Origin of the sequence: Citrobacter sp. Cpo069 (assembly GCF_030332785.1) — a bacterium.
Taxonomy (GTDB): Bacteria; Pseudomonadota; Gammaproteobacteria; order Enterobacterales; family Enterobacteriaceae; genus Citrobacter; species Citrobacter portucalensis.
Genome location: NZ_JAOWHD010000028.1, coordinates 1 through 45,813, shown reverse-complemented (window position 1 = coordinate 45,813; position 45,813 = coordinate 1). Strand labels below are relative to the sequence as shown.

At 51.8% G+C, this 45,813-nt stretch carries 36 protein-coding genes, 1 other RNA gene, 2 pseudogenes and 1 other annotated feature; of the genes and pseudogenes, 17 read left to right on the top strand and 22 right to left on the bottom strand.

Features of this window, described 5'->3' with window-relative positions:
- Nucleotides 1-127: 127 nt before the first annotated feature.
- Entirely contained in the window at nt 128-370 is a 243-nt protein-coding gene (locus OGY08_RS00980; protein ID WP_047416557.1) for a DinI family protein, read from the bottom strand.
- A 93-nt stretch (nt 371-463) separates the two neighbouring features.
- Nucleotides 464-583 (bottom strand): annotated as a pseudogene (locus OGY08_RS00975) (hypothetical protein); the annotation flags it as partial.
- 107 nt (nt 584-690) lie between these two features.
- Here OGY08_RS00975 and OGY08_RS00970 point away from each other — a divergent pair.
- A complete protein-coding gene (locus OGY08_RS00970) occupies nt 691-1,080 on the top strand; it encodes a HumD family translesion DNA polymerase (RefSeq protein WP_502873268.1) in 390 nt (129 codons plus the stop codon).
- 178 nt (nt 1,081-1,258) lie between these two features.
- Here OGY08_RS00970 and OGY08_RS00965 read toward each other — a convergent pair whose 3' ends face one another.
- The 7 genes from OGY08_RS00965 to smpB form a co-directional block, all read right to left on the bottom strand.
- Nucleotides 1,259-2,179, bottom strand: a complete 921-nt coding sequence (locus OGY08_RS00965) for an AbiTii domain-containing protein (protein ID WP_275383092.1) — start codon at nt 2,177-2,179, stop codon at nt 1,259-1,261.
- 168 nt (nt 2,180-2,347) lie between these two features.
- Nucleotides 2,348-2,711: a transfer-messenger RNA gene (ssrA, locus tag OGY08_RS00960) on the bottom strand.
- Nucleotides 2,712-2,783: 72 nt separating this feature from the next.
- Nucleotides 2,784-3,947, bottom strand: coding sequence for a beta-barrel domain-containing protein (locus tag OGY08_RS00955; RefSeq protein ID WP_087050841.1), 1,164 nt, complete (start codon nt 3,945-3,947; stop codon nt 2,784-2,786).
- Between the two features lie 7 nt (nt 3,948-3,954).
- Nucleotides 3,955-6,141 (bottom strand): type I secretion system permease/ATPase, encoded by a 2,187-nt coding sequence (locus tag OGY08_RS00950; RefSeq protein WP_241176950.1) that lies wholly within the window; start codon nt 6,139-6,141, stop codon nt 3,955-3,957.
- Nucleotides 6,138-7,547 (bottom strand): TolC family outer membrane protein, encoded by a 1,410-nt coding sequence (locus OGY08_RS00945; protein WP_048225125.1) that lies wholly within the window; start codon nt 7,545-7,547, stop codon nt 6,138-6,140. Before OGY08_RS00945 ends, OGY08_RS00950 begins: the two co-directional genes overlap by 4 nt.
- Nucleotides 7,548-7,647: 100 nt before the next feature.
- On the bottom strand, nt 7,648-18,882 hold the full coding sequence (locus OGY08_RS00940) for a BapA/Bap/LapF family large adhesin (protein WP_286565394.1): 11,235 nt from the start codon (nt 18,880-18,882) through the stop codon (nt 7,648-7,650).
- Between the two features lie 583 nt (nt 18,883-19,465).
- Nucleotides 19,466-19,948, bottom strand: coding sequence for an SsrA-binding protein SmpB (gene smpB / locus OGY08_RS00935; RefSeq protein WP_003031211.1), 483 nt, complete (start codon nt 19,946-19,948; stop codon nt 19,466-19,468).
- Between the two features lie 154 nt (nt 19,949-20,102).
- Here smpB and ratA point away from each other — a divergent pair, with 154 nt between their 5' ends.
- Together ratA and OGY08_RS00925 are read left to right on the top strand one after the other, a co-directional pair.
- Nucleotides 20,103-20,546 carry a type II toxin-antitoxin system RatA family toxin gene (ratA, locus tag OGY08_RS00930; RefSeq protein ID WP_204558409.1) on the top strand — a complete coding sequence of 148 codons (444 nt, stop codon included), beginning with the start codon at nt 20,103-20,105 and terminating at the stop codon, nt 20,544-20,546.
- Nucleotides 20,530-20,826: an RnfH family protein gene (locus OGY08_RS00925; RefSeq protein WP_008785525.1), complete on the top strand. Its 297-nt coding sequence runs from the start codon at nt 20,530-20,532 to the stop codon at nt 20,824-20,826. The genes ratA and OGY08_RS00925 overlap by 17 nt, the downstream gene beginning before the upstream one ends.
- Before the next feature lie 50 nt (nt 20,827-20,876).
- Here OGY08_RS00925 and bamE read toward each other — a convergent pair whose 3' ends face one another.
- From bamE to nadK, 3 genes are all read right to left on the bottom strand, one after another.
- Nucleotides 20,877-21,221 carry an outer membrane protein assembly factor BamE gene (gene bamE / locus OGY08_RS00920; RefSeq protein WP_008785524.1) on the bottom strand — a complete coding sequence of 115 codons (345 nt, stop codon included), beginning with the start codon at nt 21,219-21,221 and terminating at the stop codon, nt 20,877-20,879.
- A gap of 149 nt (nt 21,222-21,370) precedes the next feature.
- The gene (gene recN / locus OGY08_RS00915; protein ID WP_032944610.1) at nt 21,371-23,032 is read right to left on the bottom strand and encodes a DNA repair protein RecN; all 1,662 of its coding nucleotides are present in this window, start codon (nt 23,030-23,032) and stop codon (nt 21,371-21,373) included.
- A gap of 85 nt (nt 23,033-23,117) precedes the next feature.
- Complete coding sequence (gene nadK, locus OGY08_RS00910) at nt 23,118-23,996, bottom strand: NAD(+) kinase (protein WP_032944608.1); 879 nt, start codon at nt 23,994-23,996, stop codon at nt 23,118-23,120.
- Between the two features lie 122 nt (nt 23,997-24,118).
- Between nadK and grpE the strand changes: the two genes are divergently transcribed.
- Nucleotides 24,119-24,712, top strand: a complete 594-nt coding sequence (gene grpE, locus OGY08_RS00905) for a nucleotide exchange factor GrpE (RefSeq protein ID WP_008785521.1) — start codon at nt 24,119-24,121, stop codon at nt 24,710-24,712.
- 49 nt (nt 24,713-24,761) lie between these two features.
- On the opposite strand, the gene OGY08_RS00900 is transcribed toward grpE, so the two are convergent.
- On the bottom strand, nt 24,762-26,051 hold the full coding sequence (locus OGY08_RS00900) for an HlyC/CorC family transporter (RefSeq protein ID WP_008785520.1): 1,290 nt from the start codon (nt 26,049-26,051) through the stop codon (nt 24,762-24,764).
- 18 nt (nt 26,052-26,069) lie between these two features.
- The gene (locus OGY08_RS00895; protein WP_003031224.1) at nt 26,070-26,861 is read right to left on the bottom strand and encodes a cytochrome C assembly family protein; all 792 of its coding nucleotides are present in this window, start codon (nt 26,859-26,861) and stop codon (nt 26,070-26,072) included.
- 165 nt (nt 26,862-27,026) lie between these two features.
- Between OGY08_RS00895 and ffh the strand changes: the two genes are divergently transcribed.
- The 8 genes and pseudogenes from ffh (at nt 27,027) to OGY08_RS00860 (ending at nt 32,764) form a co-directional block, all read left to right on the top strand.
- Nucleotides 27,027-28,388 carry a signal recognition particle protein gene (ffh, locus tag OGY08_RS00890; RefSeq protein ID WP_003031226.1) on the top strand — a complete coding sequence of 454 codons (1,362 nt, stop codon included), beginning with the start codon at nt 27,027-27,029 and terminating at the stop codon, nt 28,386-28,388.
- 249 nt (nt 28,389-28,637) lie between these two features.
- The gene (rpsP, locus tag OGY08_RS00885) at nt 28,638-28,886 is read left to right on the top strand and encodes a 30S ribosomal protein S16 (protein ID WP_003031228.1); all 249 of its coding nucleotides are present in this window, start codon (nt 28,638-28,640) and stop codon (nt 28,884-28,886) included.
- Between the two features lie 18 nt (nt 28,887-28,904).
- Nucleotides 28,905-29,453, top strand: a complete 549-nt coding sequence (gene rimM, locus OGY08_RS00880) for a ribosome maturation factor RimM (RefSeq protein ID WP_003031230.1) — start codon at nt 28,905-28,907, stop codon at nt 29,451-29,453.
- Nucleotides 29,454-29,497: 44 nt separating this feature from the next.
- On the top strand, nt 29,498-30,265 hold the full coding sequence (trmD, locus tag OGY08_RS00875; RefSeq protein WP_003031232.1) for a tRNA (guanosine(37)-N1)-methyltransferase TrmD: 768 nt from the start codon (nt 29,498-29,500) through the stop codon (nt 30,263-30,265).
- A gap of 39 nt (nt 30,266-30,304) precedes the next feature.
- Nucleotides 30,305-30,652 (top strand): 50S ribosomal protein L19, encoded by a 348-nt coding sequence (gene rplS / locus OGY08_RS00870; protein ID WP_002914145.1) that lies wholly within the window; start codon nt 30,305-30,307, stop codon nt 30,650-30,652.
- Between the two features lie 516 nt (nt 30,653-31,168).
- Complete coding sequence (locus OGY08_RS25270) at nt 31,169-31,345, top strand: YdcA family protein (protein WP_459208802.1); 177 nt, start codon at nt 31,169-31,171, stop codon at nt 31,343-31,345.
- 18 nt (nt 31,346-31,363) lie between these two features.
- Nucleotides 31,364-31,720, top strand: a pseudogene (locus tag OGY08_RS00865) (tyrosine-type recombinase/integrase); the annotation flags it as partial.
- A gap of 54 nt (nt 31,721-31,774) precedes the next feature.
- Nucleotides 31,775-32,764, top strand: a complete 990-nt coding sequence (locus OGY08_RS00860; RefSeq protein ID WP_032944606.1) for a GTP pyrophosphokinase — start codon at nt 31,775-31,777, stop codon at nt 32,762-32,764.
- A gap of 276 nt (nt 32,765-33,040) precedes the next feature.
- On the opposite strand, the gene OGY08_RS00855 is transcribed toward OGY08_RS00860, so the two are convergent.
- From OGY08_RS00855 to OGY08_RS00840, 4 genes are all read right to left on the bottom strand, one after another.
- Nucleotides 33,041-33,523, bottom strand: a complete 483-nt coding sequence (locus tag OGY08_RS00855; RefSeq protein ID WP_032944605.1) for an OmpA family protein — start codon at nt 33,521-33,523, stop codon at nt 33,041-33,043.
- Between the two features lie 12 nt (nt 33,524-33,535).
- Complete coding sequence (gene dgcN / locus OGY08_RS00850) at nt 33,536-34,762, bottom strand: diguanylate cyclase DgcN/YfiN (protein WP_003826449.1); 1,227 nt, start codon at nt 34,760-34,762, stop codon at nt 33,536-33,538.
- Nucleotides 34,755-35,273 carry a regulatory sequestration protein YfiR gene (gene yfiR / locus OGY08_RS00845; RefSeq protein ID WP_032944603.1) on the bottom strand — a complete coding sequence of 173 codons (519 nt, stop codon included), beginning with the start codon at nt 35,271-35,273 and terminating at the stop codon, nt 34,755-34,757. Before yfiR ends, dgcN begins: the two co-directional genes overlap by 8 nt.
- 158 nt (nt 35,274-35,431) lie before the next feature.
- A complete protein-coding gene (locus OGY08_RS00840; RefSeq protein ID WP_008785516.1) occupies nt 35,432-35,806 on the bottom strand; it encodes a DUF2799 domain-containing protein in 375 nt (124 codons plus the stop codon).
- Between the two features lie 215 nt (nt 35,807-36,021).
- On the opposite strand from OGY08_RS00840, the gene aroF reads away from it, so the two are divergent.
- Nucleotides 36,022-37,092, top strand: a complete 1,071-nt coding sequence (aroF, locus tag OGY08_RS00835; RefSeq protein ID WP_032944601.1) for a 3-deoxy-7-phosphoheptulonate synthase AroF — start codon at nt 36,022-36,024, stop codon at nt 37,090-37,092.
- A gap of 10 nt (nt 37,093-37,102) precedes the next feature.
- Complete coding sequence (gene tyrA, locus OGY08_RS00830) at nt 37,103-38,224, top strand: bifunctional chorismate mutase/prephenate dehydrogenase (protein WP_003826456.1); 1,122 nt, start codon at nt 37,103-37,105, stop codon at nt 38,222-38,224.
- Between the two features lie 96 nt (nt 38,225-38,320).
- On the opposite strand, the gene pheA is transcribed toward tyrA, so the two are convergent.
- The 4 genes from pheA to bamD all read right to left on the bottom strand — a co-directional run bounded on the left by pheA (nt 38,321) and on the right by bamD (nt 41,077).
- The gene (gene pheA / locus OGY08_RS00825) at nt 38,321-39,481 is read right to left on the bottom strand and encodes a bifunctional chorismate mutase/prephenate dehydratase (RefSeq protein WP_003826458.1); all 1,161 of its coding nucleotides are present in this window, start codon (nt 39,479-39,481) and stop codon (nt 38,321-38,323) included.
- Between the two features lie 22 nt (nt 39,482-39,503).
- Nucleotides 39,504-39,629: a sequence feature (Phe leader region), on the bottom strand.
- Nucleotides 39,581-39,628, bottom strand: a complete 48-nt coding sequence (gene pheL / locus OGY08_RS00820) for a pheA operon leader peptide PheL (RefSeq protein ID WP_100250063.1) — start codon at nt 39,626-39,628, stop codon at nt 39,581-39,583. It overlaps the preceding feature by 48 nt.
- 102 nt (nt 39,630-39,731) lie before the next feature.
- Nucleotides 39,732-40,070 carry a ribosome-associated translation inhibitor RaiA gene (gene raiA / locus OGY08_RS00815; protein WP_003031244.1) on the bottom strand — a complete coding sequence of 113 codons (339 nt, stop codon included), beginning with the start codon at nt 40,068-40,070 and terminating at the stop codon, nt 39,732-39,734.
- A 269-nt stretch (nt 40,071-40,339) separates the two neighbouring features.
- On the bottom strand, nt 40,340-41,077 hold the full coding sequence (gene bamD / locus OGY08_RS00810; protein ID WP_003826460.1) for an outer membrane protein assembly factor BamD: 738 nt from the start codon (nt 41,075-41,077) through the stop codon (nt 40,340-40,342).
- A gap of 131 nt (nt 41,078-41,208) precedes the next feature.
- Between bamD and rluD the strand changes: the two genes are divergently transcribed.
- The 3 genes from rluD (at nt 41,209) to clpB (ending at nt 45,620) form a co-directional block, all read left to right on the top strand.
- Complete coding sequence (gene rluD / locus OGY08_RS00805) at nt 41,209-42,189, top strand: 23S rRNA pseudouridine(1911/1915/1917) synthase RluD (protein WP_003826464.1); 981 nt, start codon at nt 41,209-41,211, stop codon at nt 42,187-42,189.
- Complete coding sequence (gene yfiH, locus OGY08_RS00800; RefSeq protein ID WP_219013488.1) at nt 42,186-42,917, top strand: purine nucleoside phosphorylase YfiH; 732 nt, start codon at nt 42,186-42,188, stop codon at nt 42,915-42,917. The genes rluD and yfiH overlap by 4 nt, the downstream gene beginning before the upstream one ends.
- Nucleotides 42,918-43,046: 129 nt before the next feature.
- Nucleotides 43,047-45,620, top strand: coding sequence for an ATP-dependent chaperone ClpB (gene clpB / locus OGY08_RS00795; RefSeq protein ID WP_286565384.1), 2,574 nt, complete (start codon nt 43,047-43,049; stop codon nt 45,618-45,620).
- Nucleotides 45,621-45,813 lie beyond the last annotated feature (193 nt).

Genomic DNA, 45,813 nt, shown 5'->3' with positions numbered 1-45,813 from the left:
GGTTGCCGCAACCACGCCGTATGCAAGAACATGATTGCGGCCGACTGGCGAACGTTCGATAGTGCGAGTATTGAATGATTGCCAGTCACGGCGGATTGTACTTAAGCAATATGACGGTTCAAGGTGTTTAATCTGAAACCAGCCACATATCAGCCTCTTCAAACATTTCCTGAACAGCACGGCTTATCTGTTCTTTCTCATGCTTGCTGGCGTCAGTATTGATCGCCGGCAGTGTCATCATCGGTTTAACCCTGACATCAGCGTCGGGGAAAATCCGGTGAACCCTCTTAGTTAACTCGCCCAGAATGATATCTTTTGCACCGGGCAGACCATCAAAATTCCTTTTGTCATAAACGAGTTCCACGAACATTGCTCATTGCCTCTTTACTGGATGGATATACAGTATTTATACTGTGTTTTTATCCGGTATTCAAGAGAGGGCGTAATGATGCCACGACGCAGCGATATTGAAATAGCCTGGTATGCTTCGATACATCAGGAACCAAATGGCCGGAAGACCGTCACCACTCAGCGGTTTGTCCAGGAACTGAGTAAGGTTAACTGGAACTGGACGATGAAGCAGGCCAACGAATGGATCGAGTGGTATGTGACAACATTCCGCGATATATCAACGCAGGAAGGCGAGAACCGTACCTTCCAGCTGTTCAATCCAAACGGAGGACTCTAGCCATGGGCTTTCCTTCACCTGCGGCAGATTACGTTGAAACAAGGATCTCTCTCGACCAGCAGCTAATCAGTCAGCCCGCAGCGACTTATTTCATGCGGGCATCGCGTTCACATTTCAGGGAAGGGATAATTCAGGGGGCGCTGCTTGTTGTTGATGCGTCACTTTCTCCCTGTGATGGCTCGCTGCTGATATGCGCGATAGACGGGGAATTCAGGATCAAGCGATATCGGACTCATCCTCAGCCCCACCTGGTTAATCTGGAGAACGGGAGAAGGGAGGCGCTGCCAGCAGATGATGACGGTTACAATTCCTCACACGCAATATTTGGAGTTATCACGTACATCATTAATGATGCCAGGAACGCGGAATTTGATGACTGCCCGGTGATGTGAATAGTTGAAACTTTACGATAAAGTCGATGTTTTGAGTCGGGGTTTTTCCCCGATTATTCCCCGTTGCTTCCCCGTTCAGAAAACAGGCATAAAAAACCAGCCGTAACAGGCTGGTTCTTCGAGGATTTTTGGTCGCACGAGAGGATTTGAACCTCCGACCCCCGACACCCCATGTCGGCTACTCTAAGCCGTAGTATTTTTTTAAGGCTAACGTGGCCACTTCTGTAACGACGGCAATTCCTATTCCCATTGCACCATTCGCTGCTTTTCCAACGACATTAGCAAGCCAGTTACTTACGGATTGCCCATAATTTCCGTTTCTGGGTGCAATTGGACCATCTGAAGTAATCGCTATTTCTAAATCTCGGACATCATCTTGAGAGAATCCTTGTTCCGTTAAATATTTTTTTAACGACTCAAGATCATTCTTTGAAATGTTATTTGTAACCGAGATATTATTCTCATTACCAAAATTAATAACTGTATTATCACCAAAAATAGAGTTATGAAATAGCGATGCGGTATCAATATTTTTAAGCTTTTCCATCATTGATTTTTCTCCAGGAATTTCATCAACATGATCTGAAAGCTCAAGGGTAAAGTCCAATAACCTTGATCTAACTTGTGTTAAAATTGATACAAAATTATGTAGTGCGATTTCTTTATAGCACCGAGTCATTTCATACCCCCGTTCGATACTTTTACAGTATTTTAAGTATGCAATATCTAAGGGGATTGGCTGCTGAAGTGTATGGTTATCGCCTGCATTCAGCACTAAGTTTTCTACTTGGCTTATGGATAACCGGACTTCACTTTGAGTTGCATCCTCATAGTCATCGTCTTCAAGATAACCGATCGGCAATGGGAAGGCATTATAGTGGCGAACCCCGTTGTTGAGATCCGCTAGTATTCTGGTGGATACGATTCTGTAGTCAGGAAGTTGAGCATTATCTGGATAGCCATTGATCTCATAATTGACCCACGCAGCAAGCTCTTTTTTGCCTATTGAAAAAAGAAGGATCTTAGTTTTCAGAAGAGCGTTTGTTACGCCTTCGTTTCCTGAACTGAGTATCTGTATGATTTCTTCAAGCTGATTCATGGTCGTTACTCCCATAAAAAAGCCCGCGTAAGCGGGCTTTCATGTCACTCGGGAGCCGCGGCTCCTTTGCGTATCCTTTTTTGTCCCCTCACCGTCTGGTCGGTGTCCTGCTGAGACTGCTAACTTCCTGTTTTTGTTAGTGCTGTCCTAGCACTGTCCAATCATGATTGGTGGAGCTGGCGGGAGTTGAACCCGCGTCCGAAATTCCTACATCCTCGGCACTACATGCTTAGTCAGTCTTTACATTCGCCTGGCACCTGCGGACAGACACGCCACTACCAGACTAGCCTGATTAGTTTTAACGCTTCAACCCCAGGCAGGGCCTCCACGCGATCTCTTTTGGGTTTGACCTCTCTTTGATCCCCGTCTTAAGAGCGGAAGCTAGGGAGAGAGGGCTCAGAGCAGGTTATTAAGCTGCTAAAGCGTAGTTTTCGTCGTTTGCGACTATTTTTTTGCGGCTTTTTACGAGGCCAACCGCCCCTCGGCATGCACCTTGGGTTTCGCGAATCCCGTCGAATCCAGAATCAGCCCCAATGTGTTAGAGCAAGTATAACAGACTTGTGACACGCGTGACCAGCCCCCGCAACCCCTAATCCTCAAGGATTTAGCGCTCGCGCAGCGCTTCTTTTGCGCGATTAAACGGTTTGATTAAATAGTCGACGATGGTTTTTTCACCTGTTTTTATATCCACTGTGGCAATCATGCCCGGTACGATGGAGAAATGGCGTCCCAGTTTGTTCTGTAAGAAGTCCTGATGGGTGCGGATAAACACGCGGTAATAGAAGATTTCCGGTTTCACTTTGTCCTGAATGGTGTCCGGGGAGATGGTTTCGACTACGCCTTCCAGCCCGCCGTAAATGGCGTAGTCATAGGCGGTTATCTTCACCAGCGCCCGCTGGCCGGGATGGATGAAAGCGATATCACGCGGTGACAGTCGGGTTTCTATTAGTAGATGATCGTCCAGCGGCACAATCTCCATCATCTCGCCGTTGGGCGGGATAACGCCGCCGATGGTGGTGACCTGGATGTTTTTCACAATACCGCGCATCGGCGCGCGTACGGTCAGGCGGGTGACGGAATCCTCGCGTCCTTTTAAAATCGCCGCCAGCATATCCACTTCGGCGTTGGCCTTTGACAGCGCTTCCCGCGCCTGCACGAAATATTGTGAGCGCAGGTCGGTGATTTTTAATCCCAGATCGCTTTTTTGTCGTTGCAGGCGCAGCACTTCTACGTGGCTGGCGGCACCGCTTTTCTCCAGCCGTTGGGTGATGGCCAGTTCTTTATTTACTGAGACCAGTGCATCTTGCAGTTCTGCCATTGAATCCGCAAGCTGCGCGCGGCGGCTTTTATACAGGCGAGTTTCGGAGGCGATGAGATCCGGCCAGGCGCGCAGTGAATCGGGAAAGACCAGCGGCAGATCGTTAACTTCGGCATTAAGCCTTGCGCTGGAAGCCAGTGAGGCGCGATAACGGGCGGCGCTCTCCCCAACATTGGACTCAGAACGGGTGGGGTCGAGGCGGGCGACTATTTGATTGGCCTGCACTTTATCTCCCTCGCGTACCGTAAGCTCGGCGAGAATGCCGCCATCCAGCGACTGTAAGATCTGCTCTCGCGAGCTGGGGATCACTTTTCCACTGCCGGTTGAGACTTCATCCAGCTTGCCGAAATATGCCCAGATACCCAGGACGGCAAACAGCAGGGTGCTGAGCAGAATAATACGGCTGGCCCCGGAAAAACGGTGCTCGCGGCGGATATCGAGGTCGTCCATGGCGGCATCATGCGGATTGGTTTTCATTTTTCCACTCCCGACCGTGAGTTGGGGCGGGTGCCCGGCTCACATTTAATGCCTGCGCTTTCGGGGCATCCATAACCAGTTGGCCTTCTTTTAATACCACCACGCGTTCGACCAGCTCCAGAACCGGTACGCGATGAGTGGCGACAATCAATGTGCGGTTGCCCAGCCACTGGTTCAGGCGCTGAATAAACTCCCGCTCGGTATGTTCATCCAGCGAGGCGCTGGGTTCGTCGAGCAGCACGATATTGGGCGATCGCAGCAGCATTCTTGCCAGCAGGATCGACTGCCGTTGTCCACCGGACAAACCGTTGCCGCCCTCCATAATGGGATGCGCCAGCCCTTTGGCGAGCTGTTTAACGAAAGCTGCCGCGCCGCTGACCTCCAGCGCTTCGAAGATCTGCGCGTCGCTGGCATGCGGTGCGCCGAGGGTCAGGTTCTCGCGCAGGGTGCCGAAAAACAGCCGCGCGTTCTGGCTAAGAAAACCGATGTTACGGCGTAAATCAGCCATATCGATCTGCGCCAGACTCAGGTTGTCGAGCCGGACATCGCCCTGGATAATCTCCACACCGCCCGCCATGGCTTGCAGCAGGGTTGATTTCCCGGCACCGTTACGCCCGAGGATTGCCACGCGCTCGCCGGGCATGACCTCCAGGCGCGAGATGCGCAGCGGAACGCGCTGATCGTCGCTGTGGTAGCGAAAGTGTGCGTTCTCAAACAGATAATGACCGTGAAAAATCTCCTGATGCACCCGGTCTTCGTCGTACTGCGTTTCGGTGGGAAGCTGCATGATGCTGTCTAACCCCATCTTCGCAGCCTTGACCTGTTGCCAGCGGGCCAGCACGCCGCACAGATTAGCCATTGGGGCAATCATTCTGGAACCGAGCATCGAGGCGGCTACCACGGCCCCGGTGGTCATCGTGCCTTCAATGACCATCGGCGCGCCGAACATAATGATGGCGGCGTAGACCAGGCTTTGTACCGACATGCCCCAGCCAATCAGCCCCTGAGTCAGCCTGCGCGTGCGCAGCCCGGACTCTCCGGTAATGCGGATGTAGCTGTTCCACTGCTGTAAAAAGCGGTTTTCCGCCTGCATCAGCTTGATGTCTTCCAGCCCCTGAACGCTCTCGACCAGGACCGCGTTGCGCAGGGTGGATTCATGGGCAGCCTGGTTGGCGAGCACCGCCAGCTTTTTCTGTAACAGCAAACCGGGCAGGATCATCAGCAGGGCCGCGACGGGAGCTATCCATGCCAGCGGCGGGGCGATAAAAGCCAGCACCACGATAAACAAAAAGAAAAACGGCAGATCGACAATGGTCGACATGGTTGAGGAGGTGATCATCTCGCGAACCTGTTCCAGCTCGCGCAGTTGAGAAATGAAGCTCCCCGTCGAGCGGGGGACGGCGCTGTTGCGCAGGCGCAATGCATGGCTGAACACGCGATCGGAAATGCGCATATCGGCACGTTTTCCGAGCAGGTCCATTATGTGGGTACGCGCTTCGCGCAGCAAAAAGCCAAACAGCACTGCCACCAGAACGCCAGTGGAGAGAACATACAGCGTTGGATAAGACTGGGCGGGGATCACCCGGTCATAAACCTGCATAGAAAAGATAATCCCGGCGAGCGACAGAACGTTAATCAGAAAGGCGGCAATCATGACCGGCAGATAAGGACTAATGTCTTTTAACACCAGTTCGCGCATCCAGTCGGGCTTGAAGCGCGAAATATAGCGGTCTACCCGACTGTCCTTCAGCGCCGACAGCGGGCGTAGCGCGGTAATACTCACGATCTCCGGCAGAAGCTCTGCGACCGTGAGCCGGTTACGCTGGCCCTCTTCGGCGATGATAAACACATCCAGTGCATCTTCGCCGTTGAAATGTTCTATCACCATTAGCTGGCCGTCGCGCAGTTCCGCCACCACCGGCAGACGCCACTGACCGAATACCTGCGTGGCGGTATCCAGCGCATGAAATGACAGTCCCGCCTGACGCGCCAGTTGCGACAGGGCCGTTGCCCGGCTTTTTCCCGCAAACCACGGGGCGTTGGCCTGGATTGCGCCGGGAGAACAGGCCACGCGATAGTGATTGGCAATATGCGTCATCGCCTGCGCCCACTGGCTAAGAGCGTGTTCGCTAATCGCATCTTTTGCATGTGAATCGAGGTCGCTCATAGCTTGATCTCCACCGATTGAATGCTGCGATTATTTAAGGCGAACGCCTGGCGAAGCGAGCCAGTGTTATAGAGGCAGTTCAGCTGGAGCTGGCGCAGCTGGTTTTGAGTCTGGAGTTCGGCAAAACGGGCCTGATACACCTCTTGCTCGGCGTTAAGCACGTCGAGCAGCGGGCGCGAACCGAGGTCCAGATACTGCTGTTGATAAAGCTCGCGCGTTTGTTCACTCAGTCGCTGCTGGCGGCGCAGAATCTGCAGGGCGGTGGCGAGGCTAATTGCCTGGCTGCGGGACTCCAGTAATTTTTGTCGTACTTCGAGTCGGGTGCGCTGGATGGAGTATTGTGCAGACTCTACCGCATGGCTGGCGGCGTTGCGCCTGGCGGTGAGTCCGCCCCCCTGATACAGCGGCATCTCAACTTTTACCCACGTGGAGTACTGGGTTTTGTCGAGCACCTCATGGCTGGGGTATTTGTCGTTGAGATAATGCTGAACCGACGGTTCCAAAGAGATGGTGGGCGTCATCTGCGCGTTGGCGTAATCGAGATTTGCCTGTGCCACATTCGCTTGTGCCCAGGCCGCCAGTACCGCGGGAACCAGTTTATCTTCCGGTTTGACCACATCGCAGCTGCTGTCCAGTTTGGCCGGGAATTCGTTGCTGATGCCGTTAAGTGAGTTCCAGCCGAGGTAACTCATCAATGTGGCCTTACTGCTGTCGAGATTGGCCTGATACTGCGCCAGCTGAGAACGTGCAGACTCGATACGCGCATCGGTTTGTACCACGTCGGACAGCGAGGTTGCCCCTTCATCATTGCGTTGTCGGGTCAGTCGACCAATGTCGTTTAAGGCGGTGAGCTGTTCTTCGGCGGCGTCCACCATTTGCTGCCACGTCTGCACCTGGACTATCGCGTTGGCGGTTGCGTGGGCGATGGTATCAATACTGAGTAACACATTCGCCTGCTGTTGTGCGGCTCCGGCGGTCTCGGCGCGGACCTGGCTTGCCACTTTGCCGAAGTCGTACAGCATTTGTGACACCGAAATAACCAGCGCCGGGCTAAAGCCGTGGTCGGTATAGGTATTGCTGTAACCGTTATTCATTCCGGCAGAAACCTGCGGGTAATATTTCGATTTCGCCACGTCGATCTGTTCGTTTTGCGAAAGCAGTTTGCCGATCGATTCACGAATAGAAGGATGCCAGCTCACGGCACGACTTACCGCGTCGTTGAGCATCAGGTTGCCGGGTGCGGCAGCGCTCAGCGGCAGATCGGCAACCGCGCCGTCCAGCGAGGGAAGCATCTGGCTGGTGGCCAGTCCTTCCGGCGTAATAATTTGCGGTTCATCTTCGGCATTCACCCGCAGGGTACAGAGCGTTAATGCCAGAAGTAATGCAACAGGCGCGACATTTCTCATAGTTTATCCCTTACAAAATACGGCAGCGACGACTGTTATTGCCCCGGACGTCATGGCATCCGGGGCTGTAGTTATGGCGCTTTAACGCATTGCGTTAACGTCAGGGCACGATGTGATTTTGTTGCACCAGCTCATCGAGCGTGGTGTGTACGTTCTCCAGCGTTATGAGATTGGTTGAGTGATATGTGTTGCCCGTACCGTCGCGGTCGATGGCAATCACCGTGTTGTTACCGCTGGTGGTTACGGTGAGGTAGTTGCCGAGCGTAGCGTTCTGCCCGTTCCAGCCCACCAGCAGGTCGCCGATATCGATTTTGTCACCCTGGGCCAGTGAGAAGTTGGTCCAGGTGTCGGTAGCACCATTGCTAATGTTGCCGCCGGTAGCGTCGTTGGCGTTGAGCAGGTGATAAATCAGCGTATCGCCGTAGGCGCTGCCAGTCAGGCGATCGGCATCGACGGTACTCACCACTTGCGGATTCATATTGATGGTCAGCGTAGCGGTATCGGTATGGCCATTCTGGTCGTTAAGGGTGTAGGTAAATGTCTCTTTGGTGACGATGGTGGAGAGCGAGACATCGCTGTTGAGGGCATAGGTGTAATGACCATCAATGCCAATGGTCAGTTTGCCGTACAACCCGTTAATGATGGCGCTGGTCGTGCTACTCAGCGGATCAAGCGTGACGGTACTGCCGCCCGTGCCGTTCACCGTCAGCAAGGTATGCACGCTGGCAATATGGTCTCCGTCATAAATATTGCCGGTGACACTGTTCGCTGTGGAAGTCTCGAAGTTTTGCAGGTCGATTATCGTACCTTTCACGCTGGGGGTGATGGTGATATTCCCCAGCCCCAGCCCCCCGACGCTTCCGGTATAGTCGAGGCGATAGTTGCCGGGGTGCAGTACGATCCCGCTCAAGGCTATATCGATATTGCCACCAACCAGCAATCCGCCATTGAAAGAGTTACCGGCAATCTTGATGTTGTTGCTGTCATACAGCGCCCAGGTGACGGTCAGCCCGCCCAGCGTCAGACCTGACGCGACGTTAAAATGCAGTATGGCGTTTTGCACCGCCGTTCCCGTAGCGATTTCAATGACGCCAGTACCACTTTTTGAGGTGGGTGAAAGGAGTTGGGCACTCCAGCTGGCGTTCCCGACGCTGTCGTCGGTAAACGACCGGGAAGTATCCGCCTGGGTACTAACCGCCATCGTGCTGCTGACGTCATTTACTGCATCCAGCGCCTGTGGGGTTGGTTTGATATTCAGCGATGCACTGCCGGTATCGCCGTTTGGCGCTTTGACCTTATACACGAAACTGTCCGGCGTATTGATACCGTCTGCGCCCAGTCCGCTTCTCAGCGTGTAGGTGTAGTTCCCTTTCGCATCAATAGTCAGCGTGCCGTACTGCCCGTTAATGGTGGTTGTACCCGTTCCGTTTACGGTGACACCGTTAACTTCGGTGATAACGGTATTGGCCGGAGCCGAGTCGTTGACCAGCAGGTTTCCATTGGTTGTCGCACTCAGGCTGTCGACGGCGTAGGTGTGATCGGCCTGGATATTCAGGGTATAGCTGGTCAGCAGCGTCAGACCGCCGGAGGCGTTAAGCAGGAACAGATAGTCACCGCCAGGCAGGGTGATGGTGTAATCCGTTGAGCTACCTCCTAGCAGCGCCGTGACCCAGTTGGGCTTCACGCGGAACTGCTCATACTGCTGAATGGATTCGTTGAAGCGATAAACATAGAGATCAAAACCGCCAACCGTGACGCCGAGAACGCTGGCCTTGACGGTCAGCGTGCGGGTTACGCCATCATCCACATTAAATTTGATCGGATTGGTTAAACCGTTAACCAGACTGACATCCAGCACATTACCCAGTCCGACGTTGGCGAGGGTGAAGCCGGTTTGCTGTGATGTGCCATGATCAACCGCAATGACCTGCGTCCCGTAAGTCAGCGCAGCCACATCGTCTGCCGCGGTTACCGTACTGGTGGTGGGCGCCTGACCGAGCGTTACCACCAGTTTTGCCGAGGAGTGATCGCTGCCATGCGTCAGCGTGTAGGTGAAACTTTCGGAACGGCCATACACCGAGATTGACGTATTGGTCAGGGTATAGGTGTAACTACCGTTCTGATTGATATGCAGGATGCCGTATTTCCCCTGCACATCAATGCCGCCCGACGGGATGTTCACGACGTTGCCGTTACCGTCGGTGATGGCGGTAACCAGCGTGCCGGAAGGGGCATTATCCTGCCCGTTGGCGGGATCGATATCGGTGATGATATTGCCAGACTCGGTAGTACCGCCGGTGATGGTTCCTGCGCTAGCTTTTACCACAGAGACATCAAGGCTGGTGTATGCTCCGGTCGCCAGCAGGTTGGTGTTGTAGCTGACCACGCGGTAATCACCACCAGTCAGTCCGCTGTAATTGAGCGTTACGCCTGAGGCGCCCAGAGTGAGGAGGCTGGCAAAGTCTGGTTTTCCGGTATCCACCACCGTCACCCAGGCATTCAGCGCGGTGTCAAAGCGCTGGATGACGACTTCAAGTGTGTTTAACAGCGACAGCACTACGCCGGTCGCTGCGGCATTGATTGTAATGGATCCGCTGCCGCCAGAAGCGATGCTGAAATTCACGCTTGCCGTATCGTTCCCCAGCACGTTGGCGACATTTCCCAGCGCATTGACCAACAGGAAACCATAATCGCTTTGATGCTCGGTGCTGACGGTGACATCGGTTTGTAGCGGCAGGCTGGTGACATTGTCTTCAGCCAGCAGCGGCAATACTGGTGCGAGAGCGTTTGTCGGCGATGAGGTATTTCCCGCCGCATCGGTCGCCGTGGCGGACAGCGACTGCCCTTCAATCTGGCGAACCGGCAGGTTGACGCTGTAGACATCGCTGCTGTTGGCGATTGCCGTCACGCTGGTGCCGCCGGGCAGAGAAATGGTGACCGTGCTTCCCGCTTCGGCGACGCCGCTGACGGTACCGCCATCGGCGCTGATCAGGAGCGTTGGCGCGGTCGGTGGCGTGGTGTCCACGATCACGCTGAACGAACCGGACAACCCACTTGCGCCGTTGGCGTTGGTTGCCGTGGCGGTAAACGCATGGTTACCTTCGCTGAGTGCACCGGATGGGGTAAAGCTCCAGATCCCGTTACTGTCTGCGGTCGTGAAGCCCATTAGCACGCCGTTGTTGTACAGATTGATGACGGCGTTAGCCTGCGCCGTTCCGCTGAGCGTTGGCAGGGTGTCATTGGTGGTTTTACCGGGAGCGACGGGTCCCATGATAGTGCCGACGTCATCGAGCACGCTGGCAATAACAGGCGCAGGCGGTACGCCGGTAAACGGTGCCAGCACGTTACCCGCCGTACCGATGTTGCCTGCGGCATCCTGTGCGCTGACCAGCAGAGTTTGCCCACTGATTTGCGGTGGGTTCAGAGTGAAGGTGAAATTACCGGAGGCGTTGGCGGTTGCCGTGCCGAGCACCGTTCCGCCGCTGGAGGTAATAATGACCGTGCTGTTTGGTTCGGCAACGCCGGTGAGCGCGGTGCCGTTGGCGTTTACCGCCAGCCCGGTTGGGATACCCGGGGCAACGGTATCGACCACGATCGCTGCCGCAGACGATATGCCACTGGTATTACCCGCACTGTCCGTTGCAGTGATGGTAAACGAGTGGGTACCTTGTGCCAACGCGGTAGTAGGGGTGTAGCTCCAGTTGCCGCTGCCGTCCGCCGTTACGCTGGTGACAAAGCTGCCGTTATCATAAATATCAACTCGCGCGTTGGCTTCCGTGATGCCGTTTAACGTTGGGCGCGCGTCGTTGGTCGGCTGATTGCTGCCAATCGGCCCGGTGTTTGGCCCAATATCGTCAATAATGCTGCTGATTGAAGGCTGCGTCGGCGCCGTGGTGTCAACCACCACGCTAAAGCCTGCCGTCGCGCCGCTGGTGTTGCCCGCCGCATCAGTGGCGGTGACTGTGAAGGTGTGAGATCCATTAGCCAGCGGTGTGGTTGGGGTAAACGACCAACTGTTATTGCTTTGCACCAGCGCGGTACCCAACAGGGTGCTTCCGTCATAGATGCTGATGGTGCTGCCTGCCTCGGCGGTGCCGTTCAGCGTCGGGCGTGCATCGTTGGTCAGCTGTCCGTTGCTGAGCGCTGCATTGAACACGCCGCCTGCGATATCATCCACCACAGAGACCAGCAGCGGGATGGATGGTGCAATGGTGTCGACATTAATCGTAAACCCACCTGAGACAGGACTCACGTTCCCGGCGGCGTCGGTGGCGATGGCGGTAAACACATGCTGACCGTTGCCAAGTGTGGTGGTCAGATATTCCCAGGTGCCGTCTATCGTTGCAGTCACCGTTGCCAGCAGCGTGCCATTATCGTAGATGGCTACCCGGGCACCGGCTTCCGCTGAACCGCTGAGTACGGGACGGGTGTCGTTGGTAAAGGCTCCGTTCGATAGCGTTCCGGTTCCCGGCTGCACGTCATCAAACGCCTGGATAATCGTTGGCGCAAGCGGGGCGACGGTATCAACAACGATGTTAAATCCCGCAGATGTCGGGCTGACGTTTCCGGCCGCGTCGGTGGCTGTTACCGTCAGCGCGTGGTTACCGTTGCCAAGTTGGGTTCCCGGTGTGAAGGTCCAGGCGCCCGTACCATCCGCTGTGGTAAAGCCGATAAACGATCCGTTATCGTAAATTCTCACCGTGGAATTGGCTTCAGCCGTACCGCTAAGCGTCGGGAGTGGATCGTTCGTGGCCTGACCGTTGTTCAGATTACCGATCAGCGGGCCGACATCATCCGCAACCTGAGTAATCACTGGTGCTGTCGGTGCCAGAGTATCGACGGTGTAGGTAAAGCCACCAGAAGGCAGACTGGTATTGCCTGCGCTATCTGTAGCCGTGACGGTCAGAGTATGCTGGCCGTTACCCAATGCCGCGGAGGGCGTAAAACTCCAGCTTCCGCCTGCGCCGACGATGGTGGTGCCAATCGGCTGACCATCGCTCAGCACGGTAATGGTCGCGCCAATTTCACCGGTACCGCTGAGCGCCGGGCGACTTTCGTTGCTGATTTGCCCGTTGGAGATTGGCCCGGTTGTCGGCGCGGTATTGTCCTGAACGGTCAGAATTACCGGTGCAGACGGGGCAATTGAATCCACCAGTACCGTGAACGAAGAGGAGGCTCCGCCTGTGTTTCCCGCCTGATCTGTGGCAACGACGGTGAAATTATGTTGCCCCTGTCCCAGCGGAGCATCCGGAGTGAAGCTCCAGTTACCTGACTCGTCCACCTGAGTTGTACCTATTTCAGCGCCGTTATCACGGATCGTGATGATGGCACCAATCTCACCTTTGCCGTTCAGGGTAGGCTGAGCATCGTTTGTAAGCTGTCCGTTGGTCAGCGCGGTATTGCCGGGCTGATCGTCAATTACTGAGGTAATGCTCGGTGCGGCTGGCGCCAGCGTGTCGACGACGACCACAAATGGTGGCGTTGTCGGGCTAATGTTACCCGCGTTATCTGTAACACTGGCAGTCAGCGAGTGGCTTCCTTCTCCGAGAGCTGGGGCAGGCGTAAAGCTCCAGTTGCCATTTTCGTCGCTGGTGGTTGTGCCGATTACCGTGCCATTATCGCGGATGGTAACAACCGAATCCGCCTCGGTAACGCCAGCAAGCGTTGGGGTATTATCATTGGTCAACTGCCCTGAGGTCAGGGGCTGGATCGTACCAACGTTGTCCGTGACCGTCACAATAGATGGCGCATTCGGTACCAGGGTATCGACAATGATCCGGAAATCACTGGATGGATCTCCCTGGTTGCCAGCGGCGTCCGTTGCGCGGGCGGTAAAGAGATGATCGCCTTCTCCCAGCGGTGCTGTCGGGGTAAAGCTCCAGAATCCGTTACTGTTTACGGTCGTTGTGGCATAAGCGATACCGTTATCGTAGAGGGTAATGGTTGCCCCGGGTTCGCCAGTTCCGTTGAGCGTCGGACGTGAATCATTTGTAATTTGCCCTTTATCCAACGATCCAGTGCCGGGGGCAACATCGTCGATAATGCTGGTGATCGTTGGCGCTTGCGGTGCCGTCGTGTCGATGGTGATAGCGTAGTTGGGTGACTGACCGCTGGGTATGCCACCGACGGTTTGCGACACAGTGAAGTTATAAGTTGCACCGTTAGTTAGTGGGGCGGGTAACTGATAACTCCATGCGCCAGAGACGGCATCGGCGGTTACCGTGATGGGGGGCGTTCCGCCATCTATATAAATTTTAACAGTCGCCCCGGCAGTGGCCGTCCCTTGCAGCAGCGGTAAGGTGTCGTTGGTGGTTTTACCGTTGCCAATCACCCCCATGATGGGCGCAATGTCATCAACGATCTCAAGCGTTGGGGGATGCGGAACGCTGGAGGTAGCAGCGTTAAACGTTGTCGGGTCGCTTTGATTTCCGGCGGTATCCTGAGCGATGGCGTTGAGCGCCTGGCCGGCTGTTTGTGCCGGTGAAATTGTGACAGAGAAATTACCTGAACCGTCTGCCACCCCCTGGCCGAGAATGGTGCTACCGCTGCGAATGATGACGGTACTGCCTGCATCGGCGGTGCCGCTAACCAGCGTCCCGTTAGTGTCTTCATTGGTAACCGTTGGTGTTGCAGGTGGCAGGGTATCGACAAACAACGTCAGCGGGTTATCTGCTGCCAGTGAGTTACCTGCGTTATCTACGGCGCCGAAAGTCAGTGTGTGAGTGACGTTGGGCGTGAGGGGAACATCCACACTCCAGATGCCGTTTGCGGCAACGGTAGCCGTCGCAATGGCGATGGGATTGTTGCCATCGTAAATTAACACCGTACTGCCCGGTGTGCCGGTCCCGCTAATGGTTGGCGTTGTATCGTCCGTGACGCTGCCGCTGGTTAGCGAACCGGTAAAGACGCCAACGTTATCCTGGATATCCGTTACCTGCGGCAGTGTCAGCTTCGTGCTGTTAACCGTAAACGAAATGCTGTTTGAATTGTTGCTGACGTTACCTGCGGGGTCTGTTGCGGTAGCGCTTAATGTGTAGTTCCCGTTTGCTAGTGCAGTCCCGGGAGTAATACTCCAGGTGCCGCCAGCCACCGTTGCAGTACCGATCACCGTACCGCCGTTATACAGAGTGATGATGTCTCCATTGACACCTGTACCACGAATGGTTGGCGTGGTGTCATCGGTCACGGCGTTGGGTGCAAGGTCACCCATGATATCGCCGACGTTATCATTGGCGGCGATAATCACCGGCGGCGCAGACGGCGTCGTGTCGATGTTCAGTGTTATAGCTGTTGATGGCTGGCTGACGTTGCCTGCAGGATCGGTTGCGGTGAGGGTTACCTGGTAAGTACCTGGAGTAACCGGTGCTGGCGGAGTAAAGCTCCAGGTTCCGTCTGCACCTACTGTTGTCGTTCCCTGCAAAGGGGGAGTGCCGTTCAGATAAACGGTAATCAAATCTCCGACGTTCCCCGTGCCGCTAAAGGTTGGCGTGGTATCGTTGGTGTTGCCGTTAGTGACCACACCTGTTACTGGAGCGACATCGTCGGTAATGATTGGCGCGGCTGGTTGTGCGGGAGGTGTGTTGTCTACCGTCAAGGTAAAGCTGGCCGATAGGATCCCCGTGTTGCCTGCAACGTCAGTCGCTGTAGCGGTGAACTTATGCGGCCCGTCGGCGAGTGAGGTTGGGGTAAATGTCCAGGTGCCGTCTGGCTGTACGGTGACGGTACCAATGGAACCGCCATTATCATAAATCGTAATCTTCGCGCCGGGCTCGCCGGTTCCGGAGAGTTCGGGATTCAAGCTCTTGGTACTGCTGCCGTTACTCAGCGTTTGTAGATTTGTGCCAATCAGACCTTCTGCGGAGCTGATAACCGGGGCTGCTGGTGGGGTGGTATCAATCGTTAGCGTAAAGGTCCCGGCATTGCTGGCGTTGCCTGCAACGTCCGTGGCAATAGCGGATAAATTGTGTGTGCCTTCACTGAGCGGTTGGTCGAGTTGAATACTCCAGGTGCCTCCGGGCAAAACAGTCGTGCTTCCAATTGGCGTAGCTCCATCATAAAGAGTGATCTTAGAACCGTCTGTTCCGGTTCCTTTCAGCTCTGGCAAGGTATCGTTTGAACGGCTTCCGGTAGGCAGATCGATCGGTGCATTCCCAACGTCGTCGGTAGCAGCCAAAATGACAGGAGCGCCTGGCGGTTGGGTATCTACGGTAACGCTGACCACTGTGGGTGAGGTGATGACATTACCGGCGGCATCAGTTGCCGATACCGTAAACTGATGGGTGCGATCGCTGAGCACCTGATTCCCCGGAACGGTATAACTCCAGGTACCCGAGCTGTCGACAAGAATAACCGTCAATAACTGAATGCCATCGTACAGGTTTACCAGTGAACCTGGCTCACCGGTACCCGAGATGGTTGGCGTATTGTCGTTGGTGACCCAACCGTTATTTGCAACGCTGCCCGTAATGCTGCCAACGTCATCGTTAACCAACGTTATCACTGGAACAGTTGGCGCAATGGTATCGACAATTATTTTCCAGCTTGCCGCGCTACTGGTGTTATTCGCGGCGTCTGTGGCGGTCACCGTGAAGATGTGAGCACCCTCGCTCAGCGCCGAGGCTGGCGTATAGTTCCAGTTACCGTTGATATCTGCGACAACGGTCATCAGCAGGGTGCCGTTATCGTAAATTTTGACCTGAGAACCTGCTTCGGCGGTGCCTTCCAGTTTAGGTTTGCTGTCGTTAGTGACGTCGCCGTTATTGAGAGGGCCCTGGTACATGGGCTGGTCATCCGTCACGGCGGTGATGATGGGCGTTCCAGGGGCGGTAATATCCGGAGCCACCGCAGAAGTTGGCTGACTCTCGTTATTGCTGCTGTCCGTTGCGGTAACTTTTACTGTTTCGCCGTTCATTTTTGACGGCGTAATCGACACCGTGAAGTTGCCGCCGCTGTCTGCCTGGCCTGTGCCGATCTGATTACCATTGCTGTCTTTTACAGTGACGGTGCTTCCCGCTTCAGCATGTCCGCTTACAGAACCACCGTCCCCGGCGACGGTGACGCCGGTTGGCGCGTCAGGCGCCGTGGTATCCGGGGCGGTAATCGCGCTGTTGCCGCTGGTATTGCCAGCCGCATCCGTCGCGTTGGCGACAAGATGTTCTCCGTTGGTCTGCGGCGGAACCAGCGTGGCGGTGAATTCTCCGTTCGAACCAGCGGTTGCTGTTCCAATTATCGCGCCACCAGGATCCAGAATATGTACCTTACTGTTGGGTTCCGCCATGCCGGTAACCTGATCGCCTGTAGGATTAATCACCAGATTAGCTGGCGGCAGCGGGGCCGTGATGTCTGGCGCGAGCGCGGTTTCCGGTAGGCTTGGGTTCACGGCGGGATCGGTGGCGATAGCGGTAATGGTTTCACCATTGGTCTGAGGCGGGTTAATGGTGATGGTAAATGAGCCATCCGTTCCGGCGACGCCGCTGCCGATCTGAAGACCGTTATTATTATTTATGGTCACGGTACTTCCTGGTTCGGCTGTACCGGTGACGACAGAGCCGTCGGCAGATACGTTCAGATCGTCCGGCGCTGACGGTGGCTGAGTATCGATAGTGATATTGAATGCCGCTGACGTTCCTCCCGTGCCCAGGTGGTTGGTCGCCGTGGCGGTGAAGGAGTATGAGTCGTCCTGCAAGTTGGTGTTGGAGGTCCAGGTCCAGTTGCCGCTGGAATCGGCAAGCACGCTTACAACAAGCGCGCCGTTGTTATAAATGTTAACCGTGCTGTTGGCGTCTGCGGTACCCGAGATCGTAGGCGTTGGGTCGTTGGTGGCCTGATTATTGTTCAATGGCCCAGTTGAGGGGGTAACATCATCCACAATGCTGATGATAACAGGTACGCCCGGGTAGCCAGAGTTGGTGGCATTGAAGGACGTGTCTGGCCCGACGTTGCCTGCCAGGTCCTGAATCTTCGCGATCAGCGCTTCACCGTGCGTCTGTGAAGGTGAAATCGCGATGACGAAATTGCCGGTTTGATCAACGGTAGTTGACCCCAAAACCTGATTATTACTACCGATGATAATGACCTGGCTTCCTACCTCAGCACTACCGGTTACCTCGGTGCCTTGCAGGTTTACGGAGGAAATGACCGCGCCTTCAGGCGGGGTGGTATCAACGGTGAATGTCGGTACACTCGTTTCCGCGCTCACGTTACCCGCATCGTCAGTTTGTGTCAGCGTCAGATTATGAACACCGTCGCTAAGCGGCGTGTCAGGTGTAAACGTCCAGTTACCATTGTCATCCACCTGAACCATGCCAATCAGAATGCCATTATCAGAAATGCTGATGTAAGAGCCCGCTTCACCAGTGCCTGTGAGTGTTGGGGTGGCATCGTCGGTTACACCGTTATTACCTATCAAGCCTTTAATGGAACCTGAATCGTCAGTTACTTCTGTGACCACAGGGGCGTCGGGGGCAAGCGTATCGACAATAATCTCCCAACTGTCCGACATGTCGCTGCTGCCCGTACCGTCTGATGCACTGACGGTAAACTTGTGGGTACCGTCTGCGAGTGGAGAGGATGGCGTAAACGACCAGTTGCCGTTGGCATCGATAGTGACCTGGCCTATTTCGACGCCGTTATCAAAAATATGCAATGTGGCATTTGCGGGGCCGGTGCCCTGAAGAGTGGGCGTATTGTCGTTGGTGGATTCCAGCTGATTAACAGGGCCAGTAATCAGCTCCTGGTTATCGATTACGCTGGTGATAACGGGTACGTCAGGCATGTTAGGGGTTGTTGTTGGCGGTGAACCACCATCCCCATTACCACCGTTGCCATTTCCGCCATTTCCGCCATTTCCGCCATTTCCGCCATTTCCTCCATTACCGTTGCCGGCATTATTATCACTCCCGCCGCCACCGCCGCCGCCACCTCCACCACCCGCCGCGAGGCCAATTCCGCCTGCTACCGCGATCCCACCAAGAACCCACGGCCAGACGGCGCCGCCTTCATGGCTTCCCTCAGCAGTCATTAGCGGAGTGAGATCGTCCAGATGCTGGAAATGGAATGCCCCATCAGTATCCTGAACCCACCACAGCGCGCCATTACTGTCTTCCAGAACAAGCTGGTTTTGCGCATCACCTTTTCCGACGTAAAAATTTTTAATGGTGATGGTTTCACCTGAACGGAGTGTGACAACCAGATCCTGATTAACGCGAGTCAACTGGCTGACCTCCTCACGCGAAACGGACAGTTTCACAATAGAAGGCGAACTGAGCGTAACTTCAGAGGATTCAACATTTGTGGAAACGCCAGTTAATTTTGATACAACGGCGAGTAGACGCATATGTTCACTCCTGATGGCATGTCGGGAGTATTAATCCGCAACAGCGCGCTGGGAAAATGAGCAGACAGGGGCCCCGTTCACCATAAAGATGAATTTACACATGTAATTACATTGATTAGGTCATGCAGAGGTTCATTTACTTATCAAATACGTTCGGGCCCTGTTAGCTGAATAGTTCTTTCGTATTAGATGATATAGTCAGAAAGAATGTATTCTGCAACTTATCCATATTAAAAATATATTTAGCTAATTGAAAAGTATACTTTCCGGTGTGTATTTAATGATTTGTTTTTGGTTAACCTGTTGTATTTAAAGATTTTGTATTTTAATTGAAATGAGGGTTGATATAATAAACAACAGTAATAATAGTGTTATTAAATAAGTTTGAATATAGGTGACATGGTCTTGAAGTTTTATTTTATTAGACTATGGGGCGCTACGGTGATGCCAGGGGAGTTTATTTCATACCTGAACGATTCAGCACAAATAAACCATAAACCTGATGAATGTATTGAGTGGGTTTCAATAACTAAAAAATAAGAACCAGTCTCAGGATGAGAGACTGGTCACAGGAGAATAGCGTTTAGCGACCAGCATTTTTCATAATACGCGCTTTATCTAACTGCCATTCGCGTTCTTTCACATCGGAGCGCTTGTCGTGCTGTTTCTTACCTTTCGCGACGCCAATTTTCACTTTGCACCAGGCATTTTTCCAGTACAGTGAAAGCGCAACAACGGTATAACCGTCACGATTCATTCGACCATACAGGGAGTCGAGCTCACGTTGGTTTAACAACAGCTTACGGGTACGGGTGGGATCACATACCACATGCGTTGAGGCAACAGCCATCGGCGTGAAGTTGGCGCCAAACAGGAACGCTTCGCCGTCTTTAAGGATGACGTAGCTGTCGCCGATGTTAGCTTTACCCGCGCGCAGGGATTTGACTTCCCAGCCTTGCAGAGCGAGTCCTGCTTCGAACTCTTCTTCAATAAAGTATTCGTGTCGTGCGCGCTTGTTAAGCGCGATTGTGGCTGAGCCAGGTTTGTGTGCTTTTTTCTTCGTCATAATGCCGCTCAGTATAGGTAATCTGGAATCGAAAAACACCCCATTTCATCCAGCGGGGCGCAAGGCGCTATCTTAGCACGAGTTAGGCTATAGCGTTTTTTTTAGCGGGGGATAAATGGTATTATTTGTGTGATTGATATTGATGGAAATTGTTATGCCTCAGATTAGCCGGACCGCTTTAGTACCTTACAGTGCGGAACAGATGTATCAGCTAGTGAATGATGTTAAATCCTATCCCCAGTTTTTACCGGGATGCACCGGTAGCCGTGTGCTGGAGTCGACTCCGGAACAGATGACCGCAGCGGTGGATGTCTCGAAAGCAGGGATTAGCAAAACGTTCACCACGCGCAATCAATTGACCAGTAACCAGAGCATCCTGATGCATCTGGTCGACGGACCGTTCAAGAAACTCATTGGCGGATGGAAGTTTACGCCACTGAGTCATGAAGCGTGCCGCATTGAATTTCATCTCGATTTTGAGTTTACCAATAAGTTAATCGAGCTGGCATTTGGTCGTATCTTTAAAGAGCTGGCTTCGAACATGGTGCAGGCCTTCACGGTCCGCGCGAAAGAGGTTTACAGTGTCAGCGTCAGCTAAAATTGTTGTTGAAGTGGCGTATGCGCTACCCGAGAAACAGTATCTACAGCGTGTGACGCTGCAACAGGGCGCTACGGTGGAAGAGGCTATCCGCGCTTCCGGGCTGCTGGAATTACGTACCGATATCGATCTCAGCAAAAATAAAGTGGGCATTTACAGCCGTCCGGTAAAGCTTGCTGATGTTCTCCAGGACGGTGATAGGGTGGAAATTTACCGGCCACTGATTGCCGATCCGAAAGAGCTGCGCAGACAGCGAGCAGAGAAATCTGCTAAAAAATAGCAGACAATAAAAAAGGTGCTCATTGAGCACCTTTTTTTGATCTGTTAATCCTACTTGTTGTCGGTCAAAGCAGGTTTGTTATCAATGTTCGTCAAAATGCCGCTGCTGTTAAAGGTCAGCGTCAGTGTTTGCTGGGTTACGCCTTCATGACCAGGTTGCTGACGGAACACATAAAACCAGGTGTTAGTGCCAAAAGGATCGGACATCATTGGTGTACCCAGAGCATAAGCAACCTGCTGTTGCGTCATACCCGTGCGCACTTTGGCGACATCGGTAGGTGTCAGATAATTTCCCTGGTTGATGTCAGGGCGGTAAACCACTCGCTCCAGAGTGGAACAGCCTGCAGTCAACATCAGTAGTACTGCTGCAGCAGCAGTCAGCGTTTTACAGCGCATAGTGATTTGATTCCTTTTCGGGCCCGAGCAGTACGCGGCTCATATGTAATATGCCGATGATAATAGACCTTTCACCACTTTAAAACCTTTTGCTGTCGGGTCGGTCGGCGATTTTATGTTGAACTCAGACCTTAACAAGGTAAAAAAGTTTATGCCGCCAGCAGTTCTTTTGCATTTGCGAGGGTATTGCGCGTCACTTCGCTACCGCCAAGCAGGCGGGCTAATTCCTGCAGGCGAGCGCGTTTATCAAGCGGCTGCATGTGTGTTTCGGTCATCGCGCCATCCGTTTCTTTGCTGACGTAGAAGTGTTGATGACCACAGCCAGCAACCTGCGGCAAGTGAGTAACGCACATTACCTGAGTTGACTCGCCCAACTGACGCAGCATTTTTCCCACTACCGCAGCAGTCGGGCCGCTGATACCGACATCCACTTCATCGAAAATCAGCGCCGGTGTTTCCATTTTGCGTGCGGTAATAACCTGAATAGCCAGTGCAATGCGCGACAGTTCCCCACCGGAAGCGACTTTCGCAATCGGCTGCAACGGCTGGCCTGGGTTAGTGGTCACTTTAAACTCTACGCGATCGGCACCGTCTGCGCTCAGATGATGTTCCTCAAATTTTACATCAATGCAAAAGACACCGTGCGGCATTGAGAGAGTATGCATGCTCTCTGTAATCAGTTGTCCCAGCTCCTGAGCATAATGCTGGCGCTGTTTGTGCAGCATTTTTGCCGTTTCCAGAGCCTGCTGGTGGTGATTGTTCACCGCCAGGGTTAAGGTTTCGAGCGAGTCGGCCTGATCGTCTAACTGCTGTTGTTCATCCAGCAATGACTGATAGAACTGTGGCAGCGCTTCAGGGGCAACATGATGCTTGCGGGCCAATGAGATTTGTTTGGAAATACGCTGTTCAAGTTCGAACAAACGGTTAGGGTCCAAATCCAGACGATCGCAATAGTGGCGCAGCTCGTCGCTGGCTTCGCTGAGTTGGATCGTGGCCTCTTCCAGCATATCCAGGATACCGGAAAGTCTGCCGTCCATGCCTGCCAGTTCAGTGACCAGCTGCTTTGCAGTGTACAGCTGGCTTTGCAGGTTGATGTCTTCGCCATCCGCCAGGATAGCCAGCGCCTGTTGGCTGGTGGTGAGCAATTGCCCGCTGTTAGCCAGACGCTTGTACTCTTCATCAATTTGCTCAAATTCACCCGGCTGCGGGTTGAATTCGTTCAGTTCTTTTAACTGGTATTGCAACAGTTCCGCCCGGGCTGCACGCTCCTGACTCTGTTGTTGATGATGCGCCAGGTCACGGCAGCTTTGGTGCCACAGCTGGTAGCGCGCAGCCATTTCTTGAGTCAGGGACGCTTCATTGGCGTAACCATCCAGCAGAGACTTTTGGTGTTCTGATTTTGTCAGGAGCTGATGCGCATGCTGACCGTGGATTTGAATAAGCAACTGGCCCAGCTCGCGCAGCTGTGACAACGGTACGGCAGTGCCGTTAATGAAGCCGCGTGAACGTCCATCGCTGCTGATAACACGACGCAGCAAACATTCACGGCCTTCCTCAAGCTGGTTTTCTTCCAGCCAGCGCAGAGCCGCGGGGGTGTCTTTTAAGGCGAATCGCGCGCAGAGGTCGGCTCGCGTGGCGCCTGCACGTACCATGTCGGCGTCTGCGCGTCCGCCCAGGCACAAACCGAGAGCATCAATGGCAATGGACTTACCCGCACCAGTTTCACCGGTAATAACGGTCATTCCGTTCTGGAAATCGATCTCAAGTTCACGAACGATAGCAAAATTGCTGATGGTCAGTTGTGCCAACATAGCTGTTTTCCTGTATGAAAAACCATAACTGTAATTACATACAGTATAAACTGGTTTTTTATACAGTAAAGAGGTTGGCGTTAAATTAGAATAATTTTTTTGACCAGCCTAGTTTAGTGCTTAATGTGTTGAAATAGCTGTAATCTTTTGGGTGTATCAGGTTCAGATGATAATCACAGCGGCGAATTAATACGTCTTCACCTTCCTGTATAGGCAGGGCGATCTGGCTGTCGCAACTGATTTCCAGATCGTTACGGCGATGAGAGAAGCGCAGGCGAATGGTGCTGCTACTGTTGATCACCAGCGGTCGTGCGGAAAGTGTATGCGGGAACATCGGGACCAGCGTAATAGCATCCAGCGAAGGCGTCAGGATCGGACCTCCGGCAGAGAGCGAATAGGCGGTAGAGCCGGTCGGTGTGGAAATAATCAAGCCGTCCGAACGCTGGGAGAAGGCAAAAATTTCATCGATATAGACTTCAAATTCAATCATGTGCGCCACTTTTCCGGGGTGCAACACAACTTCATTGATCGCAGTGCTAATACGCTTTTGGCAATCCTGTTGGCACACCTGGGCTTCAAGTAAAAAGCGCTTTTCGCTGATGTAGTGGCCTTCCAGCACGTCAGCTAACTGTTGTTGAGCATTGTCTGGGTCAAGGTCGGTCAGAAAACCAAGATTACCGCGGTTAATGCCAATAACCTTGATGTCATAACGTGCCAGGGTGCGTGCGGCGCCCAGCATATTGCCGTCGCCGCCGACTACCACGGCGAGGTCTGCCTGCTGGCCAATCTCTGCGAGCGTACCGGTTTTCACATTTTTCAGCTGCAGCTCGTGGGCGATTTGTTGCTCAACGATAACCTCATAACCTTTGGCGCACAGCCAACGGTAGAGCATTTCATGTGTGGTCAGTGCAGTGGGGTGACGTGGATGCCCCACAATGCCAATACACTTGAAATGTTTGTTCATTTTCTCGAGGTCCTTGTAACGAAGATTAGTGACAATGTGAGTACTTCCCTTGAATCCCTGAATCTGATCCCCATAATAAGCCAAGTTAGCGAGATGAATGCGAAAAAAACGCGGAGAAATTCATGAGTAGTAAAGAACAGAAAACGCCTGAGGGGCAAGCCCCGGAAGAAATTATCATGGATCAGCACGAAGAAGTTGAGGCGGTTGAACCAGACGCTTCTGCTGAGCAGGTGGATCCGCGCGATGAAAAAATTGCGAATCTGGAAGCTCAGCTTGCTGAAGCCGAAACGCGCGAACGCGACAGCGTGTTGCGTATCAAAGCGGAAATGGAAAACCTGCGTCGTCGTACCGAACTGGACGTAGAAAAAGCGCATAAGTTTGCACTGGAAAAATTCGTCAACGAACTGCTGCCGGTGCTGGATAGCCTGGACCGTGCGCTGGAAGTTGCGGACAAAGGCAATGACGCTATGGCGGCTATGGTCGAAGGTATTGAGCTGACCCGTAAGTCAATGCTGGATGTCGTGGCGAAGTTTGGCGTACAGGTGGTTGCAGATATCGACGTGCCGATGGACCCGAACGTGCACCAGGCGATTGCAATGGTAGAGTCTGACGACGTTGCTGCCGGTAATGTGCTGATGGTTATGCAGAAAGGCTATACCCTGAACGGACGTACCATCCGTGCGGCGATGGTCTCTGTGGCGAAAGCCAAAGGCTAATTAGCCTCAGACCGGGTAATGCTGATGCGCTACCCGGTCTGGATTACTCTCACTGGTCCGATACGCTTTCCCGCAGCGGTTTAACGGGCAACACCTGCACCTGTTTAATCATATTATCCTGCACGTCGAGAATATCGATATCGTACTGCCCAATACGCACACGTGTGCCGGCAACCGGGATCTCTTCCAGCGCTTCAAGAATAATACCGTTCACGGTACGTGCGTCATCTTCCGGCAGGTGCCAGTTAAACGCCTTATTGATTTCACGAACGTTGGCGCTACCGTCAATGATCACCGAACCGTCATTCTGCGGCGTGACTTCTTCGGCAAGCGTGGGTGACATTGAGGTCGTGAAGTCACCAACAATCTCTTCCAGAATATCCTCGACCGTAACCAGTCCTTGAATATCGCCATATTCATTAACGACCAGGCCCACTTTCTTCTTATTGCGCTGAAATTTAATGAGCTGGGTGCTGAGTGGTGTGCCTTCCGGAACGTAATAAATTTCGTCGGCGGCGCGTAACATGGTCTCTTTGGTGAACTCTTTTTTCTCGGCCATCAATCGCCAGGCTTCACGTACGCGCAGCATACTGATGGCATCGTCGAGCGAGTCGCGATACAGCACAATACGACCGTGCGGGGAGTGCGAAAGCTGACGCACGATTGATTTCCAGTCATCGTTAATATCAATGCCGATGATTTCATTACGCGGGATCATGATGTCATCGACGCTGACTTTTTCCAGGTCCAGCACTGACAACAGCATATCCTGGTTACGGCGTGAGATTTGCGAGCGCGATTCATTCACCAGCGTTCGCAGTTCATCTTTACTCAGCGAACCGCTCACTACGATATCCGTTTTGATGCCCATCATGCGCATCAGAAGCCGCGTAATGGTGTTGAGTAGCCATACTAACGGCATCATCAGAATCTGCAGCGGAGCCAGCAGGACGCTGCTCGGATAGGCAACTTTTTCCGGATATAGCGCGGCAATCGTCTTTGGCAGCACTTCGGCAAAAACCAGCACCACAAACGTCAGTACCCCGGTGGCAATGGCGACGCCAGCATCGCCATACAGGCGCATACCGACAATGGTGCCGAGTGCGGAGGCCAGAATATTCACCAGATTATTACCGATGAGCACCAGGCTTATCAGGCGATCCGGCTTGCGAAGTAACTTTTCAACCCGTTTTGCCTGGCGATTTCCCTGTTTGGCCCGATGGCGTAGGCGGTAGCGATTCAGGGTCATCATTCCGGTTTCAGAACCGGAAAAATAGGCGGAAATGACCACCATGATGAGGAGCGTGATAATGAGCGTGGTGGTGGAGATGTGTTCCACGTAGGGTTCCTTAAAGATTTAACTCACGAACTGCTGCAGGATACGGCTGCCGAAATAGGCCAGCGTCAGAATGCCAGCGCCTGCGACGTTAAACCATACGACGCGACGTCCGCGCCAACCTTCATGGTAATGCCCCCACAACAGAACGATATAGACAAACCATGCCACGATAGAGAGAACGGCTTTATCAATGTTCTCGGTACTGAACAGGTTATGCATGTAAAACAGGCCAGTGCACAGGGTGAGCGTCAGCAGAACCACGCCAATTTGGGTGATATGAAACATCTTCCGCTCAATACTCATCAGTGGCGGCATCTCATTGCTGAAGGCCAGTTTTTTGTTTTTCAGTTGGTAATCGATCCATGCCAACTGTAGCGCGTAGAGCGCGGCGATAATCAGCGTGGCGTAAGCGAACAGTGATAGCCCGATGTGAATCATCATGCCTGGCGTAGCTTCGAGATGGGTGATGAACTCGTTAGGCATAAACGTGGCGAAGGCCAGGTTTATCAGCGCAAAGGCGTAGACAATGGGCAGCAATAGCCAGCCACGATTGCGGGACGCGACGATGGTCATTACCGTACAGATCATCAGGCTTACCAGCGAGCCGACGTTCAACAGACTCAGGTTTTGTCCGCTTTCACCGCCGGGTAGGATACGCGCTTCCAGGGCGATAGCATGGCTTACCAGCGCAACGACCGCAGAGAGAATAGCCATACGCCGCCAGCCGCTGTTTTTTTGCAGCAGAGCGGGAATAATCAGCGCGAGGCTGACTGAGTAGGCGACAAGGGCGAGCAGAGCAAAAACGGGCATATAGGTGTCGACAGTTGGCCAGTGATAAAGAAAAGCAGTATAGCGTTACGTGACCGCTGCTCCAACCGTTGCATAACAACAAAGGCGGCTTCATGTTATACTGCGACAAATTTCTGTTGATGTGTCGCTGTCGCGACCGACCGTTTCCACCCCAGGCGAGAGACAATGTTTGATAATTTAACCGATCGTTTGTCGCGCACGCTGCGCAATATCAGTGGCCGTGGACGCCTTACTGAAGACAACGTTAAAGAGACGCTGCGCGAAGTGCGCATGGCGCTGCTGGAGGCTGACGTAGCGCTGCCGGTAGTGCGTGAGTTTATCAATCGCGTAAAAGAGAAAGCGGTTGGTCATGAAGTTAACAAAAGCCTGACGCCGGGTCAGGAGTTCGTCAAGATTGTCCGTAACGAACTGGTTGCGGCAATGGGCGAAGAAAACCAGACCCTGAATCTGGCTGCACAGCCGCCAGCCGTGGTGCTGATGGCAGGCCTGCAGGGTGCGGGTAAAACGACCAGCGTCGGTAAGTTGGGTAAATTCCTGCGCGAGAAGCACAAGAAGAAAGTGCTGGTGGTCTCTGCGGACGTTTATCGCCCGGCGGCGATCAAACAGCTGGAAACGCTGGCCGAGCAGGTCGGTGTCGACTTCTTCCCGTCGGATGTCGGCCAGAAGCCGGTCGATATCGTTAACGCCGCGCTGAAAGAAGCCAAACTCAAATTCTACGACGTGCTGCTGGTGGATACCGCCGGTCGTCTGCACGTTGACGAAGCGATGATGGACGAAATCAAACAGGTCCACGCTTCTATCAAGCCGGTAGAAACGCTGTTTGTGGTCGACGCCATGACCGGTCAGGATGCCGCGAATACCGCAAAAGCCTTTAACGAAGCGCTGCCGTTAACCGGCGTAGTGCTGACAAAAGTTGATGGTGATGCCCGTGGCGGTGCGGCGCTCTCTATTCGTCATATTACCGGTAAGCCGATTAAATTCCTCGGCGTCGGCGAGAAAACCGAAGCACTGGAGCCGTTCCATCCGGACAGGATTGCTTCGCGCATTCTCGGCATGGGCGACGTGCTGTCGCTGATCGAAGATATCGAAAGCAAGGTTGACCGCGCACAGGCAGAAAAATTAGCCAGCAAGCTGAAAAAAGGCGATGGCTTCGATCTCAACGATTTCCTTGAACAGCTTAACCAGATGAAAAACATGGGCGGTATGGCAAGCCTGATGGGCAAGCTGCCGGGCATGGGTCAGATCCCTGACAATGTGAAATCGCAGATGGACGATAAAGTGCTGGTGCGTATGGAAGCCATCATCAACTCGATGACGATGAAAGAACGCGCTAAGCCGGAAATTATCAAAGGTTCCCGTAAACGCCGTATCGCTGCCGGTTGCGGTATGCAGGTACAGGACGTAAACCGCCTTCTGAAACAGTTCGACGACATGCAGCGCATGATGAAGAAAATGAAGAAGGGCGGAATGGCGAAGATGATGCGTGGTATGAAGGGGATGATGCCCCCAGGATTCCCAGGCCGCTAATCGGCTTGGCTTGTTTGCCATTTCGGCACCGGGGTGTGCTCGCCATCCTCACGTACTGCGTGTACGCTCCGGTGGCTGCGCGCACGCCGGCACCGAACTGACGGCACCGCCAACGGCCTTTTATAGCAGAGTTATCAACTGCTGATTGCATTTTCCCCAGAAATCAGTAAAATTTTCGGGCTTTTAATATGACACCCGGGCTCCGTTCCTCGATGGGGCCTGGGTGTTTTATTCACACAAGAGGATGTTATGGTTACTATTCGTTTAGCTCGTCACGGCGCTAAAAAGCGTCCGTTCTACCAGGTTGTTGTTACCGACAGCCGTAATGCACGCAACGGTCGCTTCATCGAGCGCGTTGGCTTCTTTAACCCAATCGCTAGCGAAAAAGAAGAAGGCACTCGCCTGGATCTGGATCGCATCGCTCACTGGGTTGGCCAGGGCGCGACTATTTCTGATCGCGTAGCTACGCTGATCAAAGCAGCAAACAAAGCAGCTTAATCTGTCACGGTGGTCATGATGAGCAAGCAACTCGCCGCACAGGCTCCTGTGGAACCCATCGTTTTGGGGAAAATGGGGTCTTCTTACGGTATCCGTGGTTGGCTCAGAGTGTTTTCTTCCACTGAAGACGCCGAAAGCATTTTTGACTATCAGCCCTGGTTTATCCAGAAGGCGGGTCAGTGGCAGCAAGTACAGCTGGAAAGCTGGAAGCACCACAATCAGGATCTGATCATCAAGCTGAAAGGCGTTGACGATCGTGATTCGGCGAATCTACTGACTAATTGCGAAATTGTCGTGGATTCCTCGCAGTTGCCAGCGCTGGAAGATGGTTCCTACTACTGGAAAGACCTTATGGGCTGCCAGGTAGTGACTACTGAAGGCTACGATCTCGGTAAAGTCGTCGATATGATGGAAACCGGTTCGAATGACGTCATCGTCATCAAGGCAAACCTGAAAGATGCGTTTGGTATCAAGGAACGTCTTGTGCCGTTCCTCGATGGGCAGGTTATCAAGAAAGTCGATCTCGCTACTCGTACTATCGAAGTAGATTGGGATCCTGGTTTTTAAACCACCGGATAAACGGTAAAAGTCGGCGTTATGGGGATTGGCTTGTGTTTATAGGTATCGTTAGCCTGTTTCCAGAAATGTTCCGCGCAATTACCGATTACGGGGTAACTGGCCGGGCAGTAAAAAATGGCCTGCTGAACATCCAGAGTTGGAGTCCTCGTGACTTTACTCATGACCGGCACCGTACCGTGGACGATCGTCCTTACGGCGGCGGACCGGGGATGTTAATGATGGTGCAACCTTTACGGGACGCCATTCATGCAGCAAAAGCTGCGGCTGGTGAAGGCGCAAAGGTGATTTATCTGTCACCTCAGGGACGCAAGCTTGATCAAGCGGGCGTCAGCGAACTGGCCACGAATCAAAAGCTGATTCTGGTATGTGGTCGCTATGAAGGAATAGATGAGCGCGTGATTCAAACCGAAATTGACGAAGAATGGTCAATCGGCGATTACGTACTCAGCGGTGGTGAGTTACCGGCAATGACGCTGATCGACTCCGTGTCCCGGTTTATTCCGGGAGTTCTGGGTCATGAGGCTTCGGCAATCGAAGATTCGTTTGCTGATGGGTTGCTGGATTGCCCGCACTATACCCGACCTGAAGTGTTAGAGCAGATGGAAGTACCGGCGGTGTTACTGTCGGGGAACCACGCTGAGATACGTCGCTGGCGTTTGAAGCAGTCGCTGGGCCGGACCTGGCTTAGAAGACCTGAACTTCTGGAAAACCTGGCTCTGACTGAAGAGCAAGCAAGGTTGCTGGCGGAGTTCAAAAAGGAACACGCACAACAGCAACATAAACATGATGGGCAGGCGTAAGCCCCCAATATCAGTTTACCCAGGATAAGAGATTAAATTATGAGCAACATTATTAAGCAACTTGAACAAGAACAGATGAAGCAGGACGTACCTTCCTTCCGTCCGGGTGATACCGTGGAAGTGAAAGTATGGGTTGTTGAAGGTTCCAAAAAACGTCTGCAGGCATTCGAGGGCGTGGTTATCGCTATTCGTAACCGCGGTCTGCACTCTGCATTCACTGTTCGTAAAATTTCCAACGGCGAAGGCGTTGAGCGTGTCTTCCAGACTCACTCTCCGGTAGTTGACAGCATTGCTGTTAAACGTCGTGGTGCTGTTCGTAAAGCTAAACTGTACTACCTGCGTGAGCGCACTGGTAAGTCTGCTCGTATCAAAGAGCGTCTTAACTAAGATTCGCGCAAGCGACATCCTGTTAGAAAAGGGCTGGCCGAAAGGCTGGCCCTTTTTTTATTGATGCTGCCCATAATATGTCGAAATATTGTGGGGTGTGGTTAATAAATAAATTATCCGATATTTTGGCGGGAACTGAAGTTCAGAAAGCATTGTTTATTGTTGTTACGGTTGTAATGGTGGATGCAGTGCGGTTGATTACATGTTGATGGTGATTATAATAAAAATAATTATATTGATATGGTTGCATCGCCTTGTTTTTACGACATATTAGAAACGGATCACAAACGGTAAACATTGTTTTGATAGTATGTGGTCTGTAATTGCGAAACCCAATGCATCTATATTTACCAAGATTATTGTTTGGGTGATTATGCTGGGTTTGGTTCTGTAACTGGCTAGTGCTCGATAAGGATTTTAGTACCTAACTGGTGCTAAAGCGTGCGAGGAATGTCAGGCAGCAACAATAAAAATCATGAGTAATATTTGATGTTCTCTATTTAAAGGATAATACTAATGAAAGTATGCTTTTCTTTTCTAATAATAGTACTGCTCTCAATTTCATCTTCTACTGTATCTGCAAAAAATTACCCATGTTCTAAATCTAAAGGTGGAGTATCGCATTGCACCGCTGACGGAAAATTTGTTTGTAATGATGGTAGTATTAGTCGCTCTAAGAAAAAGTGTTCTTAAAAGTATCGTCTCGTGAGGCGTACTAGATGGGGTGAAGCCAAACGTCTGATTCGTTCACATCTTTTACCCCACAAGCTGACCTTCACGAAAACTAAAGGTAAGAAGAATCGCACGGTGCTGATCCCTCGGTGGCTGTATGACGAGCTAGCTCCTTTGCAGGGAATAATGTTTCATCCTTGCTATCAAGAGTTCAAGAAAATGCTCTCACTGACCGATATTGTGTTGGCTGAAGGGCAGAAGATGCATGTTTTACGTCACACGTTTGCAAGCCACTTTATGATGAATGGTGGCAATATCTTTGTATTACAGAGAATATTTGGTCACTTGTACATACGAGAAACTATGCGTTATGCGCACTTTGTTCCTAGCCATTAGGAAGAGGCAGTAATTTATAATCCCATAGCCAAACTATAATTTAGAGGTGAGATGATGAATAATTATTTAGATGAATATAGGCGTAAGATTCCTTTATATAATGAATTGATGGATCAAACTCAACGCACTCTTCATAAGATTTTAGAGGAGGAGGGGGTTGCCCTATTTTCCATCGATGGACGCGTTAAAACTACCGAGTCATTAGAATCTAAGGTGTCAAGGAAAACTTACGTTAACCCTGTGAATGATATTGAAGATTTATGCGGGGTTAGAGTGATTTGTTATTATGAGTCGGACTTGAATAACATTGAAGCTGTTATAAAACGAGAATATGATGTAATTTCTGAGTCTGACAAGCAGAAGGAAATGGACGTAGATAGATTTGGATACTCCTCTAGACACTTTATAGTTAAAGTCAAGGATGAGTGGTTAGGTGTTCCCAGTTATCGTGGTTTGGGCGGTCTTAAGGTTGAGATCCAAGTTAGGACGATGCTTATGCATGCTTGGGCAGCAATTAGTCATAAATTGCTCTATAAGCAGGAGGATGATGCTCCTAGAGAAATAAAAAGAAATTTAAGCAAACTTAGTGCATTAATTGAACTTGCAGATGAAAGGTTTGATTCTATTAGAAAAGAAAAGTTGAACTATAAGGAGAGGTTTGATGAATTAAATAACGCTAATTTTGTTAATGAAATGTTAAATTCTGACAGCCTTGTTGCCTTGGTAGAGAAGTACTCACCTGGCCGTGAACTAAATGAAGTACATTTGCCTGAGGTATTAAATGAAATTCGAAAATATGATAGTACCGTCTCTGATTTCGAATTGAGAATTAAAAAATGTTTGCCATTCATAGACGCTATGGAGTTAGAAGAAACAGATTTTGTTGAGCCGGGAGAACTACCGTTATGGGGGATAGTAGGTTTTTGCCGAACGATACTGGATTTAACATGTGAAGATTACTTCAATCAGCGTTGGGGAGAGGATTCATACACTGAGGCTCTTGAAATTACGGAACGTTACCGAGCCATGGTGAGTGAGACGTAGTAAAATTATTTTTTCTGTATTTGTCCATCAAATGTCCACACAGCATGTTTTTGACCGCATTTGGCTGCACCAGAGATAGGTATAACAAACTAATTATAATAAAAATGTATGTTTACCAATGAATCAGGTAAAGCGTCTTAACTAAGATTCGCGCAAGCGACATCCTGTTAGAAAAGGGCTGGCCGAAAGGCTGGCCCTTTTTTTATCCAGACGTTTACTCTTTTGTTCTTTATGGCAATGGAAGGACTGCGCGGTGCGCAGCCAGTTGGGGGACGATTATGGTGTCGTGATCACGACCGCCACGCGGCGGTTTTCAGCGCGACCTTTTGATGTCTGGTTGCTGGCAATGGGATATTTCTTCCCGAGTCCTTGAGTAGTCAGGTTGCTGCGGGGAATATTAGCGCCCTGCGCCCAGGCATCGGCAACGACATTAGCGCGTTTGAGTGACAGAGCTTCATTGTAGCTGTCTTCGCCGTAGTTATCAGTATGACCATCCAGGCGAGCATGATTAAGCCCGGTAGCTGCCAGTTTGGATGCCATTTCCTTGATCTGTTTTTCACTTTCAGGTCGGAGTTTATAGTCATTTTTGTCAAACAGGATAGTGTCAGACAGGCCGAGAGACCAGTCTCCTGATGCTTCAGTAAATCCGTATGATTTCATGGCTGCAATTTGCTCTGGGGTAAATTTTCCCTGAGGTGCCTGACAGCCAGCCAGAATCAGTAAAAGCAGAAGAAACGGGGATAATAAACGTTTTAGCATGTGTGTAATTCCTTATTTTTTAATAATGCGTTCAGAACGCAAATGTTTAGCCTGATACATATTTTGATCGGCAAGTTCTTGTAATTTTTCGGCAGAGGCATGTTCCCACGTCAGCGCAAACCCGATGCTGAGCGTCATGCTTGCCAGATGACCATTATGCAGGTCAAAAGGTCGGTTAAACTCTTGTGACAGTGCCGCGCAGATCCGCTGAACCTCATATTCAGAATGAACGCTGTACAGCACCATGGCGAACTCATCGCCGCCAAGTCTGTATGGGTAATGGCGACTCCCCCCAAACTCGGATAACCTTTTTGCGACTTCAATCAGGACCCGATCCCCCGCTGCGTGGCCCCAGGTATCATTAATAAATTTAAAATTGTCGCCATCAAGGAATAACAATGCCGAGCTGCTGTGGGCGGCATCATCATTCATTAAGGCATTAATGCTGCTGCGAAATGCGGCGCGATTTGCCAGACCCGTCAGAGGATCATGTAGTGCAGTACGCAACAGCTGAGCGTTTTTTGCCTGCAGTTTAAGTTGCCACTCCTCCATCTCGTCCAGCAGACTATTAAAGTCCAGGGCAAAGAGATGAAACTCTTCAATGCGTTCCTCTGATACGCGCCGTGAAAAGTTACGGTTGGTACGAACATCATGTACCACCTCGGTAATGTTTTGCAGTGCATCCACAACGCCATTGTGTAAATAGCGAGTGAGCATTAATGCAATACCGGATGCCAACAGAATGCACCCGGTAAGGACGGCCAGCGACAAATAGATGAAATGACTGATAACGCTATCGCGCGCAGTCAATCGTACTTCGCCGATGACGTTGCCATTATGCAAAATCGGCTGAGTGACCGGTTGTGGGAACAGCCAGTGGCTGATCATCCCGCTGATCTTTTCAGTGGTATCCTGCGCGTTATAGCGCCAGGTGGCGATCACCTTCTGGTTTTTATTACGAACTTCTGCAACGGAAAATTGCCCCTGCTGACCCAGTGCCGCCAGCGTTTCAGTTGCTGCAACACTATCAGAAAAGACTAATGCAGCTTCGAGCGTACGGGTCATGGTAGCGGCAGTCAGATCCAGATTCTTTTGCGCATACTGTCTTAATGCCAGCACGGAAGAAATGCTGAGCAGCAGCCAGATCAGCATCATGGTTACCAGAACGCTGATTATGCTGATACGCCGTAATGTTCGCTTAAACGTCGGGCGTGCTATGGGAGAATGACCCTTATCCATGCTTATTATTCCGTGCAAGCATCAATACGTCTGGACTGACCCTTACGCCGCTGCGTGAAAGGGAATCCATATTTACGGAAAATCTCACATCTTCGTCTTTAATTATGAGGCAAAAGGCGCTGCCAATAACGCATTCGGGGTTCTGTTCAGCAATTAATAACAATGCCTTAGTCGGATATTTATTCTTTAATTCCACCTGATAAGTAGGGGATTCTTTTCCAAAATAAAAACCGTCACACTGCGAAACTAATATTTCTTGTTCCTTACGGATGATGACGGGAAGATAGGGTAATGCGCCTGCACTGGTATCTTTCAGGACACTGGAAAAACGCGATGAAGAGAAAATACACAGTTTTGGGGGGCCGGAAAGTGCAGGCCAGCGTGTATAACTGACGATGCCGGAAACCATAGCGCGTACAGATTTTGCTTCTTCCGTAACGCTTTGGGCATACAGCGGTAATCCGGTCAGGAGCAGTGCCAGTAGAAGTATGAGTCGGTAAGAATAGCTCATGAATAGTTACCTACCAGCGTTTGCTGTAAAACGTCGAAATACATTCAAGATTGTTTGCAACAAAATAACATTATTTTCCTAAGCCGTCATTATTCCTGGAATAATGCTATTGGTGATTTAAGTTAAATCTTAATGGTTTATAAAATATAAACCATTGTTTAATTTAACCTTATCGAGGCAGCACCCTCGTTTGCCCCTTGCTGCCAGGCGCTGTGTAACTGGTCAACATTTTCGACAGTATCGCAACTGGGCGGAAAAGTTTTCCCGGTCAGGCCTCTGGCATAAACAAAATCCTGCTGGCAGGTTTTACGTTGCCCCTCGGCGTAACCCTTAAGGTATTCCGTACGATCGACGTCGGGGTCATTGTAGTTGTCGGCAAGCGTTTCATTATCTTTAACGGCATAACCCGAAATGGCATCTTGTATCCCGGCGTCGTACCAGTCGGTACCAGTCCAGGTAGGGGCATGGGTGTAGGGGTCTATCTGACATCCGCTAAGAAGTAATAGAAACAAGATGCTGATGAGTTGCTTCATTGCCTGTGCTCCTTCGTTTTTTTAAGCATAGTGGATCTGAAAACTCGGTGGTGTAAATTTAAATGTACATTCATAAGGGCTGTTTTTGCCTTAAAATAACACCATGTAAATTAAAATTTACGGATTGTGGATTGAAATCTTTACCTGTTGTGATATCGTTATTTCCTCCTCGCTGAGGATCAACTATCGCAAACGAGCTAAACAGGATCACCATCATGCAAAAAGACGCGCTGAACAACGTACATATTACCGACGAACAGGTTCTGATGACTCCGGAGCAGCTGAAAGCTGAATTTCCGCTGAGCCAGGAGCAAGAGGCGCAAATCGCCCAGTCGCGTAAAACCATCTCAGATATTATCTCCGGTCGCGATCCGCGCCTGCTGGTCGTATGTGGCCCATGCTCCATTCACGATCCTGAAATGGCGATTGAGTATGCTCGTCGATTTAAAGCCCTTGCCGCAGAGGTCAGCGATAGCCTCTACCTGGTAATGCGCGTCTATTTTGAAAAACCCCGTACCACTGTCGGCTGGAAAGGGTTAATTAACGATCCTCATATGGATGGCTCTTTTGATGTTGAAGCAGGTCTGAAAATTGCGCGTCAGCTGCTGCTTGAACTGGTAAATATGGGACTGCCGCTGGCAACTGAAGCGCTGGATCCAAATAGCCCGCAATACCTGGGCGATCTGTTTAGCTGGTCCGCAATCGGTGCCCGTACTACGGAATCGCAGACTCACCGTGAAATGGCTTCCGGTCTTTCGATGCCGGTTGGCTTTAAGAATGGTACCGACGGTAGCCTGGCGACCGCCATTAACGCCATGCGTGCGGCTGCGCAGTCGCACCGTTTTGTCGGTATTAACCAGGCCGGGCAGGTTGCACTGCTGCAAACACAGGGGAATCCGGACGGTCACGTGATCTTGCGCGGGGGTAAAGCGCCGAACTACAGCCCGGCAGATGTCGCCCAGTGCGAAAAAGAGATGGAGCAGGCGGGACTACGACCTTCTCTGATGGTAGATTGCAGTCATGGTAATTCCAATAAAGATTACCGCCGTCAGCCTGCCGTGGCTGAATCCGTGATTGCACAAATCAAAGATGGCAATCGCTCGATCATTGGCTTGATGATTGAAAGTAATATTCACGAAGGCAACCAGTCTTCCGAACAGCCGCGCAGCGAAATGAAATACGGCGTATCCGTAACTGACGCCTGCATTAGCTGGGAAATGACGGATGCGCTGCTGCGTGAAATTAGCCAGGATTTAAGCGGCCAGCTGTCGGCGCGTGTAGCATAAGAGGTTGGTTATGGTTGCTGAATTGACCGCATTACGCGATCAAATTGATGAAGTCGACAAGGCACTGCTGGATTTACTGGCACGCCGCCTGGAGCTGGTTGCCGAAGTTGGTGAAGTAAAAAGCCGCTTTGGGCTGCCGATCTACGTGCCGGAACGGGAAGCCTCTATGCTGGCCTCTCGTCGCGCGGAAGCGGAAGCCCTTGGCGTGCCGCCGGACCTGATTGAAGATGTGCTACGCCGCGTTATGCGTGAGTCCTACTCCAGTGAGAACGACAAAGGGTTTAAAACGCTTTGTCCTTCTCTGCGGCCGGTGGTGATTGTCGGCGGCGGCGGTCAGATGGGGCGTCTGTTCGAAAAAATGCTCACCCTGTCAGGTTACCAGGTGCGGATCCTGGAACAGCAGGACTGGGATCGCGCGCCGGAGATCGTCTCTGATGCCGGCATGGTGATCGTCAGCGTGCCGATCCACGTCACCGAGCAGGTGATCGCCAAACTACCTCGTCTGCCGTCTGACTGCATCCTGGTGGATCTGGCTTCGGTGAAAAATGGTCCTTTGCAGGCGATGCTGGCTGCACATGATGGCCCGGTGGTGGGGTTACACCCAATGTTTGGTCCGGACAGCGGCAGTCTGGCCAAGCAGGTCGTCGTTTGGTGTGACGGACGTCAGCCGGAAGCTTATCAGTGGTTTCTGGAACAGATTCAGGTATGGGGTGCGCGACTGCATCGGATCAGCGCCGTTGAACATGACCAGAACATGGCGTTTATTCAGGCACTGCGTCACTTTGCGACCTTTGCTTATGGTCTGCATTTAGCGGAAGAGAACGTTCAACTGGAGCAGCTGCTGGCACTCTCTTCGCCGATTTACCGCCTTGAACTGGCGATGGTTGGCCGTCTGTTTGCCCAGGATCCGCAGCTCTATGCTGATATTATTATGTCGTCTGAGAGCAACCTTGCGCTGATTAAACGCTACTACCAACGTTTTGGCGAGGCAATAGGTTTGCTGGAGCAGGGCGATAAGCAAGCGTTTATCGACAGCTTCCGTAAGGTGGAGCACTGGTTTGGCGATTATGCGAAACGCTTCCAGAGTGAAAGCCGTACTTTGTTACGCCAGGCGAATGACAGCCGTCCTTAATTAAGATGCCGGATGGCGGGTTTGCCTTATCCGGCCTTCAAAAATCGTATGAACCGTAGGCCGGATAAGCGTAGCGCCATCCGGCATTGCCAAACGTTAGCTCGGATCGACTGGCACCACGTTCTCACTTGGATAGCATCCCAGTACTTTCATCGAACGCGTAATCTCACCCAGCTCTTTCAATGCTTTTTGCATCTGGGGCGACTCCAGGTTGGCCTGGATATCAAGATAAAACATCTCTTCCCACGGATTGCCGTGAATCGGGCGTGACTCCAGTTTAGTCATAATCAGATTATGGTTACGCAGTACCAGCAGCGCCTCAACCAGCGCACCGGCTTGTTGCCCCGTCGCCATCAACAGGGTTGTTTTTGCCGGAACCTGATCGGAAACATTGATTGCTTTGCGTGCCAGCACCACGAAGCGGGTGATGTTTTGCGACTGGTTAGCCTCAATATGCTCGAGAACCTGCAATCCATACAGTACGCCTCCGGCTTCGCTCCCCAGGGCCGCCACGCGCGGTGAGTTAGCCTGCGCAACTTTTTCCATCGCCGCAGAGGTGCTTTCAGTGTACTCAATCTTCCAGTGCGGGTAGCGATTCAGGAACTTGCTGCACTGCTGGAACGGCTGCGGATGGCTATATACCGTTTCAATAGTCTCAAGATCCGTCGTGCCAGACACCAGTACACAGTGGTCTATCGTAATGGTCATCTCGCCAACGATAGACAGGCTGGTGTGCTGCAGCAGGTCGTAAACGTCGTTAATCCCACCGGAGCTGGTGTTTTCAATCGGAACCACAGCATAGTCAGCCTGTCCGGTTTCGACCTGATTAAAGATATCGGCAAATTTTGCGCAGCCGCTTTCAATAAATTGTTCAAAATGGCGGGCAGCGTATTGACGTGCTGCGAGGTGAGAATATGACCCTTTTGGCCCAAGGAAGGCCACGCGCGCGGAGTGTGGGTTAATTTTGTTCAGGTGCTGCTGGAGCAGAGCCTGTTGAGTCAGGACGGAATCTTCGATTATGAGCTGGAACAGGCGAGTAATGTAGTGAGCGTCAAGATGATGTGCTTTGCCAAGCTGAATGAGTCGGTCCAAAAGGTCACGTTCACGGTCGATATCACGAACCGGACGATGCGAAAGCAGTTTGGCTTTACCAACTTCTACGGCCAGTCCACGTCGCTCAGCCAGCAGGGCCAGTAATTTTTCATCCAGCGTGCTGATCTTATCGCGCAGCGCCAGCAATGGGTTTTCCGATGTCATAGTGTTGCCTTTCTTGTTATCAATAAAAAAGGCCTCCCGTTGTGGGAGGCCTTATTGTTCGTCTTCGCATTCTTTATCACACGACGAAACGCCTCCCATTTAGGGGAAGGTAAAAAAGAATGCGAAGAAGAACGGGACAAGTTTCATGTAATTTTCCTTTGGCTACGTCAGTAAAGTACCCGTACTGTTTTCACCCTGTCAACAAAAAACGCGCCCGAAGGCGCGTTGGCGATACACTCAATGTAAGGGACTACTCTTCTTCTGCTTCGACGAAGTTGGCGTCTTTGACTGAAGTTGTTGCACGACGGGCTTCGCCTTTGTGCTGCACTTTATTGAGCTGCCGTTCCAGCTTGTTGATCAAATCGTTAATTGCGGTGTACATATCCTCGTGTTTTGCGCTGGCGACCAGATGTCCGTTCGGTGTATTGATGGTGGCATCAGCAATGAAACCCTGTGGCTCCTTAGACAGAATGATATGTGGATTAATCAGATGAGTTTGCCATTTTTCTAGTTTGGCGAGACGGTCTGCGACATGCTGGCGAATTGCCGGAGTAATTTCCATTTGTTTACTGGTAATGTTCATTGTCATAAATTTTACCTCTTGTCTTTCCCGTCTTGGTGATTCCAGCATACCGTTCCTAATGTCAAAATGTGTGATCTAAATCACATTATTTTGTCGCTTTTTGTCAAGAAAACCTTTTTGTGAGGCACAGCAGGAACAGGCGATTTTTTACTTGAGGAATACCTGAAAGCAGGCCATATTTGATGGGATGCGTCGGAGCTAAACCGCTTCAGTTGTGGCGTTAACGGATAAAAAAACGGCAGCCCTTGGGCTGCCGTTTTGCATTCTGAGGCAAATCAGGTATTGCTGCTGTTGGCGGCAATGATTTTCGCGACTTTTTCAGCCTGCGCATTCATCTGCATCTGGCGATAAGCGTTTTCCATCAACGGCAGGGCATTACGTGTTGCCTGGGTATCCGGGTAGTCGCGCAGCATGCCTTCCACACGGTTTACCACTGCAACCCATGCGCCGCGGGCAGTGTAGTATTCTGCAACGGAGTATTCATACTTCGCCAGGCGGTCTTTCAGGAACACCAGACGTTTGGTGGCGTCAGTGGTGTACTGGCTATTCGGATACCCACGCACCAGTTTGGAAAAGTCATTAAACGCAGCTCGGGCATGTTGCGGATCGCGATCGCTACGATCAACACCAAAGAATCCTTGCAGTGCGCTATCATCCAACGCCATATTGGTCAGGCCACGCATATACATGACATAATCAATGTTAGGGTGTGTCGGGTTAAGACGGATAAAACGATCGATGGCAGCCTGAGCAAGTGGCAGATCGGCGTTTTTGTAGTAGGCGTAGATGAGATCTAATTGCACCTGCTGAGAATACGGTCCAAATGGATAACGGTTATCCAACGCTTCCAATTGCGTTATTGCCTGTTTCCAGTTACCGTCCTGCAGCTTTTGCTGAGCAGTCGCGTAGATTTCATTTGGCGGATTATCGGGCACCTCTTCCTTTGAACCAGAGCAACCCGCCAAAAACAGGCTCAACGTGGCTGCTGCCACCAGATATTTCATGCGCGTCATGACGTTTTGACTTTCCTCAAAATGTAATACGGGAGATTCTCTGTTCCTGCTCCCGGTTAAGACCAGCTACAATAGCACACTATATTAAACGGCAAAGCCGTAAAACCCAACGTTAAACGAAGAAGCAGTTTATGGCACAACGAGTAGAACTCACCGCAACAGTCTCCGAAAATCAGCTCGGTCAACGCTTAGATCAGGCTTTGGCCGAATTGTTCCCTGATTATTCGCGATCGCGCATAAAAGAATGGATCCTCGACCAGCGCGTACTGGTAAATGACCAACTTTGCGATAAACCGAAAGAAAAAGTGTTGGGTGGAGAGCGTGTCTCCATCAATGCAGAAATTGATGAAGAGGTTCGTTTTGAACCTCAGGATATCCCACTGGATATCGTTTATGAAGATGACGACATTCTTGTCATCAACAAACCCCGTGACCTTGTAGTGCATCCGGGCGCCGGGAATCCTGATGGTACGGTATTGAATGCGTTACTGCATTACTACCCGCCAATCGCGGATGTTCCTCGTGCAGGTATCGTGCACCGTCTGGATAAAGACACGACCGGATTAATGGTGGTGGCAAAAACGGTTCCAGCGCAAACACGTTTGGTGGAGTCGTTGCAGCTGCGCGAAATTACCCGTGAGTACGAAGCCGTGGCAATTGGTCACATGACTGCTGGCGGAACCGTTGAGGAACCGATTAGCCGTCACCCGACCAAGCGTACGCACATGGCGGTACACCCAATGGGGAAACCGGCGGTAACGCACTATCGCATTATGGAACACTTCCGTGTGCACACGCGTCTGCGGTTGCGTCTGGAAACCGGACGTACGCACCAGATCCGCGTGCACATGGCACATATCACTCATCCGCTGGTGGGCGATCAGGTTTACGGCGGTCGTCCACGTCCACCGAAAGGCGCTTCTGACGAATTCATCTCCGTACTGCGTAAGTTCGACCGTCAAGCGCTGCACGCGACCATGCTGCGTTTGTATCACCCGATTTCCGGTATCGAAATGGAATGGCATGCGCCGATCCCACAAGATATGGTGCAGTTGATTGAAGTGATGCGCGCTGATTTCGAAGAACATAAGGATGATATTGCCTGGCTATGAATAAGCTAATTGTCCCGCAGTGGCCGATACCGCAAGGTGTCGCGGCGTGTAGTTCTACCCGTATTGGCGGAGTTAGTATGCCGCCTTACGATTCGCTGAATTTGGGCGCCCATTGCGGCGATAACCCGGAACATGTTGAAGAGAACCGCAAACGACTGTTTGCTGCGGGCAATCTGCCGTCAAAGCCAGTCTGGCTGGAGCAGGTCCACGGTAAGGATGTCCTGAAACTGACCGGCGAGCCTTACGCCTGCAAACGCGCAGATGCGTCGTACAGCAACACGCCGGGTACCGTGTGTGCGGTGATGACCGCTGATTGTTTGCCGGTGTTGTTTTGCAACCGTGCCGGAACCGAAGTTGCTGCGGCCCATGCGGGTTGGCGCGGATTATGCGCCGGCGTGCTGGAAGAGACGGTGGCGTATTTTGCCGACAAACCTGAAAACATTATTGCCTGGCTAGGCCCGGCGATAGGTCCAAACGCGTTTGAAGTTGGACCAGAAGTCCGCGAGGCGTTCATGACGAAAGATCCGCAAGCGGACCTCGCATTTGTACCGCGTGGCGACAAGTATCTGGCGGATATCTACCAGCTTGCGCGCCAGCGTCTGTCCAGTGTCGGGGTAGAGAACATCCACGGCGGCGACCGCTGCACCTTCAGCGAAAGTGAGACGTTCTTCTCTTATCGTCGCGACAATACCACGGGTCGTATGGCAAGTTTTATTTGGCTGATATAACCTAAAGAATCAAGACGATCCGGTACGTGTAATTTTCTTTTCACATAATTCAGGTCATTCACCTTGAATAATTGAGGGATGACCTCATTTAATCTCCAGTAGCAATTTTGACCTGTTATGGGAGGAGTTATGCGTCTGGATCGTCTTACTAATAAATTCCAGCTTGCTCTTGCCGATGCCCAGTCACTCGCATTGGGGCACGACAATCAATTCATCGAACCACTTCATCTAATGAGCGCCTTGCTGAATCAGGAAGGGGGATCGGTTCGTCCTTTATTAACGTCTGCTGGCATTAATGCTGGCCAGTTACGTACAGCCATTGACCAGGCGTTGAGCCGTTTGCCACAGGTAGAAGGTACCGGTGGCGATGTGCAGCCTTCTCAGGAACTGGTGCGTGTACTTAATCTTTGCGACAAGCTGGCGCAAAAACGTGGGGACAACTTTATTTCGTCAGAACTGTTCGTTCTGGCGGCGCTTGAGTCACGCGGTACGCTGACCGACTTATTAAAATCAGCAGGCGCGACGACCGCCAATATCACTCAGGCAATTGAACAAATGCGTGGAGGTGAAAGCGTGAATGACCAGGGGGCTGAAGACCAACGTCAGGCCTTGAAAAAATATACCGTCGATCTGACCGAACGTGCCGAACAGGGCAAACTCGATCCGGTCATCGGCCGTGATGAAGAAATTCGCCGTACCATTCAGGTGCTGCAACGTCGTACTAAAAATAACCCGGTGTTAATCGGTGAACCCGGCGTCGGTAAAACCGCCATCGTTGAAGGGCTGGCCCAACGCATCATCAATGGTGAAGTGCCGGAAGGCTTAAAAGGCCGTCGTGTACTGGCGCTGGATATGGGCGCGCTGGTTGCTGGGGCCAAATATCGTGGTGAGTTCGAAGAACGTTTAAAAGGTGTGCTGAACGATCTCTCGAAACAGGAAGGCAACGTCATTCTGTTTATCGACGAATTGCATACCATGGTTGGGGCGGGTAAAGCCGATGGCGCAATGGACGCCGGGAACATGCTGAAACCAGCACTGGCTCGCGGGGAACTGCACTGCGTAGGCGCCACAACGCTTGATGAATATCGCCAGTACATCGAAAAAGATGCGGCGCTGGAACGTCGTTTCCAGAAAGTGTTTGTGGCTGAACCTTCAGTGGAAGACACCATCGCAATCTTGCGTGGCCTGAAAGAACGTTATGAACTGCACCATCATGTGCAGATTACTGACCCGGCGATTGTTGCGGCAGCTACGCTGTCTCACCGCTATATTGCCGATCGTCAGTTGCCGGATAAAGCTATCGACCTTATTGACGAAGCGGCATCCAGCATTCGTATGCAGATTGACTCCAAGCCGGAGGAACTCGACAGACTCGACCGCCGTATTATCCAGCTCAAACTGGAACAGCAGGCATTAATGAAAGAGTCTGATGAGGCAAGTAAAAAACGTCTCGATATGCTCAACGAAGAGCTGGATGACAAAGAGCGCCAGTATTCTGAATTAGAGGAAGAGTGGAAAGCTGAAAAAGCCTCGCTCTCGGGAACGCAAACTATCAAGGCTGAGCTGGAGCAGGCAAAAATCGCCATCGAACAGGCGCGCCGCGTTGGCGACCTGGCGCGGATGTCTGAACTGCAGTACGGCAAAATTCCTGAACTGGAAAAACAGCTGGAAGCAGCCACCCAGTCTGAAGGCAAAACCATGCGTCTGCTGCGTAATAAAGTTACGGATGCAGAAATTGCTGAGGTGCTGGCGCGCTGGACCGGGATCCCAGTTGCTCGCATGCTGGAAGGCGAACGAGAAAAACTGTTGCGTATGGAGCAGGAGCTGCACAGCCGCGTGATTGGTCAGAACGAAGCGGTGGAAGCCGTTTCTAATGCCATCCGTCGTAGCCGCGCGGGCTTGTCCGATCCGAATCGTCCGATTGGTTCATTCCTGTTCCTTGGTCCAACCGGTGTCGGTAAAACCGAACTGTGCAAAGCGCTGGCAAACTATATGTTCGACAGTGACGATGCAATGGTGCGTATCGATATGTCCGAGTTTATGGAGAAACACTCCGTGTCTCGTCTGGTCGGGGCACCTCCGGGATATGTCGGTTATGAAGAGGGTGGTTACCTGACGGAAGCAGTACGTCGTCGTCCTTACTCCGTCATCTTGTTGGATGAAGTGGAGAAAGCACACCCGGATGTGTTCAACATTCTGCTGCAGGTGCTTGACGATGGTCGTTTGACTGACGGACAGGGGAGAACGGTCGACTTCCGTAATACGGTTGTCATCATGACCTCGAACCTGGGGTCCGATCTGATCCAGGAACGCTTCGGCGAGTTGGATTACGGTCACATGAAAGATATGGTGCTGGGCGTCGTGAGCCACAACTTCCGCCCGGAATTCATCAACCGTATAGATGAGGTTGTTGTATTCCATCCGTTGGGTGAGCAGCATATTGCTTCTATTGCTCAGATCCAGTTGCAGCGTCTGTACAAACGTCTGGAAGAGCGTGGCTATGAAATCCATATTTCTGACGAGGCGCTTAAACTGCTGAGCGCGAATGGTTACGATCCGGTGTATGGCGCGCGTCCATTGAAACGTGCTATCCAGCAGCAGATCGAAAACCCGCTGGCGCAGCAAATTCTGTCTGGTGAACTGATTCCGGGCAAAACGATTCGTCTGGAAGTGAATGACGATCGCATAGTGGCAGTGCAGTAAGTCACAAAACAACAATAAACGGGCCCTGCGGGGCTCGTTTTTGTTTAAAATCCAGGCGAAAACGGACGTATTGATTGAAAAGTAATCGCTTGATAAGTTTTTTATATTTTTAACTTGTCAGCCTGAAATAACTCCCTATAATGCGCCTCCACTGACACGGAACAACGGATTACAAGCCGCCGGGTCAGCGGGG

Coding starts and splice junctions, on each gene's coding strand:
- raiA (WP_003031244.1), bottom strand. CDS start 40,070: ATGACAATGAACATTACCAGTAAACAAATGGAAATTACTCCGGCAATT.
- dgcN (WP_003826449.1), bottom strand. CDS start 34,762: ATGGATAAGGGTCATTCTCCCATAGCACGCCCGACGTTTAAGCGAACA.
- OGY08_RS00860 (WP_032944606.1), top strand. CDS start 31,775: ATGAATAATTATTTAGATGAATATAGGCGTAAGATTCCTTTATATAAT.
- ffh (WP_003031226.1), top strand. CDS start 27,027: ATGTTTGATAATTTAACCGATCGTTTGTCGCGCACGCTGCGCAATATC.
- OGY08_RS00940 (WP_286565394.1), bottom strand. CDS start 18,882: ATGCGTCTACTCGCCGTTGTATCAAAATTAACTGGCGTTTCCACAAAT.
- rpsP (WP_003031228.1), top strand. CDS start 28,638: ATGGTTACTATTCGTTTAGCTCGTCACGGCGCTAAAAAGCGTCCGTTC.
- OGY08_RS00840 (WP_008785516.1), bottom strand. CDS start 35,806: ATGAAGCAACTCATCAGCATCTTGTTTCTATTACTTCTTAGCGGATGT.
- OGY08_RS00945 (WP_048225125.1), bottom strand. CDS start 7,547: ATGAGAAATGTCGCGCCTGTTGCATTACTTCTGGCATTAACGCTCTGT.
- OGY08_RS00970 (WP_502873268.1), top strand. CDS start 691: ATGGGCTTTCCTTCACCTGCGGCAGATTACGTTGAAACAAGGATCTCT.
- pheA (WP_003826458.1), bottom strand. CDS start 39,481: ATGACATCGGAAAACCCATTGCTGGCGCTGCGCGATAAGATCAGCACG.
- rimM (WP_003031230.1), top strand. CDS start 28,905: ATGAGCAAGCAACTCGCCGCACAGGCTCCTGTGGAACCCATCGTTTTG.
- OGY08_RS25270 (WP_459208802.1), top strand. CDS start 31,169: ATGAAAGTATGCTTTTCTTTTCTAATAATAGTACTGCTCTCAATTTCA.
- recN (WP_032944610.1), bottom strand. CDS start 23,032: ATGTTGGCACAACTGACCATCAGCAATTTTGCTATCGTTCGTGAACTT.
- OGY08_RS00855 (WP_032944605.1), bottom strand. CDS start 33,523: ATGCTAAAACGTTTATTATCCCCGTTTCTTCTGCTTTTACTGATTCTG.
- OGY08_RS00980 (WP_047416557.1), bottom strand. CDS start 370: ATGTTCGTGGAACTCGTTTATGACAAAAGGAATTTTGATGGTCTGCCC.
- ratA (WP_204558409.1), top strand. CDS start 20,103: ATGCCTCAGATTAGCCGGACCGCTTTAGTACCTTACAGTGCGGAACAG.
- yfiR (WP_032944603.1), bottom strand. CDS start 35,273: ATGAGCTATTCTTACCGACTCATACTTCTACTGGCACTGCTCCTGACC.
- OGY08_RS00950 (WP_241176950.1), bottom strand. CDS start 6,141: ATGAGCGACCTCGATTCACATGCAAAAGATGCGATTAGCGAACACGCT.
- bamD (WP_003826460.1), bottom strand. CDS start 41,077: ATGACGCGCATGAAATATCTGGTGGCAGCAGCCACGTTGAGCCTGTTT.
- rplS (WP_002914145.1), top strand. CDS start 30,305: ATGAGCAACATTATTAAGCAACTTGAACAAGAACAGATGAAGCAGGAC.
- aroF (WP_032944601.1), top strand. CDS start 36,022: ATGCAAAAAGACGCGCTGAACAACGTACATATTACCGACGAACAGGTT.
- nadK (WP_032944608.1), bottom strand. CDS start 23,996: ATGAACAAACATTTCAAGTGTATTGGCATTGTGGGGCATCCACGTCAC.
- grpE (WP_008785521.1), top strand. CDS start 24,119: ATGAGTAGTAAAGAACAGAAAACGCCTGAGGGGCAAGCCCCGGAAGAA.
- rluD (WP_003826464.1), top strand. CDS start 41,209: ATGGCACAACGAGTAGAACTCACCGCAACAGTCTCCGAAAATCAGCTC.
- smpB (WP_003031211.1), bottom strand. CDS start 19,948: ATGACGAAGAAAAAAGCACACAAACCTGGCTCAGCCACAATCGCGCTT.
- tyrA (WP_003826456.1), top strand. CDS start 37,103: ATGGTTGCTGAATTGACCGCATTACGCGATCAAATTGATGAAGTCGAC.
- bamE (WP_008785524.1), bottom strand. CDS start 21,221: ATGCGCTGTAAAACGCTGACTGCTGCTGCAGCAGTACTACTGATGTTG.
- yfiH (WP_219013488.1), top strand. CDS start 42,186: ATGAATAAGCTAATTGTCCCGCAGTGGCCGATACCGCAAGGTGTCGCG.
- OGY08_RS00895 (WP_003031224.1), bottom strand. CDS start 26,861: ATGCCCGTTTTTGCTCTGCTCGCCCTTGTCGCCTACTCAGTCAGCCTC.
- OGY08_RS00965 (WP_275383092.1), bottom strand. CDS start 2,179: ATGAATCAGCTTGAAGAAATCATACAGATACTCAGTTCAGGAAACGAA.
- clpB (WP_286565384.1), top strand. CDS start 43,047: ATGCGTCTGGATCGTCTTACTAATAAATTCCAGCTTGCTCTTGCCGAT.
- OGY08_RS00955 (WP_087050841.1), bottom strand. CDS start 3,947: ATGGACGACCTCGATATCCGCCGCGAGCACCGTTTTTCCGGGGCCAGC.